The 56,028-nt window shown below is 60.1% G+C and carries 55 protein-coding genes and 1 tRNA gene (2 of these 56 running past the window's edge); 44 read left to right on the forward strand and 12 right to left on the reverse strand.

Annotated elements, in window-relative coordinates:
* Positions 1-23 carry the final stretch of a TolC family protein gene (locus IB245_RS03770; RefSeq protein ID WP_008034717.1) on the forward strand. Its footprint begins 1,492 nt before the window's first position, so the window shows 23 of its 1,515 coding nt (coding positions 1,493-1,515); its start codon lies beyond the left edge, outside the window; it ends in the stop codon at positions 21-23.
* Positions 7-612, forward strand: coding sequence for an adenylyl-sulfate kinase (gene cysC / locus IB245_RS03775; protein WP_008039663.1), 606 nt, complete (start codon positions 7-9; stop codon positions 610-612). The genes IB245_RS03770 and cysC overlap by 17 nt, the downstream gene beginning before the upstream one ends.
* 4 nt (positions 613-616) lie before the next feature.
* Here cysC and IB245_RS03780 read toward each other — a convergent pair whose 3' ends face one another.
* Positions 617-1,372: a slipin family protein gene (locus IB245_RS03780; RefSeq protein ID WP_008034707.1), complete on the reverse strand. Its 756-nt coding sequence runs from the start codon at positions 1,370-1,372 to the stop codon at positions 617-619.
* 2 nt (positions 1,373-1,374) lie between these two features.
* A complete protein-coding gene (locus IB245_RS03785; RefSeq protein ID WP_192226655.1) occupies positions 1,375-1,905 on the reverse strand; it encodes an NfeD family protein in 531 nt (176 codons plus the stop codon).
* Positions 1,906-2,179: 274 nt separating this feature from the next.
* Between IB245_RS03785 and IB245_RS03790 the strand changes: the two genes are divergently transcribed.
* The 11 genes from IB245_RS03790 to IB245_RS03840 all read left to right on the forward strand — a co-directional run bounded on the left by IB245_RS03790 (position 2,180) and on the right by IB245_RS03840 (position 11,580).
* Positions 2,180-2,641, forward strand: coding sequence for an aminoacyl-tRNA deacylase (locus tag IB245_RS03790; protein WP_008039666.1), 462 nt, complete (start codon positions 2,180-2,182; stop codon positions 2,639-2,641).
* A gap of 139 nt (positions 2,642-2,780) precedes the next feature.
* Positions 2,781-3,026 (forward strand): DUF2789 domain-containing protein, encoded by a 246-nt coding sequence (locus IB245_RS03795; RefSeq protein ID WP_192226657.1) that lies wholly within the window; start codon positions 2,781-2,783, stop codon positions 3,024-3,026.
* Between the two features lie 91 nt (positions 3,027-3,117).
* Positions 3,118-3,363, forward strand: coding sequence for a type II toxin-antitoxin system Phd/YefM family antitoxin (locus IB245_RS03800; RefSeq protein WP_008034696.1), 246 nt, complete (start codon positions 3,118-3,120; stop codon positions 3,361-3,363).
* Positions 3,353-3,637, forward strand: coding sequence for a type II toxin-antitoxin system RelE family toxin (locus IB245_RS03805; protein WP_008034695.1), 285 nt, complete (start codon positions 3,353-3,355; stop codon positions 3,635-3,637). The genes IB245_RS03800 and IB245_RS03805 overlap by 11 nt, the downstream gene beginning before the upstream one ends.
* Before the next feature lie 379 nt (positions 3,638-4,016).
* Entirely contained in the window at positions 4,017-4,445 is a 429-nt protein-coding gene (locus tag IB245_RS03810) for a MarR family winged helix-turn-helix transcriptional regulator (RefSeq protein ID WP_008034693.1), read from the forward strand.
* On the forward strand, positions 4,442-6,514 hold the full coding sequence (locus tag IB245_RS03815) for an FUSC family protein (RefSeq protein ID WP_192226659.1): 2,073 nt from the start codon (positions 4,442-4,444) through the stop codon (positions 6,512-6,514). The genes IB245_RS03810 and IB245_RS03815 overlap by 4 nt, the downstream gene beginning before the upstream one ends.
* Positions 6,511-6,720 carry a DUF1656 domain-containing protein gene (locus IB245_RS03820; protein ID WP_008034684.1) on the forward strand — a complete coding sequence of 70 codons (210 nt, stop codon included), beginning with the start codon at positions 6,511-6,513 and terminating at the stop codon, positions 6,718-6,720. Before IB245_RS03815 ends, IB245_RS03820 begins: the two co-directional genes overlap by 4 nt.
* Entirely contained in the window at positions 6,717-7,604 is an 888-nt protein-coding gene (locus IB245_RS03825; RefSeq protein WP_192226661.1) for an HlyD family secretion protein, read from the forward strand. The genes IB245_RS03820 and IB245_RS03825 overlap by 4 nt, the downstream gene beginning before the upstream one ends.
* Entirely contained in the window at positions 7,601-9,049 is a 1,449-nt protein-coding gene (locus IB245_RS03830; RefSeq protein WP_192226663.1) for an efflux transporter outer membrane subunit, read from the forward strand. The genes IB245_RS03825 and IB245_RS03830 overlap by 4 nt, the downstream gene beginning before the upstream one ends.
* Positions 9,050-9,131: 82 nt before the next feature.
* Entirely contained in the window at positions 9,132-9,767 is a 636-nt protein-coding gene (locus tag IB245_RS03835; RefSeq protein WP_008034678.1) for a hypothetical protein, read from the forward strand.
* 307 nt (positions 9,768-10,074) lie between these two features.
* Entirely contained in the window at positions 10,075-11,580 is a 1,506-nt protein-coding gene (locus tag IB245_RS03840) for a YdgA family protein (protein ID WP_192226665.1), read from the forward strand.
* Between the two features lie 3 nt (positions 11,581-11,583).
* Here IB245_RS03840 and IB245_RS03845 read toward each other — a convergent pair whose 3' ends face one another.
* Positions 11,584-13,110 (reverse strand): apoptosis inducing factor family protein, encoded by a 1,527-nt coding sequence (locus tag IB245_RS03845; RefSeq protein WP_192226667.1) that lies wholly within the window; start codon positions 13,108-13,110, stop codon positions 11,584-11,586.
* A 139-nt stretch (positions 13,111-13,249) separates the two neighbouring features.
* On the opposite strand from IB245_RS03845, the gene IB245_RS03850 reads away from it, so the two are divergent.
* From IB245_RS03850 to IB245_RS03870, 5 genes are all read left to right on the forward strand, one after another.
* Positions 13,250-13,810: a YbhB/YbcL family Raf kinase inhibitor-like protein gene (locus tag IB245_RS03850; RefSeq protein WP_192226669.1), complete on the forward strand. Its 561-nt coding sequence runs from the start codon at positions 13,250-13,252 to the stop codon at positions 13,808-13,810.
* Positions 13,811-13,897: 87 nt separating this feature from the next.
* Positions 13,898-15,583, forward strand: a complete 1,686-nt coding sequence (locus IB245_RS03855; protein WP_192226671.1) for a vWA domain-containing protein — start codon at positions 13,898-13,900, stop codon at positions 15,581-15,583.
* A gap of 1 nt (position 15,584) precedes the next feature.
* Positions 15,585-16,151, forward strand: a complete 567-nt coding sequence (locus tag IB245_RS03860; RefSeq protein WP_008034657.1) for an RNA polymerase sigma factor — start codon at positions 15,585-15,587, stop codon at positions 16,149-16,151.
* Positions 16,148-16,744 (forward strand): hypothetical protein, encoded by a 597-nt coding sequence (locus IB245_RS03865; protein WP_192226672.1) that lies wholly within the window; start codon positions 16,148-16,150, stop codon positions 16,742-16,744. Before IB245_RS03860 ends, IB245_RS03865 begins: the two co-directional genes overlap by 4 nt.
* A 20-nt stretch (positions 16,745-16,764) precedes the next feature.
* On the forward strand, positions 16,765-17,031 hold the full coding sequence (locus IB245_RS03870) for a hypothetical protein (RefSeq protein WP_225609790.1): 267 nt from the start codon (positions 16,765-16,767) through the stop codon (positions 17,029-17,031).
* Positions 17,032-17,110: 79 nt separating this feature from the next.
* Here the strand turns inward: IB245_RS03870 and IB245_RS03875 are convergent.
* Positions 17,111-17,187: transfer RNA gene (locus IB245_RS03875), tRNA-Arg, on the reverse strand.
* 348 nt (positions 17,188-17,535) lie between these two features.
* Between IB245_RS03875 and gabD the strand changes: the two genes are divergently transcribed.
* The 3 genes from gabD to IB245_RS03890 all read left to right on the forward strand — a co-directional run bounded on the left by gabD (position 17,536) and on the right by IB245_RS03890 (position 21,795).
* Complete coding sequence (gene gabD, locus IB245_RS03880) at positions 17,536-18,978, forward strand: NADP-dependent succinate-semialdehyde dehydrogenase (RefSeq protein WP_008034642.1); 1,443 nt, start codon at positions 17,536-17,538, stop codon at positions 18,976-18,978.
* Positions 18,979-19,175: 197 nt separating this feature from the next.
* Positions 19,176-20,453 (forward strand): 4-aminobutyrate--2-oxoglutarate transaminase, encoded by a 1,278-nt coding sequence (gene gabT / locus IB245_RS03885; RefSeq protein ID WP_008039680.1) that lies wholly within the window; start codon positions 19,176-19,178, stop codon positions 20,451-20,453.
* Between the two features lie 127 nt (positions 20,454-20,580).
* Positions 20,581-21,795 carry a response regulator gene (locus IB245_RS03890; protein ID WP_192226677.1) on the forward strand — a complete coding sequence of 405 codons (1,215 nt, stop codon included), beginning with the start codon at positions 20,581-20,583 and terminating at the stop codon, positions 21,793-21,795.
* 121 nt (positions 21,796-21,916) lie between these two features.
* Here the strand turns inward: IB245_RS03890 and IB245_RS03895 are convergent, their stop codons facing one another.
* The gene (locus IB245_RS03895) at positions 21,917-22,906 is read right to left on the reverse strand and encodes a GGDEF domain-containing protein (protein ID WP_192226679.1); all 990 of its coding nucleotides are present in this window, start codon (positions 22,904-22,906) and stop codon (positions 21,917-21,919) included.
* A gap of 143 nt (positions 22,907-23,049) precedes the next feature.
* A complete protein-coding gene (desA, locus tag IB245_RS03900; RefSeq protein WP_008034081.1) occupies positions 23,050-24,237 on the reverse strand; it encodes a delta-9 fatty acid desaturase DesA in 1,188 nt (395 codons plus the stop codon).
* Between the two features lie 147 nt (positions 24,238-24,384).
* Between desA and dibA the strand changes: the two genes are divergently transcribed.
* The 6 genes from dibA to IB245_RS03930 all read left to right on the forward strand — a co-directional run bounded on the left by dibA (position 24,385) and on the right by IB245_RS03930 (position 30,754).
* Positions 24,385-26,304, forward strand: coding sequence for a phosphodiesterase DibA (gene dibA, locus IB245_RS03905; RefSeq protein WP_192226681.1), 1,920 nt, complete (start codon positions 24,385-24,387; stop codon positions 26,302-26,304).
* 318 nt (positions 26,305-26,622) lie between these two features.
* Complete coding sequence (gene oscA / locus IB245_RS03910; protein WP_008034086.1) at positions 26,623-26,805, forward strand: sulfur starvation response protein OscA; 183 nt, start codon at positions 26,623-26,625, stop codon at positions 26,803-26,805.
* Positions 26,806-26,874: 69 nt separating this feature from the next.
* On the forward strand, positions 26,875-27,888 hold the full coding sequence (locus IB245_RS03915) for a sulfate ABC transporter substrate-binding protein (protein ID WP_192226683.1): 1,014 nt from the start codon (positions 26,875-26,877) through the stop codon (positions 27,886-27,888).
* Positions 27,889-28,060: 172 nt separating this feature from the next.
* On the forward strand, positions 28,061-28,879 hold the full coding sequence (gene cysT, locus IB245_RS03920) for a sulfate ABC transporter permease subunit CysT (protein WP_007899634.1): 819 nt from the start codon (positions 28,061-28,063) through the stop codon (positions 28,877-28,879).
* Between the two features lie 12 nt (positions 28,880-28,891).
* Complete coding sequence (cysW, locus tag IB245_RS03925) at positions 28,892-29,761, forward strand: sulfate ABC transporter permease subunit CysW (protein WP_008034093.1); 870 nt, start codon at positions 28,892-28,894, stop codon at positions 29,759-29,761.
* Between the two features lie 3 nt (positions 29,762-29,764).
* Positions 29,765-30,754 (forward strand): sulfate/molybdate ABC transporter ATP-binding protein, encoded by a 990-nt coding sequence (locus tag IB245_RS03930; protein WP_008039689.1) that lies wholly within the window; start codon positions 29,765-29,767, stop codon positions 30,752-30,754.
* Positions 30,755-30,862: 108 nt separating this feature from the next.
* On the opposite strand, the gene IB245_RS03935 is transcribed toward IB245_RS03930, so the two are convergent.
* Positions 30,863-31,381 carry a DUF962 domain-containing protein gene (locus IB245_RS03935; RefSeq protein ID WP_008039690.1) on the reverse strand — a complete coding sequence of 173 codons (519 nt, stop codon included), beginning with the start codon at positions 31,379-31,381 and terminating at the stop codon, positions 30,863-30,865.
* An 84-nt stretch (positions 31,382-31,465) separates the two neighbouring features.
* On the opposite strand from IB245_RS03935, the gene IB245_RS03940 reads away from it, so the two are divergent.
* Positions 31,466-32,152, forward strand: a complete 687-nt coding sequence (locus IB245_RS03940) for a Crp/Fnr family transcriptional regulator (protein WP_008034098.1) — start codon at positions 31,466-31,468, stop codon at positions 32,150-32,152.
* Between the two features lie 1,019 nt (positions 32,153-33,171).
* Positions 33,172-33,531, forward strand: a complete 360-nt coding sequence (locus tag IB245_RS03945) for a response regulator (RefSeq protein ID WP_192226685.1) — start codon at positions 33,172-33,174, stop codon at positions 33,529-33,531.
* 123 nt (positions 33,532-33,654) lie between these two features.
* On the opposite strand, the gene IB245_RS03950 is transcribed toward IB245_RS03945, so the two are convergent.
* Positions 33,655-34,659, reverse strand: a complete 1,005-nt coding sequence (locus tag IB245_RS03950) for an AraC family transcriptional regulator (protein ID WP_008034389.1) — start codon at positions 34,657-34,659, stop codon at positions 33,655-33,657.
* Between the two features lie 100 nt (positions 34,660-34,759).
* On the opposite strand from IB245_RS03950, the gene IB245_RS03955 reads away from it, so the two are divergent.
* Complete coding sequence (locus IB245_RS03955; RefSeq protein WP_192226687.1) at positions 34,760-35,833, forward strand: fatty acid desaturase; 1,074 nt, start codon at positions 34,760-34,762, stop codon at positions 35,831-35,833.
* Positions 35,834-35,899: 66 nt separating this feature from the next.
* On the opposite strand, the gene IB245_RS03960 is transcribed toward IB245_RS03955, so the two are convergent.
* Complete coding sequence (locus tag IB245_RS03960) at positions 35,900-36,820, reverse strand: LysR family transcriptional regulator (RefSeq protein WP_192226689.1); 921 nt, start codon at positions 36,818-36,820, stop codon at positions 35,900-35,902.
* 445 nt (positions 36,821-37,265) lie between these two features.
* Between IB245_RS03960 and IB245_RS03965 the strand changes: the two genes are divergently transcribed.
* From IB245_RS03965 to IB245_RS04010, 10 genes are all read left to right on the forward strand, one after another.
* Positions 37,266-38,075 carry an energy transducer TonB gene (locus IB245_RS03965; RefSeq protein WP_008034397.1) on the forward strand — a complete coding sequence of 270 codons (810 nt, stop codon included), beginning with the start codon at positions 37,266-37,268 and terminating at the stop codon, positions 38,073-38,075.
* A gap of 44 nt (positions 38,076-38,119) precedes the next feature.
* Positions 38,120-38,845, forward strand: coding sequence for a MotA/TolQ/ExbB proton channel family protein (locus tag IB245_RS03970; protein WP_008045247.1), 726 nt, complete (start codon positions 38,120-38,122; stop codon positions 38,843-38,845).
* A gap of 1 nt (position 38,846) precedes the next feature.
* On the forward strand, positions 38,847-39,248 hold the full coding sequence (locus tag IB245_RS03975) for an ExbD/TolR family protein (protein ID WP_003220570.1): 402 nt from the start codon (positions 38,847-38,849) through the stop codon (positions 39,246-39,248).
* A 285-nt stretch (positions 39,249-39,533) separates the two neighbouring features.
* On the forward strand, positions 39,534-40,115 hold the full coding sequence (locus tag IB245_RS03980; protein WP_192226691.1) for an alpha/beta hydrolase: 582 nt from the start codon (positions 39,534-39,536) through the stop codon (positions 40,113-40,115).
* Positions 40,116-40,174: 59 nt separating this feature from the next.
* Entirely contained in the window at positions 40,175-41,104 is a 930-nt protein-coding gene (locus IB245_RS03985) for a sigma 54-interacting transcriptional regulator (protein ID WP_192226693.1), read from the forward strand.
* Between the two features lie 377 nt (positions 41,105-41,481).
* Positions 41,482-42,264, forward strand: a complete 783-nt coding sequence (locus IB245_RS03990; RefSeq protein WP_008040224.1) for a MetQ/NlpA family ABC transporter substrate-binding protein — start codon at positions 41,482-41,484, stop codon at positions 42,262-42,264.
* 686 nt (positions 42,265-42,950) lie between these two features.
* Positions 42,951-43,616, forward strand: a complete 666-nt coding sequence (locus IB245_RS03995; protein ID WP_192226695.1) for an amino acid ABC transporter permease — start codon at positions 42,951-42,953, stop codon at positions 43,614-43,616.
* Positions 43,597-44,256: an amino acid ABC transporter permease gene (locus tag IB245_RS04000; protein ID WP_192226697.1), complete on the forward strand. Its 660-nt coding sequence runs from the start codon at positions 43,597-43,599 to the stop codon at positions 44,254-44,256. The genes IB245_RS03995 and IB245_RS04000 overlap by 20 nt, the downstream gene beginning before the upstream one ends.
* Positions 44,253-45,035, forward strand: coding sequence for an amino acid ABC transporter ATP-binding protein (locus tag IB245_RS04005; protein ID WP_192226699.1), 783 nt, complete (start codon positions 44,253-44,255; stop codon positions 45,033-45,035). Before IB245_RS04000 ends, IB245_RS04005 begins: the two co-directional genes overlap by 4 nt.
* Entirely contained in the window at positions 45,032-45,913 is an 882-nt protein-coding gene (locus tag IB245_RS04010) for a transporter substrate-binding domain-containing protein (protein WP_192226701.1), read from the forward strand. Before IB245_RS04005 ends, IB245_RS04010 begins: the two co-directional genes overlap by 4 nt.
* A gap of 134 nt (positions 45,914-46,047) precedes the next feature.
* On the opposite strand, the gene IB245_RS04015 is transcribed toward IB245_RS04010, so the two are convergent.
* Positions 46,048-47,244, reverse strand: a complete 1,197-nt coding sequence (locus tag IB245_RS04015; protein ID WP_192226703.1) for an AAA family ATPase — start codon at positions 47,242-47,244, stop codon at positions 46,048-46,050.
* A 112-nt stretch (positions 47,245-47,356) separates the two neighbouring features.
* Between IB245_RS04015 and IB245_RS04020 the strand changes: the two genes are divergently transcribed.
* The 3 genes from IB245_RS04020 to IB245_RS04030 are packed head-to-tail and all read left to right on the forward strand — an operon-like array spanning position 47,357 to position 52,574.
* Complete coding sequence (locus tag IB245_RS04020) at positions 47,357-48,460, forward strand: efflux RND transporter periplasmic adaptor subunit (RefSeq protein ID WP_008032509.1); 1,104 nt, start codon at positions 47,357-47,359, stop codon at positions 48,458-48,460.
* A complete protein-coding gene (locus IB245_RS04025) occupies positions 48,457-49,524 on the forward strand; it encodes an efflux RND transporter periplasmic adaptor subunit (protein ID WP_008032507.1) in 1,068 nt (355 codons plus the stop codon). Before IB245_RS04020 ends, IB245_RS04025 begins: the two co-directional genes overlap by 4 nt.
* Positions 49,521-52,574, forward strand: a complete 3,054-nt coding sequence (locus IB245_RS04030; protein ID WP_192226706.1) for an efflux RND transporter permease subunit — start codon at positions 49,521-49,523, stop codon at positions 52,572-52,574. Before IB245_RS04025 ends, IB245_RS04030 begins: the two co-directional genes overlap by 4 nt.
* 100 nt (positions 52,575-52,674) lie before the next feature.
* Here the strand turns inward: IB245_RS04030 and IB245_RS04035 are convergent, their stop codons facing one another.
* A complete protein-coding gene (locus IB245_RS04035; protein ID WP_192226708.1) occupies positions 52,675-53,304 on the reverse strand; it encodes a class I SAM-dependent methyltransferase in 630 nt (209 codons plus the stop codon).
* A gap of 202 nt (positions 53,305-53,506) precedes the next feature.
* Complete coding sequence (locus IB245_RS04040; protein WP_192226710.1) at positions 53,507-53,872, reverse strand: DUF6124 family protein; 366 nt, start codon at positions 53,870-53,872, stop codon at positions 53,507-53,509.
* Between the two features lie 508 nt (positions 53,873-54,380).
* On the opposite strand from IB245_RS04040, the gene IB245_RS04045 reads away from it, so the two are divergent.
* Positions 54,381-56,028 carry the 5' portion of an RHS repeat-associated core domain-containing protein gene (locus IB245_RS04045; protein WP_318652953.1) on the forward strand. 1,229 nt of this gene lie beyond the right edge of the window, so the window shows 1,648 of its 2,877 coding nt (coding positions 1-1,648); the start codon lies at positions 54,381-54,383; the stop codon falls past the right edge of the window.

Raw genomic sequence — 56,028 nt, forward strand, 5'->3', positions numbered from 1 at the left:
TGACGCATGTCCAGACTCAATAACCTGCAGGCGCCGACGGCGAGCATCAGCCGGGCACAACGTGAAGCCCGCAACGGCCATCGCGGCACGGTGATTTTGCTGACCGGTTTGCCGGCAGCGGGGAAGTCGACCCTGGCCCAGGCGCTGCACGCCGAATTGTTCGAACGCGGCGTGCAGAGCGTCGTGCTCGACGGCGATGGGCTGCGGGTCGGGCTCAATCGTGATCTGGGTTTTGCTGACAGCGATCGCCAGGAAAACATTCGCCGTGCCAGCGAAGTGGCGGCGTTGTTGGTGGAGAACGGGCACATCGTGATTCTGGCGATGATCGCGCCGTTGCTGGAGTTGCGTGAGTTGTTTGCCACGCGTCTGGGCGAGGACTACCGCGAAGTCTGGTGCAGCGCATCACTGGCGGTGTGCGAGCGGCGTGACCCCAAAGGTCATTACGCCCGCGCACGTCGCGGTGATTTGGCCGGGTTTACCGGGGTTTCCGCGCCTTATGAACCGCCCCCGTCCGCTGCGCTGGTACTCGACACCGGGGCGCAGTCGGTCGAAGCCTGTCTCGACCGTTTACTGACCTGGCTCGGCGAGTGCGCCGTGTTGCCCAAAGGCTGATTGTTCAAGGTTTGGACAAATCCGCCATGCCTTTGAGCAGCTCGATGGGCAGTGGAAAAACGATGGTCGAACTCTTGTCCCCGGCTATCGAACTCAGGGTCTGCATGTAACGCAGCTGCATGGCGCCCGGCTGACGGCCAAGCATTTCGGCGGCCTGCATGAGTTTTTCCGAGGCTTGCAATTCGCCTTCGGCGTGGATGACCTTGGCCCGACGTTCCCGCTCGGCTTCGGCCTGCTTGGCGATGGCGCGGACCATCGATTCGTTGAGGTCTACGTGCTTGATTTCGACGTTGGCGACCTTGATGCCCCAGGCGTCGGTCTGCGCATCGAGCACTTGCTGGATATCGATGTTCAGCCGTTCGCGCTCGGCCAGCAGTTCATCGAGTTCGTGTTTACCGAGCACCGCGCGCAAGGTGGTCTGGGCCAGTTGACTGGTGGCCATCAGGAAATCTTCCACCTGGATGATCGCCTTCTGCGGGTCGAGCACGCGGAAGTACAGCACCGCATTGACCTTGACCGAAACGTTGTCGCGGGTGATCACGTCTTGCGGTGGCACGTCGAGCACCACGGTACGCAAGTCGACGCGGACCATTTGCTGGACCACCGGAATCAACAGGATCAGGCCGGGGCCTTTGACTTGCCAGAAACGACCGAGCTGGAACACCACCCCGCGCTCGTATTCACGCAGGATGCGAAAGGTCGATCCCGCCAGTGCAATCACCAACAGCAGCAGCGCGGCAAAACCCAGTTGCAGGCCCATGGTTATTCTCCATCCGGCGCCGCGTCAGCCGCGGCCACTTTCAGCACTAATCCCTTGCGTGCCACCACCCGGACCTGTTGCCCGGGTTGCAGTGGCGTGGCGCTGAGTACTTGCCACTTTTCGCCTTGCAGGTGCACCCAGCCGTTGCAGGCATTGCCGGGCTGCAACGACATCACCGGGGCCACGCTGCCCACCAGTCCGGCATCGCCACTGACGGTTTGGCGCGGTCGGGTTTTCAGGGCGTGGATCACCAGGAAGATCAACAACAACGCGCTGATCAGCCCCAGGCCGATCATCAATGGCACAGGCACTTCGGTGTTGCTCAGGATCACCGCGCCGATGACGAACATCACAATCCCGCCCAACCCGATCACGCCGTAGTTGGGCAAGGCGGCTTCGGCGATCAGGAACGCGATGCCGAATGTGATCAGCCAGATTCCGATGGGGTTGGGAATCAGCACGATTGTGTCCGCCGCGAACGCCGACCCGCTCAGGGCCAACAGTAATGCGACTGCACAGCAACGAATGTTCACTTGACCCTCCTTGTAGGCGCGAGCCTGTTCCGGGCGGCGTTCCGACGATGAACCTGAGAGCGCCTCACCCATCCGTTCAGTCCGCGTTCCCGCTGGCGCCCATCGCTAAATACAGTCTAGTCGAGCTGAGGGTTGTACGAATTTTGTACAGTTGTCGACGGTGTTCCGGCGGGCAGATTTCCCACGCGAAGACGCCAGCGGGCCTAGACTTTTCAATGGTGAGAACAGGTTTATTCATTGTCCGTGAACGTTGTTGCGGACACCGAGGTGCATCATGCGTATGGCAAGAACCATGCAGCGCAGCCTGGAAAAGGCGCACTGCGAATTTGACATCGTTACCCACCCACACTCGGCCAGCAGCCTTGAAACGGCGCGGGTCGCGGGCATTCCTGCCGAACGGGTGGCCAAGTCGGTGATCCTCGACGACCACCACGGTCATTTCCTGATGGCCGTGCTGCCGGCGAGTCGTCACCTGGACCTGAGCAAAGTGCGCAGCAGCGGCGAGTGGCAGATCACCCGGGAAAGCACCCTGGCGCATCTGTTCGAAGACTGCGAACGCGGCGCGGTGCCGGCGTTGGGTGAGTCCTATGGCCTGGACATGGTCATCGACCCCTTGCTGACCCGGCAGAACGACATCTATCTGGAGGCCGGCAACCACAACAACCTGCTGCACATGAGCGTGCCGGAGTTCCTGAAAATGGTGCCGCATGCCGAGGTGCGGGAGTTGAGTAGTTGAGTTTTGCGGCGACAGTGACATCGCCTTCGCGGGCAAGCCTCGCTCCTACAGTGGACCGCGATTCCCTGTAGGAGCGAGGCTTGCCCGCGATTGACTGCGCAGCAGTCACCCATCATTTGCCATAAAAAAGGAGCTAGACATGGAATCCCCAACCCACACCCTCCCTTCCCTGTTCAAACAACTCGGCCTGCCCGATGACGCCGAAAGCATCGATAAATTCATCGCCACCCACTCACCGCTCAAGCCCGAACTGCATTTGGCCGACGCCTTTTTCTGGAGCCCGAGCCAGGCGCAGTTTTTGCGCGACGACATTCTGGATGACGCGGATTGGGCGGAGGTGGTGGATCAACTGGATGTGTTGCTGAGGAAAGGGCGCGGGGTGTAAAACCATCGAAGAAACTCAGTTGTATAGTTTTTCAAGGTTGCTCAGGAACTACAAATAGACCAGAATTGTGACCTTAATTGAGGTCTTATTTATGCAAAATGTTCTGGCTGATATGGCAGTTAGTGTGTCTGAGCTGAAGAAAAACCCATCTGCGGTTCTGAGCGGAGCTCATGGTGGGCCCGTCGCAGTGCTCAATCACAATCGAGTCATGGGGTATATGGTCCCGGCGGACGTATTCGAAGCAATGATGGAGCGCCTCGATGACCTTGAGTTAGCCGAAATCGTTCGCTCTCGTCGGCATGAAACGCCAATGCCGGTAAGCCTGGATGACCTATAAGCTCGAATTCCTGCCGTCCGCACGCAAGGAGTGGGACAAGCTTGGGCATACGTTGCGTGAACAATTCAAAAAGAAACTGGCAGAGCGACTTGAGTTGCCTCGAGTCCCGGCCGACGCCCTGCATGGGATGCCTGACTGCTACAAAATCAAGTTGAAGTCCTCGGGATACAGACTGGTCTACGAGGTCATTGATGAGCGTGTGGTGATTTCTGTGGTGGCGGTCGGTAAGCGCGAGCGCAGCACTGTGTACGAGCGGGCGAAGAAACGCTCATAGCTCACTCATCTTTCATTTGGCAGCTTTCAATCGTCTACGCGCAAACTCGGTTTCGATTTCCTCGTTGCTTAAGCCTGGCTCCTTGTGCCGTGAGAGCCGCGCCGTATCTACTTTCCGTTGCAGGAACCAGCGATAACAATCTGCGTCTCCGGTATTGGGGCCAGGTTTGGTTTCTGGTGTTGGGCACTCAGTCATTGGATTCTCGCTTGGGGTCGGCAGCGTTATATGGGGTCGAGTGATCCTTGCCGATTTTCGGCTATGCCTTATCCACTAAATTGTTTCAAAACTTGACCAACTTTCCCCTCAAATGACATATTGATAGTTAGCAAACTAACAGTGTGTCTTTCCGCTCGTGCCAAAAAACCTCGACGCTCTCCAGATGAACATCAGCAGCTCCATGGTGGTGGCCGCCCGGCATTGGCGGAAGATCTGCCAGACCACGCTGGTCAACTATGGAATCTCCGAAGCCTGCGCCGTTCCGTTGTTGATGATCGGGCGGTTGGGTGAGGGCGTGCGGCAGGTGACGGTGGCGCAGGCGGCCGGGATGGAGAGCCCTTCGCTGGTGCGGCTGCTCGATCAGTTGTGTCATGCCGGCTACGTTCGTCGCACCGAAGATGCCCATGACCGCCGCGCCAAATGCCTGAGCCTGACCGACACCGGTCGGGAGTTGGTGCAGGCCGTCGAAATCGAGTTGGTGCGCTTGCGTAATGAAGTGCTGGAAGGCATCGCCCCGAGTGATCTGGAGGCCGCGTTGCGGGTATTGAAAGCGTTTGAGGCGGCCAACGCTCCGTCGGTGGTGAACCCTTGAGCGGATTTTTTACCGGCGTTCCCCCGGCGCGGGACTGGTTCTACGGCGTGCGCACTTTCGCGGCGTCGATGATCGCGCTGTACATCGCCATGCTCATGCAAATGCCGCGTCCGTATTGGGCGATGGCCACGGTCTACATCGTTTCCAGTCCGTTTGTCGGCCCCACCAGTTCCAAGGCGTTGTACCGCGCGGTCGGTACGTTTCTGGGTGCGGCGGCGGCAGTTTTTTTCGTGCCGATGTTTGTTCAGAGCCCCTATGTGCTGGTGATCGTTATCGCGCTGTGGACCGGGGTTCTGCTGTTCCTGTCGTTGCACCTGCGTACCGCCAACAGCTACGCGTTGATGCTTGCCGGTTACACCTTGCCGCTGATTGCTTTGCCGGTAGTGGATAACCCGTTGGCGGTGTGGGATGTCGCTGAAGCGCGGACTGAAGAGATCTTCCTCGGCATCGCCGTCGCGGCAGTGGTCGGCGCGATGTTCTGGCCTCGGCGGCTGGCGCCGGTGTTCAACGATTCGGTGAACAAATGGTTTGCCGATGCCTCGACCTACAGCCTGCGATTCCTCAGCCGCAACGTGCAGCCGGACGAAGTCAGCGCGCTGCGCTCGTCGATGGTCGCGACCTTTAACACCCTGGAATTGATGATCGGCCAGTTGCCGCACGAAGGCGCGCGCCCGCAAACCGTGCGCAATACCAAGGAACTGCGCGGCCGAATGATTCATCTGCTGCCGGTGATCGACGCGCTCGATGACGCGCTTTACGCCCTTGAGCGGCGCACGCCGGAGCTTGTGGATAAGTTCGCGCCATTACTGGCCGCCACCACCGAATGGCTCAACCACAAAGACGCCGACCTCGGTCGCTGGCAAGCGCTGAAAGATCAACTCGAAGCGCTGCAACCCACTGCCGAAGCGCTGGATGATCGCAAGCAATTGCTGTTCTCCAACGCGCTGTACCGTCTCGGCGAATGGGTCGATTTGTGGCAGGACTGCCGCAGCCTGCAATACGCCATACAGTGCGAAAGCCAGGACAGTTGGCGCGCGGTGTACCGGCATTGGCGCCTCGGTCGCCTGTCGCCGTTTCTCGACCGTGGGCTGATGTTTTATTCGGCGGCGTCCACGGTCACCGCGATCATTGTCGCCTCGGTGTTGTGGATTCTGCTCGGCTGGACCGATGGCGGCAGCGCGGTGATTCTGGCGGCGGTGGCGTGCAGCTTCTTCGCGTCGATGGACGACCCGGCGCCGCAGATTTACCGGTTCTTCTTCTGGACGGCGATGTCGGTGCTGTTCGCCAGTCTTTACCTGTTCCTGGTGCTGCCTAACCTGCATGATTTCCCGATGCTGGTGCTGGCGTTCGCCGTGCCGTTCATTTGCATCGGCACCCTGACGGTCAAGCCGCAGTTTTACCTGGGCATGCTGCTGACGCTGGTCAACACCTCGTCCTTCATCAGTATCCAGGGCGCTTACGACGCGGATTTCCTCAGCTTCGCCAATTCCAACCTGGCCGGCCCGGTCGGTTTGCTGTTTGCGTTTGTCTGGACCCTGATCGCCCGGCCGTTCGGCGCAGAACTGGCGGCCAAGCGCCTGACCCGTTTCAGTTGGCGCGACATCGTCAGCCTCACCGAGCCGGCCTCCCTGGCCGAGCATCGCCGCTTGGGTGTGCAGGTGCTCGACCGTTTGATGCAGCATTTGCCGCGCCTGGCCATGACCGGCCAGGACACCGGCATCGCATTACGCGAAGTGCGCGTGGCGCTGAACTTGCTCGACTTGCTGGCCTACACGCCGCGGGTGTTCGGCGTACCGCAGACATTGCTGCACCAAGTGGTGGCCGAGGTCGGCGAGTATTTCAAGGCCTGCCTCAAGGCTGGCGAACGTTTGCCGGCGCCCAGTGCGTTGTTGATGACCATGGACCGCGCGCGCCGCGCCCTGAACCGCGAATGCGATGACGGCGCCCGCCTGCACCTGCTGCACGCCTTGAGCGGCTTGCGTCTGGCCTTGCTGCCCGGTGTGGAATTCCTCGGCACCGGCGACCTCGAAGAACCGCTTCCCCATGGCATCGATGGAGCGCCTTTATGATCGGTGATCTGGATATCAGCGGGGTGTTCCTGCCCACGCTGCTGGTGCTGATGGGCATTACCTATGTGATTTACCTGCTGGTGCACGGGTTGCTGACGCGCCTGCACTTTTACCGTCTGGTCTGGCACCGGGCATTGTTCAACGTGGCTCTCTACGCTTTGCTGCTCGGCGCCGTGGACTCACTCAGTCGATACCTGATGACATGAAAAAACCTTTTCTGACCCTTGGTCGCGTGGTCCTGACCCTGCTGATCGTGACCTTCGCCGTTGTCGTGGTCTGGCGCATGGTGATGTATTACATGTTCGCGCCGTGGACCCGCGACGGGCACATTCGCGCCGACATCGTGCAGATCGCCCCGGACGTGTCCGGGCTGATTCAGCAAGTGGACGTGCGCGACAACCAATTGGTGAAACGCGGCCAAGTGCTGTTCAGCATCGATCAGGACCGTTTCAAGCTCGCCCTGCGCCAAGCCAAAGCAGCGGTCGCCGACCGTCAGGAAACCCTGGCGCAAGCGCAACGCGAAGCCAAGCGTAACCGTGGCCTCGGCAATCTGGTGCCGGGCGAGCAACTGGAAGAAAGCCAATCACGAGTCGCCCGCGCCGAAGTGGCGCTGATGGAAGCGCAAGTGGCGGTGGACAGCGCCCAGCTCAACCTCGACCGCTCGACCATCCGCAGCCCGGTGGATGGCTACGTCAACGACCGCGCGCCGCGTGCGCAGGAATTCGTCACCGCCGGGCGTCCGGTGTTGTCGGTGGTGGACAGCAATTCCTTTCACATCGACGGCTATTTCGAAGAAACCAAACTCGACGGCATCCACGTTGGCCAGAGCGTCGACATTCGCGTGATCGGTGACCGCGCCCGCCTGCGCGGCCATGTGGAAAGCATCGTCGCGGGCATCGAAGACCGTGACCGCAGCAGCGGCAGCAACCTGCTGCCGAACGTCAACCCGGCGTTCAGCTGGGTGCGGCTGGCGCAGCGGATTCCGGTGCGGATCGCCTTCGATGACGTGCCGGCGGATTTCCGCATGATTGCCGGGCGCACCGCGACGGTCTCGATCATCGGCGACCAGCAGCAGGAGCCGGCCAAATGAGCAGGGCCTCGGGTTTGGCGATTGCCGGATTGAGTTTGCTGCTGTCGGCGTGCCAGACGGTCGGGCCGGATTATCAACTGCCGGAAGAGGCGGCCGTTCACCGCGAAGATTTTCAGGGCGAACTGGCCGTGGACGGCAAACCGGTGGTCTCGGCGCCGGTGCCGGCCGATTGGTGGCGCCTGTATCAGGACCCTCGGCTTAATCAACTGGTCCAGCAAGCGTTGGCGTCCAACACCGATCTGCGTGTGGCGGCCGCCAGCCTGCTGCGGGCTCGCGCGCAGGTCGATGAAGCCGAGGCCGCCGGAGGCTGGAGCGGTGGCATAAAAATGGGCGCCGAGCGTTTGCAGGAGTCCGGCGAAGCGTTCCTGTTGCCCGAGAAAGTGCCGGTGGCCAACATCGGTGATATCGGCATCAGCGCTTCATACCAGTTCGATCTGTTCGGCACGCTCAAGCGCGGCATCGAAGCGGCCAAGGCCAATGCCGATGCGACCCAGGCCGCCGCCGATACCGCACGTATCACCTTGGTGGCCGATGTGGTGCGCGCCTACACCCAGGTGTGTGCGGCTAATGAAGAACGGGAAATTGCCCAGCACTCCCTCGACCTGCAATCGCAGAGCACCACACTGATCCAGCGCCTGCGCGACGCCGGTCGAGGTGATGAAACCCAGGTCACCCGTTCGCAAACCCAATTCAAGTCCCTGCGCGCCGAGATGCCGCGCTACGAGGCTGCGCGTCAGGCCGGGCTGTTCCGTCTGTCGATGCTGCTGGCCAAACCGGTCGATCAATTGCCGGCCGGCACCGCCAGTTGCGCGCAGCTGCCGAAAATCGCGCAATTGGTGCCGGTGGGCGATGGTGCCTCACTGCTCAAGCGTCGCCCCGATATCCGCCAGGCTGAGCGTCGGCTGGCCGCTGCGACGGCCGGTATCGGCGTCGCCACCGGTGAGCTGTACCCGGACATCCGCATCGGCGCGACCATTGGCACCGTCGGCATTCTGGAAAACCTCGGCGAGCCTTCCACCAATCGCTGGGGCTTCGGCCCGTCGCTGAGCTGGAGCGTGCCGACCAACGGAGCCCGGGCGCGAATCCGCGAAGCTGAAGCCGTGACCCAGGCGACGCTGGCGCACTTTGATGGTGTCGTTCTCAACGCCATACGTGAAACCCAGACCAGCCTGGCGCAGTACTCGGCGTTGCTGCAGCGTCGAGAAGCCCTGGCGGACGCCGAACAATCGGCGAAGCTGGCCGCCGACCAGACGCACCGTTTCTTCCAGGCCGGCCGCGAGTCGTTCCTGGCCGACCTGCAAGCGACCCGCACCTACACCGACGTCACGGCGCAACTGGCCGCCGCCAACACTCAGGTTGCGTTGAGCCAGATCGATCTGTTCCTGGCGCTGGGCGGCGGCTGGGAAAGCGGACGAACGCAAGGCTCGAATACCGGCAAACCCTGAGGCCGTTGCTATGCTTTGACTTGATGAGGTCGCGCGTCGAACTCATCAATCAAGGCTCGCGTTGGTCATGGGGATTCCAACAATGAAAAACCCTTATGCTCCCGGCTTCTGGTGCGCTATTGCGGCGTTGGTATTGCTGTCGGCCACCTATTTCTACGGCATCATGCTGGCCCACCAGATCGACAAGGCGCTGGTGTTTCTCGATAGTGCTGCGGCGCTGATCGCGGTGATGGCGATCGTGGTGGTGGCCTGGGCTTCGTTCCAGGGTCAGCGCATCAAAAAAAGACAACTCGAACAAGGCAAGACCCTGGTGCTGATCTGGGACACCAAGGTCGCTTTGCGCCGGGTAGAAACGGTGTTCGATCGTTACTTCTGGGGCAGTTACTGGCAGCCGGGGCGCACGTTCCAGGAAGTCATGGGCGAACTCACCGGCACACCGCTGGAAAAAAGCCTCGAAACCTTGAAGAAGCAATGCCTGGCCCTCGACAAACAAGTGTCCGAGGACGACTGGCACTGGCTGAATAACGCCCGTGAACTCTCCGATGTCGCCGCCGCCATGGCACGCGAACGCTATCAGCTGGATTTCTGCGACCCGCGCGCGGACGTGACGGGCGGGGCGGTGATCAATCGGGATTTTGAAGTGCTGGTTTATACGTGGACGGCGCGGCTGAAAAGCTTTGATCATCAGCTGGATGAGATGGAAGTGCAGTATTCCTGAATCAGTTTCGTCAGTTCTGACGCCTTCGCGGGCAAGCCTCGCTCCTACAGGTTTTGCGTCGTTCACACATATCGTGTTCGACGCAAACCTGTAGGAGCGAGGCTTGCCCGCGAAGGCGTTTTCATTTCCGCCGAAACCCTCAAACCCTCCGCGCGGTCCATAGACACTCTTTAACCTTTAAACATTGGGCCGCCCGGTGCGCCTGATGCTAATCTCCTTCGCACTTTTCGCGCAGTCGTGACCGCAACCCGAAATGGGTTCAGGGAAGACGACCACACTCAAACAACGGACATTGAACGGGTCATTCATGAATAAATCAGCAGGCGTGCTTCTTGGAATCGTCGTGGCCATCGGTGCAATCAGCGCCGGCGGTGCCTGGTTCACCGGCACCAAACTCGAAGGGGTGCTGAACACCTCGATCGCCGACGCCAACAAAGAGCTGCAAGCCGCGCTGGTCGGTTCCAACGGCACCGCGTCGCTGGAACTGGTATCGCTTGAGCGCCACGTATTCAGCAGCACCGCACACTACCGCCTCAAGGGCCAGGGCGAGATGTTCGGCGAAGCACCGGTCGAACTGCTTTTCACCGACCGCATCGAACACGGTCCGCTGCCGCTCTCGCGCCTGATGACGCTGAAATTGCTGCCGGTCATGGCCACCAGTCACTACGAACTGGAAAAGACCCCGGTCACCGAGAAGTGGTTCGCCGCTGCCAAGGACAAATCGCCGCTCACCGGCGTGGTCAACATCGGCTATGACAACGCCACCAACGGCACCCTCGAACTGCTGCCGCTGGATGTCGCGCTGGACGACAAGTCCCACCTGAAATTTTCCGGCCTGAACCTCGAGGTCGCCGCCAACGCCCAGGCGCAGAAAGTCAAAGCCAGCGGCTACATGGACAACTTCACACTGACCACCGTGGCTGAAGACCAGACACCGGTGAAAGTCGAATTGAACGGCCTGACCCTGGCCAGCAATCTCGTCAAAAGCACCTACGGCTTTTACACCGGCGAGAACACCGTCGAGCTGACCGACAGCAAGACCACCTTTGGCGCGCAGCAGTCGGTGTTGGGCATCAAGAAATTTGAAATGAAGAACCAGACCGAAGAGTCGGGCACCAGCGCTTCCGGGCGTGCCGATTACAAGATCGGGGAAGTGTCCCTGAACGGCAAGACGGTCGGCTCCGCACAGATGGCCATGAGCCTGAAGAACCTCGACATTCCATCCACGATGTCGTTGATGCAGATCTACCAGACCAAACTGCAACCGTACGAGAAGGCCGCCGCCGAAGCGGTTGCAGCTGGCGAACCGGCCCCCGAACTGGTCTTGACCCCGGAAGAAGAGGCTCAGGTGAAAACCGGTCTGGAGAAACTGCTGGCAGCCGGCCCGCAAGTAGCTCTGGAAAACCTGTCGTTCACCACCGCCAACGGTGAAAGTCGCGCCAACCTGGTACTCGACCTGACCAAGCCACAATCTTTGGACCTGACGCCGGATCAACTGATCAAACAGTTGATTGCCCTGCTGGACGTCAATATCCAGGTGTCCAAACCGATGCTGGTTGATTTGCTCAGCGTCCAGAGCCAGATCGACGGCCAGGCTGACGTCAAGGTCGTTGCCGATCAAGCCACGGCCACCGCCGACATGTTCGGCGCCATGGCAGTCGGTACGCAGTTCGCCACGCTGGACGGCACTAACATCGTCAGCAAACTGCACTACGCCAACAACCAGGTGGAGTTCAACGGCCAGAAAATGACCCTCGAAGAGTTTATCGGCTTTGTGATGAGCAAACTCGGTGGTGCAGGCGTTGTTCAGTAACACCTAGACGTCCCGAATCAGCCGCCATGCCTCGTCAACCGGCAGCGGCTGCTTCATCTGCTCGGCCAGCATTGCCATCGCCCGCTCTTCATCGCAGGCGATGGCGGCGGTTACCACACCATTTTTGCCGAACAGGCCGATAAAGGGTGGATGGTACGGATCACCCTTGAACTCGACTTCGTCCCAGGCTTCGGCGTGACCGAGGTAGTCGTAGTTCTTGCCGAAGTGCCAGGTCCAGAAATACGGCACATCCAGGTAATGCTCATCACCGCCCAGCATGTTCATCGCTGCGATCCGCGCCTGTTGTTGCGCCAGGCGCCAATGTTCGATTCGTTGCGGTTGGCCATTGAGCGGGAAGGTCGCGATATCGCCAGCCGCCCAAAGCCCTTCGGTCACGCGCATCCCGCCGTCGACCTTCAGTGACTGATCCTTTTCCGTTGGCAAATCCTTGAACGGCCCGGTGGCCGGGCTGACGCCAATGCCGACCAATACCAAATCCGCCGGAAAGCGCTGACCATTATCCAGGCGCACCGCTTCGACCTTGTTCGTGCCTTCGATCTGCGCGGCTTCGCCCTCCGTATGAAACACCACGCCGTGGGCCACGTGGTGGGCAAGAATCGCTTTGCCGACCGTTTCGCCGAACTGTTTGGCGAAGGGCACCGCGTGGCGGGCCAGGACGGTGACGTCCAGACCGTATTCGCGTAGCGCCGCAGCGGACTCCATCGCGATAAAACTGTCGCCGATGATCACTGCCCGTTGGCCGGGTTTGGCGGTGTTCAGAATCCGTTGTGCCTGGTCTTTCGAGCGCAGCAAGAACACCTGCGGCAGGTCGGCGCCGGGAATGTCGAGAGCGTTCGGTGTGCCGCCCGTGGCGATCAGCGCGGCGTCATAGGTCAATGTCTGGCCGTCCTTGAGCTGCACCGTCCGGTTTTGTGCATCCAGGCTCGCCACTTCACCGTTGATGCGATCGATGCGTTGCTCGCGATAGAAGCTTTCATCGCGCAGTGGCGGGACTTCTTCCGGCGGCATTTCCCCGGCGATCACGAATTTGCTCAACACCGTACGGTCGTAACCGGCGTCAGGCTCGCGGTCGATCAGCAGCACACGGCCGCCGAAACCCTTTTCGCGCAGCGCCGCCGCACCCGCCGTGCCAGCGGCGCCGGCACCGATGATCACAAACGTACGTTCATCATCGGCCGGCGGGGTGTGAGCATCGTCCAGCGGCTGATCGTCGACCCAGACTTCGTCGTCGCGCACCTCCAGGGGATAGCGCTTGAGGCTGTCCAGCGACGGCGGTTCACAGAGCGCGCCGTCCTCGATCCGGTAAGCGGCCTTGTGCCACGGGCAAATCAGACGACCGTGACACAGCGCACCTTCGGCCAGCGGCGCCCCGGCGTGCGGGCATTCACCCTGATAGGCGCGCAATTGGGCGCCGACCCGCAGCAAGACGATCTTGGTGTCGCCAATCCGGACTTCCAGGCCTCGGTTTTCGGACACATCGGCAAAACGGGCGACGCGGTGCAGTGCCATGATCGTTCTCCAGGCAAGCGTTTCACTTAAGAGTTTGGCGCTTATCCCGAGGTTCAGCCAATTCCCACTGCCACCGCGTGAACGGTCCGGCTATAGTTTGCACGCCGACCACGGCCCCACCCGCACAAGGTGCTCCGGTATGACCCGATTGACCTCTCTGAACCCTTGGCTGGCGGCCGTTGCCGTCGCCCTTTGCGTGCAGTTTCCGGCGCAGGCCGCAGAACGCTTCACCGTCAGCATTCCCGGTGTCACCGACAACCGCCTGTTCACTTCGGCGGCGGCCAGCGATGCGGCCGGTTGTGGCGGCAAGAACCAGTCCCCGGCCCTGAGCTGGACTGCTGGCCCTGCGGGCACCCAGAGTTACGCCATCGTCATGCACGACCCGGACGGTCAGAAAGGCTTGGGTTCCGACCACTGGATTCATTACGGCATCAAATCCGCGACCCACCAGATTCCGGCCGGTGTTGGCGCCAAGTCTGCGTTTGAAGGCGTGGGCGGCAGCAACAGCAAAGGCACCATCGGTTACATCGGTCCTTGCCCGCCGGTCGGCGACAGCTCCCACCACTACATCATCCAGCTCTACGCCCTGGACCTTGCTCCGGACGCCTTACCGGCCGGTCTGACCCGCGCGCAGTTGCTGGAAAAAATCAAAGGTCATGTGCTGAAAAACAGCAGCGTGGTGCGGCGTTATCACCGCTGAAGTTTTTTTCAGCGGGGTTAACCCGAACCGGTGGGGCCGCCCGTCTCAGAGGATGAATGGATCAATTTCCTCCTGAGGTCAGCCCCCATGTCCCTCCCTCTGCATTTCCTCCGCCCGGCCGCCCAGGGTTTCAGCGTCGGGTTGCTGCTGGCCGTTGCCGGTTGTGGTGTTTCGTCCAAGCCTGAATCCCCTTCAGTTGCGTCTCCTGCACAACATGAGCTGGTGCGCAGTGAGGCGATCATGGCCGATGCGACCTTGGCCAAACGCAGCGTGAGTCCGGCACCGATGGCGAGTTTCGCGCCTGAATCTGCGCCGCCGGGTTATCAGGATGAGCAGCGCGAGCAGTATCAGGCGCTGGCGGATAACCCGATTCACAGCGTCGCCGAGGCGCCGGTCTCGACCTTCAGCGCCGACGTCGACACCGGCGCTTATGCCAATGTCCGCCGCCTGCTCAATCAAGGCCGACTGCCACCAGAAGGTGCGGTGCGCCTGGAGGAGATGGTCAATTACTTCCCCTACGACTACGCGTTGCCCACCGATGGCTCGCCGTTTGGTGTGACCACGGAACTGGCGCCGTCACCGTGGAACCCGCACACCCGCTTGTTGCGCATTGGCATCAAGGCATCGGACCGTGCGGTGGCTGAACTGGCCCCGGCGAATCTGGTGTTTCTGGTGGATGTGTCCGGTTCGATGGACCGTCGCGAGGGGCTGCCGCTGGTCAAAAGCACGCTGAAATTGCTGGTCGATCAATTGCGCGTGCAGGATCGGGTGTCGCTGGTGGTCTACGCCGGCGATTCGCGTGTGGTGCTGGAGCCAACTTCCGGACGGGAAAAAGCGAAAATTCGCACAGCCATCGATCAATTGACGGCGGGCGGCTCCACCGCCGGGGCGTCGGGCATCGAGCTGGCCTATCAAATGGCGCAGCAAGCGTTCATCCCCAAAGGCATCAACCGCATCCTGCTGGCCACCGACGGCGACTTCAACGTCGGCATCAGCGACTTCGACAGCCTCAAGCAAATGGCTGTGGATAAACGCAAGACCGGCGTTTCCCTGACCACCCTGGGTTTTGGTGTGGATAACTACAATGAACACCTGATGGAACAACTGGCCGATGCCGGCGATGGCAACTATGCGTACATCGACAACCTGCGCGAGGCGCGCAAAGTGCTGGTGGATCAGCTCGGTTCGACCCTCGCGGTGGTGGCGAAGAACGTGAAACTGCAAGTGGAGTTCAACCCGGCGCAGGTCAGCGAGTATCGGTTGCTGGGCTATGAGAATCGCGCGTTGAAGCGTGAGGATTTCAGCAACGACAAGGTCGATGCCGGTGAAATCGGTGCAGGGCATACGGTCACGGCGTTGTACGAAATTGTTCCGAAGGGTGAGAAGGGCTGGTTGGAACCATTGCGGTATGGCAGCGCTGAGTCAGCCACTTCGGCAAAGTCTGGAGAATTGGCGATGCTGCGTGTGCGTTATCAGCTGCCGGAAGGTGGGAACAGTCGCTTGATTGAGCGGCCGATTGCCGCTGGTTCGGAAGGCAAGGCCAGTGACGACCTTAGATTTGCGGCGGCCGTGGCGGCGTTTTCCCAGCAGCTCAAGGACGGGCGTTATACCGGCGATTTCAGCTTGAAGGACACGCAGGCGTTGGCTCGCGGTGCGCGGGGTGATGATCCATTCGGTCTGCGTTCTGAGTTCGTGCAATTGGTGGAACTGGCGCAGAGCCTGCGAACCACCACTGCATCCAACAGCGAACCGGTTAAAGGAGGCTACAACTGACATGTCTGCTCTTGAACCGAGCGACGAATCACTGCTGGCCCGTTACCGCAAAGGCGACGGGCCGGCGTTCGAGATTCTGTACGCCCGTCACCGGCAAGGTCTTTATCGTTTCCTGCTAGGCCTCAGCGGCAAATCCGAACTCGCCGAAGAGGTCTACCAGGAAACCTGGCTGAGCCTGATCCGCAGCACCAGTCAGCCACAAGGTCGGGCGAATTTTCGTACCTGGCTCTACCAGATCGCCCGCAATCGCCTGATCGATCACTGGCGCAAACACGGAATCCACAACCCCTTGCATGACAGCTATGACGAACAAACCCACGCCCTGGCCGATGACGCCGCCGATCCCGAACAACTGCTGAGCCTGAGCCGCGACAACCAGCGCCTCGAATCCGCCCTGCAAACCTTGCCCACCGACCAGCGCGAAGTGTTCCTGCTGCGCGCCCACGGCGATCTCGACCTGCCGCAGATCGCCACCCTCACCGAAACACCGCTGGAAACCGTCAAGAGCCGCCTGCGCTACGCCCAGCAAAAACTGCGTCGGCTGCTGGCCGAGGAGGTACTGACATGACTGACGCCCGCAAAACACCGGAAGACCTGATGCTTGAGCATTTCCGCGAGCATTCGACCGGCGAACCGCCGAGCCATCTTGATGCGTTCATCCTGGCTGCCGCACAGCGTGAAGTCCCTGCGCCGAAACCGAATCTGTGGCAGCGCTGGGTTCAGGCTTGCCAGAAGCCCCGTTGGCAGGTGGCGTTTGCCAGTCTTGTCGGTGTCGCGCTGCTGTTGGCGCTGGTGCAACGCACGCCGGAGCAAGTACCGAGTTACGACTTCGCCCCCAAAGCATCCGCCCCGGTTGCCAAAAAAGAGGCGGTACAAGCGCCGTCGTCAGTTGCGCGCTCGCTGGCTGCCCCAGCCGCGCCGATGGCCGATTTTGCCGCCCCCGCGCAGAGCGAATCGATCAGTGTCGAAATGGCTGATGAAGCAAAAGTCAGCAAACGCGCCGCCGCGCCGGTGAAAACCCTGGATGAGCAGTTGCTTGAAGTGGTTCGCCTGCAGAACGCCGGTCAGGCACGTGAGGCGGATGAATTGTTGGCGACATTACACAAACGCTTTCCCAAGGAAAATCTCGCGGCCCGGCTTAAGGAATTGAAGAAAAACTGAGGAATCAGAAGCTCTGCGATTTGGCATCCACCCCCGAAAGCGCGCACTATCGGCCTATAGCCGATGCGTTGGAGGATGCCGTGGCAAAAAAAATCGACCGCATCGCCCAAATGCTCAACTGCCCGGTCAAGGGCGAGGAACTGCGGCGAGCAGTGACCGAGAGTCGTAAGGAGTTTCTTCTGGCGAAACAGGCAGAAGAGGTTCTGGAGGAGGACGTCCTTGATGAAGAAGAGTTTGAGGGCGACGAAGACGATGATTACGACGAGTTCGACTGGACGACTGAATGAAAAAACCGTTTCGGCGGTTTTTCATGGCCCACAAAAAAGCCCCAGACCCTACGGCCTGAGGCTTTCTCGTTTCTATATATGGTGCACCAGGCGGGATTCGAACCCACGACCCCTGCCTTCGGAGGGCAGTACTCTATCCAGCTGAGCTACTGGTGCAAGCGGGCGCCATGATACTCATATGCACTGCGGGCGTCCATGCTGCTGAATCGACTGCGCTTTTTCAAAGCGTAACCTGCGTTTGCTACGTTGATCAGAAAAATTGAGCAAATGCGGCGTTTTCGTTCTTTTTTTCGAACAGCCTATTGTCCTTTACCCCCTTTGATCCTAGGATTCGTTTGAGATTTCAAACGCTCTTGTCTGGGTGCTGAACCGCACGAGTTCATTCCGTGCGCTATTTATGTGCTTCAGCCCGGTGAATGATTTCCCTGACGGCAGCCTTTGAGGCGCCTTTCTACAATCATAATTTGCTCCGCGCGTGCCGCGGTGCTGTTAAGGAAAGCCGACATGCAGCTTAAAGACACCCAGTTGTTCCGCCAGCAAGCCTTCATCGATGGCGCTTGGGTTGATGCGGACAATGGTCAGACGATCAAGGTCAACAACCCGGCAACGGGCGAAATTCTGGGCACCGTGCCGAAAATGGGCGCTGCCGAAACCCGCCGTGCGATCGAAGCTGCTGACAAAGCGCTGCCGGCCTGGCGTGCACTGACCGCCAAGGACCGCGCCAACAAGCTGCGTCGCTGGTTCGAGCTGATCATCGAGAACCAGGACGACCTGGCTCGCCTGATGACCCTGGAGCAGGGCAAGCCATTGGCCGAAGCCAAGGGCGAAATCGTTTACGCCGCTTCCTTTATCGAGTGGTTCGCCGAAGAAGCCAAGCGCGTCTACGGTGACGTGATTCCGGGCCACCAGCCAGACAAGCGCCTGATCGTTATCAAGCAGCCAATCGGCGTGACCGCTGCAATCACCCCGTGGAACTTCCCGGCTGCGATGATCACCCGTAAAGCCGGCCCGGCTCTGGCCGCCGGTTGCACCATGGTGCTCAAGCCTGCTTCGCAAACTCCATTTTCTGCGTTCGCTCTGGCTGAACTGGCTCAGCGTGCCGGTATTCCTGCGGGCGTGTTTAGCGTTGTTTCCGGCAGCGCCGGCGACATCGGCAGCGAGCTGACCAGCAACCCTATCGTTCGCAAACTGTCCTTCACTGGCTCGACCGAAATCGGTCGTCAGTTGATGGCTGAATGCGCCAAGGACATCAAGAAAGTGTCCCTGGAACTGGGCGGCAACGCACCGTTCATCGTGTTCGATGACGCGGACCTGGATAAGGCCGTCGAAGGCGCGATCATCTCCAAATACCGCAACAACGGCCAGACCTGCGTCTGCGCCAACCGCCTGTACATTCAGGATTCGGTCTACGATGCGTTCGCTGAAAAACTGAAAGTGGCTGTGGCCAAACTCAAGATCGGCAACGGTCTGGAAGTGGGCACCACCACTGGCCCGCTGATCGACGAAAAAGCCGTGGCCAAGGTGCAAGAGCACATCGCTGACGCCATTTCCAAAGGCGCAACTGTTCTGGCTGGCGGCAAGTCGATGGAAGGCAACTTCTTCGAGCCGACCATCCTGACCAACGTGCCGAACAACGCAGCCGTGGCCAAGGAAGAAACCTTCGGTCCATTGGCGCCGCTGTTCCGCTTCAAAGACGAAGCCGACGTGATCGCGATGTCCAACGACACCGAATTCGGTCTGGCCTCGTACTTCTATGCTCGCGACCTGGGTCGTGTGTTCCGTGTGGCGGAAGCCCTGGAATACGGCATGGTTGGCGTCAACACCGGGTTGATCTCCAACGAAGTCGCGCCGTTCGGCGGCATCAAGGCGTCGGGCCTGGGCCGTGAAGGCTCCAAGTACGGCATCGAAGATTACCTGGAAATCAAATACCTCTGCCTGGGCATCTAAGCTCGAGGGCATAAGCCCGGCAAGGCATTGCTTCAAACGCAAAGGGCACGAGAGCGCTGACCCTTTGCGTGCTTCAACCGGAATTTTCTCTGTGGCCGGGAACGCTGTGGCAGTCGATCATCGCATGCTGCCTCAGTTGCCTCCCCGCCGCATTTTCCTTGAACCACGCCGCCCGATGAGCGGTGAATGAGGACTTTATGAGCAAGACTAACGCTTCCCTGATGAAACGCCGCGAAGCCGCTGTACCACGCGGTGTTGGCCAGATTCACCCGATCTTCGCCGAGTCCGCGAAGAACGCCACCGTGACCGACGTTGAAGGTCGCGAGTTCATCGACTTCGCCGGCGGTATCGCCGTGCTGAACACCGGCCACGTGCACCCGAAAATCATCGCCGCCGTGACCGAGCAGCTGAACAAGCTGACCCACACCTGCTTCCAGGTACTGGCCTACGAGCCGTACGTAGAAGTGTGCGAAAAAATCAACGCCAAGGTGCCAGGTGATTTCGCCAAGAAAACCCTGCTGGTGACCACCGGTTCCGAAGCCGTTGAAAACTCCATCAAGATCGCCCGTGCCGCCACTGGCCGTGCCGGCGTGATCGCCTTCACCGGCGCTTATCACGGTCGCACCATGATGACCCTGGGCCTGACCGGTAAAGTCGTGCCTTACTCGGCCGGCATGGGCCTGATGCCAGGCGGCATCTTCCGCGCGCTGTACCCGAACGAACTGCACGGTGTGAGCATCGACGATTCGATCGCCAGCATCGAACGCATCTTCAAGAACGACGCCGAGCCGCGTGACATCGCTGCCATCATCATCGAGCCGGTTCAGGGCGAAGGCGGTTTCTACGTCGCGCCTAAAGAGTTCATGAAGCGCCTGCGCGCCCTGTGCGACCAGCACGGCATCCTGCTGATCGCTGACGAAGTGCAGACTGGCGCTGGCCGTACCGGCACCTTCTTCGCCATGGAACAGATGGGCGTTGCCGCCGACCTGACCACCTTCGCCAAATCCATCGCAGGCGGCTTCCCGCTGGCCGGTGTGTGCGGCAAGGCCGAATACATGGACGCCATCGCTCCAGGCGGCCTGGGCGGCACCTACGCCGGTAGCCCGATCGCTTGCGCCGCGGCCCTGGCCGTGATGGAAGTGTTCGAAGAAGAGCACCTGCTGGACCGCTGCAAGGCAGTCGGCGAGCGTCTGGTCACTGGCCTCAAGGCCATCCAGGCCAAGTACCCGGTGATCGGCGAAGTCCGTGCCCTGGGCGCGATGATCGCGGTCGAGCTGTTCGTCGATGGCGACAGCCACAAGCCAAACGCTCCAGCGGTCGCTGCTGTCGTGGCCAAGGCTCGTGAAAAAGGCCTGATCCTGCTGTCCTGCGGCACCTACGGCAACGTTCTGCGCGTCCTGGTACCGCTGACCTCGCCGGACGAGCAACTGGACAAAGGCCTGGCGATCATCGAAGAGTGCTTCGCCGAGCTCTGATCACCGAGTGTGACCTGATCGACAAAAAACCCGCTTCGGCGGGTTTTTTCATGACTGCAGAACCTGCCGCACTTTTTCAAATGGCCCGCATTGACTAAGGTGCAAGCAGTGCAAATGGAGTATGCAGATGACCGCTGTAGTTTTGCCCGCCGTACCGCGTGTGCTGATTGCCGAAGCTGACCCCTGGTCCCGCGACTTGCTCAAGCAGGTGCTGTTGAAAGTGCGCTGTGACGCGCGGCTGGATCTATGTGCCGACGGTCAACAGGCGTTGGAGCTGCTGGCGGAAAATCCTTATGACCTGGTGATCGTCGACTGGGAGTTGCCCGGTGTCGATGGCTTGAATGTCTTGCGCAATGTCCGCCAGCGCAAACGCAATCCGCCGTTGCCTTTTATTCTGATGAGCACCCGCAACGACAGCGCCAGCGTGCGCGAAGCCTTGCCCCTGGCGCCCTCGGCGTACCTGACCAAACCCCTGAACATGGAAAGCCTGACCCTCCGTCTGCAGGATTTGCTGCTGAACGCTGGGGAACAGGTGTCGTGTGAGGTGCCGGCGTTGGCGCCGGGCATGAGCTTGTCGGCGTACCTGGAGTGTCGTCGTGAGTTTACCGACGGTGCGCCGCTGATGACCGACGTGGAACTGGCGGTCAAGCGCAGCCTTAATCCCAACGGTCTTGACCTGAAGTTGCTCGAAGATGAAATCCGCATTGATCCGCAGATCACCGCCGTCCTGATCGCCGCCGCCAACAGTGCGGCCCAGCATCACGGCGCTGCGGTACAAACCCTGTCCCAGGCACTGCATCGGCTGGGCACCGGACAGAGCATGAATCTGATTTTGGGGTTGGCGCTCAAGCGCAGTGCGCGGCTCAGCGATCCGCTGTTGGGCGATTATGCCGAGCGCTACTGGAACCTCTCGCTGCACACCGCTGAATACGCCCGGACATTGGCACGCTTGCTGGATCTGGACCAGGAGCGCTGTTACTGCGCAGGCATGCTGCATCGCTTGGGTGACCTTGCGTTGCTGCGGTGTTTGCAGGAATGGAAGCAGTCCGGTGGAGAGCTGGATGAATGGGAGGAAGTCGGTGATGCACTGGCCGAGTTCGGTGCAGCCTATGGTTCGGCGTTGCGAACCCGCTGGCGCCTGCCTCTGGAGCTGCGAGAGCTGATTGCGGCGGTCTACCAGCTCGGTGGCGGGGTTTACTCGCGCGAAGCGCTGGTGATGAACATGGCGGCGCAGTTGGCGCGATTGAATGAGCATGAAGGCATCGAGGAACTGGCCAAGAGCCGGACGGCGCGGTTGCTCAAGATTGGCTTGCCGGAATTGATACGTTTGCGCAAAAAATAAACCTGTCTCCAAACCCTGTAGGAGCCGGCTTGCTGGCGATCCGGACAACGCGGTGTGGCTGATTAACCGCGGTGATGCCATCGCCAGCAAGCCGGCTCCTACAGGGATCTGTGTTGGGGTTTCAGCCGGAGATGATCCGGTTCTTGCCCTGGCGCTTCGCTTCATACATCGCCGCGTCCGCGCGGGCGAACAGGCTATCCAGGTTTAAATCTTCGGCCGTCAGGCTGGTCAATCCCTGGCTGACGGTGATGCCGAACGTCTGGTCATCATGGCTGAAGCTCAACCGCTGAATCTCCCGTTGCAGGCGCTCGGCCACTTGCATGGCCATGTCCGGTGCGCAACCGGGGAACACCGCCGCAAACTCCTCACCACCAATGCGTCCGAACACATCGCCGCGCCGTAAAGCCGCTTGCCCGCACTCGGCGATCCGTTGCAGCACGTTGTCGCCTTCCGGATGGCCGTAGGTGTCGTTGATCAATTTGAAGTCATCGATGTCCAGCAACAGAAACGCCAACGGCGTGCCTTTTTTTCTTGCCTGTTCGAATTCAAGGTGGGCGCAGTCGAAGAAGTGGCGGCGGTTGCTGCTCTGGGTCAGGACATCGGTAGTAGCCAGGCGATGCAACTCGCTTTCCATCTGCTTCTTGTCGGTGATGTCTTCGGCAATGCCGACGATGATCAGCGGTTGACCCGGTTCGGCTTGCCGGTTGATGAAGCACTTGTCGCTGAGCCAGCGCACCTGGCCGTCGGCGGTAATGATGCGGTACTCACGATCTTCAACGGCGCCTTTGACCAGCACCTCGGCGAGGCTGCGCTCGGCGTACTCCAGATCGTCGGGGTAAATGCTATCGCGCCACTGATTGGCGTCGGCCAGCAACAGGCCGGCGGGCCGACCGAAAATCCGTTCGTAGGCAGGGCTCACGTAGAGCACCTGGCGGGTTTCCCAATTGAACGCCCAAAGCACCGCGTTAACGCTCACCAGCAGCGAGCTGAACAGCTGTTCGCGTTCGCTCAGGCGCGCGACTTCGCCTTGGGCATGCATCAGCGCCATCAGGGTTTGCGCGGCTTCCGGCCACTGGGGTAGGGATGAGTCTTGCAGGTTCTTATTGACCATCGACACAAATCTCAAGGACGTGCCGCGTGTTCGACAGCGGCCACAACAAAGCCCGCCGTAGTGGCGAAGTGTCTTTGAGATAGGGGATTTGGAGCTAAGTTCCGAAGGGTGCGCCCTCGAACGGGGCGCACCGATCAACGGTGTCAGGCGGTAGCGGCAGGGCGCAGGGAATAGGTCTTCAATTGGTCGGCGAAGTCGCGCAGGGACTGAATTCCGCTGGCTTCGGCTTCGTGTACCCAATCCTTGATGGCCGCCAGCATGTCGTGACCATTTGAGCTGGTCTTGACCCAGATCTGCTGCAAGGCCAGTCGTTTCTCGTAAATTACCTTCAGCGCCTGACTGTGCTCGAGCATGGTCTGGATGCGCAGGTGGTGTTTGTCATCGAGCAGGCTGGTTTCCCGCGAGAGCAGGCGTTTGGCCCTGTGGAATTGGTGACGGACCGAGTGATCGACCTTTTCCAGCTCTTGTTTGACCAGCGGCGCGATCACCAATTTGCGGTACTGGGCCATGATCTGGAAGCGGTTGTTGAGGATGGCCATGGCGGTGTCCATGTCCAGGTTGCCTTTGCCTTCGACCCGGTGGGCAATCGGCGCAACTCGTTGAACCTTGGCCAGGCGCAGGAAACTGAAGACCTGGATCCAGGCCCAGCCGAGGTCGAATTCCCACTTCTTCACCGACAGTTTTGCCGAATTAGGATAGGTGTGATGGTTGTTATGCAGTTCTTCACCGCCGATCAGGATGCCCCAGGGCACCAGATTGGTCGCCGCATCGCGGCATTCGAAGTTGCGGTAGCCGACGGCGTGGCCCAGGCCATTGACCACACCGGCGGCCCAGACCGGGATCCACATCATCTGGATAGCCCAGATGGTGATGCCGATGGTGCCGAACAGCAGCAGGTCGATGACGGCCATGATCGCCACGCCCAACAGCGGGTAACGGCTGTAGAGGTTGCGTTCGATCCAGTCTTCGGGGCAATTCTTGCCGTAGATGCGCAGGGTCTCGGGGTTTTCCGCTTCGGCTCGGTACAGCTCGGCACCTTTGCGCAGAACGGTGGACAAGCCCTTGATGACCGGGCTGTGCGGGTCATCGACGGTTTCGCATTTGGCGTGATGCTTGCGGTGGATGGCGGTCCACTCGCGGGTGTTCTGCGCCGTGGTCAGCCACAGCCAGAAGCGGAAGAAATGTTTCAGGCCGGCATTGAGCTCAAGCGAGCGATGGGCTGAATAACGATGCAGATAGACCGTCACGCCGATAATCGTGACGTGGGTCATCAGCAGGGTGACTGCCACCAGTGACCAGGGCGACAAGCCGAGAAAACCTTCGTACCACATAGGCTATAGCGCCCTCGATAAAGAAAAAAACAGCCGTTGCATTATCACTAAGCCCACAGATAAAACCAGTCGCCCTTTCAGATAAGAGTGGCTTGATGTTTCATTAACCTATAATTCCAACCCTTTTGTAGGGACATGGACGGCCGAATGTCTGCCACCTATCGCGATGCCATGCGTGCATCGCTGCTTTACCTGCTGCTTTCCGTCGTCTGGCTGGAGCTCAGTGGTTATTTATTGAACAGTTTCTTCGATAGCTCCGATGAGTTACTGCGATGGCAACTGATCAACGGTTACGTTTGGGTGGTGCTCAGCGCCGGGCTGATCTTCCTCGCCCGGGCGCGATTGTTCCGTTGCCTGGGGATCGGCGCCAAATTGCGTGAGCGCAATGAAGACCGGGAGCGTTTGCGTCAGGCCGCCGCCGTGTTCGATTGCACCCGCGAAGGCGTGCTGGTCACCGACCGTAATGGGGTCATCGTCCATGTGAACCGCGCCTTCATGGAGATTACCGGCTACCAGTGCGAAGAAGTGTTGGGCCAGCAACCCAGCCTGTTCAAGTCCGGCCACCACCCGGCGAGTTTCTATCAGACGATGTTCGCCACGCTCAACCGTTGCGGCGAGTGGAGCGGCGAGATCTGGAACCGTCGCAAAAACGGCGGGATCTACCCGCAATGGCAGACGATCCGCCTGATTCATGACGACCACGGCAAGCTCAGCCACTACGTCGCGGTGTTTTCCGACATCAGCGCGATCAAGGATTCCGAGCACGAACTCAAGTACCTGGCGCATCACGATCCACTGACCGATCTGCCCAACCGCCTGCTGTTCACCGACCGTGCCGAGCAGGCATTGGCGTCGGCGCAAATCCAAAAGCGCGGCTGTGCGTTGCTGATGATCGATCTGGATCATTTCAAGATGATCAACGACAGCCTCGGGCACACGGTCGGTGACCAATTGCTCAAGGCCGTGGCCGAACGCTTGAAGGCCATGTTCGGCCCGGGCATCACGCTGGCGCGGCTGGGCGGCGATGAGTTCGCCGTATTGGCTGAAAGTTGTCCACAGCTGGTGCATGCCGCAGCACTGGCCCAGCGGATCGTCGACGGTCTCAAGGAGCCGTTTCACATTGACGGTCATCGGCTGTTTATCAACGCCAGCATCGGCATCAGCCTGTTCCCCGGCGATGCCTTGAGCGCTGAACAGCTGCTGCGCAACGCCGACTCGGCCTTGTTCAAGGCCAAAAGCGCTGGTCGCGACGGTTACGCGCTCTACACCGAAGAATTGACCGCCCATGCGCAACAGCGGGTCGAGACGGCATCCGAATTGCGCCGCGCGCTGGAGCAGCAGGAATTGCGCGTGTATTACCAGCCGGTTCACGACCTCAAGACCCGTCGCCTGGTCGGTGTCGAGGCGCTGGTGCGCTGGGAGCACCCGCAGCGGGGGTTGGTGTCGCCGGCGGAGTTCATCCCCATCGCCGAGCGCACCGGATTGATCGCCGAGATCGATGCCTGGGTCATGCAGCAGGCTTGCCGGCAGATGTGCCACTGGCAGCAGGCCGGGGTGGCGTTGTCGTTTGTCGCGGTGAATGTTTCATCGCGCTTGTTCGCGCGCCGTGAGCTGTATCAGCAGGTGGCGCAGGTGCTGCGCGACACCGGGCTGGATCCCGCGTATCTGGAGCTGGAAGTCACCGAAAGTGCGGTGATGGATGACCCGGAAGTGGCTCTGGAGCAGATGCATCGTTTGCGCGAGCTCGGCGTACGGCTGGCCATCGATGATTTCGGCACGGGGTATTCGTCACTGTTGCGACTCAAGCGTTTACCGGTGCAGAAACTCAAGATCGATCAGGGCTTCGTCGCCGGATTGCCTTGGGATGACGACGACGCGGCCATCGTGCGCGTGATCATCGCCCTAGCGCAAAGCATGGGCATGCAGGTGCATGCCGAAGGGATCGAGCAGGTCGAGCAGGCGGGTTTCCTGCTGGAGCAGGGTTGCGATCTTGGCCAGGGCTACTGGTTCGGCCGACCGGTGCCTGCCGGGCAACTGGACTGGATGCACGCCCCCGAGATCCACTGACCACACAAAAAATACCGCCACACGCAGACCTCTGTAGGAGCATGGCTTGCCAGCGAAGGCGGTCTCGATATTTAGGTGAGTTTCAAGGGCCTCTTCGCTGGCAAGCCATGCTCCTACAAGGATCGTGTAGGGGCTGATTTTTGGATCCTTGATCCGTCGCGCAGACGTAAACCCTCGTCCCGGCAAATAATTTCTTTTGGTTATATAAACATTCTTAAATAGTCTTTTTAAGAATATCCGCACCTATCTACTATTGGCCTCACGCCGCAAGCAGTGCCGCCCACTGCCAGGCAACCTCTCAGTTGAAGGAGCAGCACCATGAGCGCATCCCTACGTAGCGTTGACGGTCAAGACGAAGCCACCATCTTGCGTGAGATCCAGAGCGCCCTGCGCGATCTGCGATTTGGCGCCGTGGAAATCACCGTACACAACGCTCAAGTGGTCCAGATCGAGCGTAAAGAGAAATTCCGTTTGCAGAACCCGAGCACCAAGTCGAGCTAAGCAACCGGCAACCGATTCCAGCACTTCATAAAAAAAGCCAACACACCAAGAATTCCAGGAGCTTTCACCATGTCGTCGATTCGTCATTTCGCTTTGGCCGCACTGGCCAGTGCCCTTTTTGCTGGTTCTGCGGTTGCCAAGGATTATGAGCTGCTCAACGTGTCGTACGACCCGACTCGTGAGCTGTATCAGGATTACAACGCCGAGTTCGTCAAGTACTGGCAGAAAGACCATGCTGGCGACACCGTGAAAATCCAGCAGTCCCACGGTGGCTCGGGCAAGCAGGGTCGTGCGGTGATCGACGGTCTGCGTGCCGACGTAGTGACCCTGGCCCTGGCCGGTGACATCGACGAAATCGCCAAACTCGGCAAGACCCTGCCGGCGGACTGGCAGACGCGTCTGCCGGAAGCGAGCACGCCGTACACTTCGACCATCGTGTTCCTGGTGCGTAAAGGCAACCCTAAAGGCATCAAGGACTGGGGCGACCTGATCAAGAACGACGTGTCGGTCATCACTCCAAACCCTAAAACCTCCGGCGGCGCACGCTGGAACTTCCTCGCGGCCTGGGCCTACGGCCTGAAAGCCAACGGTGGCAACGAAGCCAAGGCCAAGGAATACGTACAAACCCTGTTCAAGCACGTACCTGTGCTGGACACCGGTGCGCGCGGTTCGACCATCACTTTCGTCAACAACGGTCAGGGCGACGTGTTGCTGGCCTGGGAAAACGAAGCCTTCCTGGCGCTGAAAGAAGACGGCGGCGCCGACAAGTTCGAGATCGTCGTGCCTTCGCTGTCGATCCTGGCCGAGCCTCCAGTGGCGGTCGTCGACAAAAACGCCGAGAAAAAAGGCAACGAGCAGATCGCCGAGGCGTACCTCAAGCACCTGTACAGCCCGGCCGGTCAGGAAATTGCCGCGAAAAACTTCTATCGTCCACGTGACAAGGACGTCTCCGCCAAGTACGCCCAGCAGTTCCCGAAACTGGAACTGGTGACCATCGACAAAGACTTCGGCGGCTGGAAAACCGCGCAACCGAAATTCTTTAATGACGGTGGTGTGTTCGACCAGATTTACTCGGCGCAGTAACCTGACTCAAGCCACACAACGAGCCTTATGCTTAGGCGCGTACCAAGTGGGAGCGGGCTTGCTCGCGAAGGCGGTGTGTCAGGCGACGTAACTGTTGACTGATATGCCCTCTTCGCGAGCAAGCCCGCTCCCACAGGTGCGTTTAGCAGATTGCTTTCAACCAAGGACTTTTATGTCGCGTCGTATCTCCCCCGTCATACCCGGCTTCGGGCTGACGCTGGGCTACACCTTGGTGTACCTCAGCCTGATTGTGCTCATACCACTGGCGGCGATGTTCGTGCATGCCGCTCAACTCACCTGGGATCAGTTCTGGGCGATCATCTCGGCGCCCCGCGTGCTGGCGGCGTTGAAGCTGAGTTTCGGCACCGCGCTGTACGCCGCGATCATCAACGGCATCATCGGCACGCTGCTGGCCTGGGTGTTGGTGCGCTATACCTTCCCGGGTCGCAAGGTCATCGATGCGATGATCGATTTGCCCTTCGCATTGCCCACGGCCGTGGCCGGTATCGCGCTGACTGCGCTGTACGCGCCGAATGGTTGGGTGGGTCAGTTTGCTGCGGACCTGGGTTTCAAGATCGCGTATACCCCCCTCGGCATCACGCTGGCGCTGACTTTTGTAACGCTTCCATTCGTAGTACGTACGGTACAGCCAGTATTGGCCGATATCCCGCGTGAAGTGGAAGAAGCAGCGGCGTGCCTGGGTGCCAAACCCTTGCAGGTTTTCCGCCATATCCTGGTGCCCGCGCTGCTGCCTGCCTGGTTGACCGGTTTCGCGTTGGCCTTTGCCCGCGGGGTCGGCGAGTACGGTTCGGTGATTTTCATCGCCGGCAACATGCCGATGAAAACCGAGATCCTGCCGCTGCTGATCATGGTCAAACTCGACCAGTACGATTACACCGGCGCCACCTCCATTGGTGTACTGATGCTGGTGGTTTCCTTCGTCCTGTTGCTGCTGATCAACTTGCTGCAACGCCGTATTGAAACCCCATAAGGAGGCGCAGAAATGTCCCAATCATCTATTGCTGCTGCTTCCTCGAACGCTGCCCGCCGTGGCAGTGCCACGTCACGGCGAATCCTGATCGGCCTCGGCTGGCTGGTGTTTGCCCTTTTCCTGTTGCTGCCGCTAGTGATCGTGGTGTCTCAGGGTTTGAAGAATGGTCTGGGTTCGTTCTTCACCGCGATCCTTGAACCCGATGCGCTGTCGGCGCTGAAACTCACGGTCATCGCCGTGTTGATTTCGGTCCCGCTGAACCTCGTGTTCGGCGTCAGCGCCGCGTGGTGCGTGAGCAAATACTCGTTCCGCGGTAAAAGCATTCTGGTGACCCTGATCGACCTGCCGTTCTCGGTATCGCCGGTGATCGCCGGTCTGGTCTACGTGCTGATGTTCGGCGCGCAGGGGCTGTTCGGCCCGTGGTTGCAGGATCACGATATCCAGATCGTCTTCGCCTTGCCGGGCATCGTGCTGGCGACGATTTTCGTCACCGTGCCGTTCGTGGCGCGTGAACTGATCCCGCTGATGCAGGAACAAGGCACGCAGGAAGAAGAAGCCGCGCGCCTGCTGGGCGCCAATGGCTGGCAGATGTTCTGGCACGTCACCGTGCCCAATATCAAATGGGGCCTGATCTACGGCGTGGTGCTGTGTACCGCGCGGGCGATGGGTGAATTCGGGGCGGTGTCGGTGGTTTCCGGGCACATTCGCGGGGTGACCAACACCTTGCCGTTGCACGTCGAGATCCTCTACAACGAATACAACCACGTGGCCGCGTTCGCTGTGGCGAGCCTGTTGCTGATCCTGGCGCTCTTCATCCTGCTGCTCAAGCAGTGGAGCGAAAACCGTATTAACCGCCTGCGCGCCAGCGCCGCGGAGGAATAATTCATGTCGATCGAAGTGCGTAACGTCAGCAAGAATTTCAATGCGTTCAAGGCCCTCAATGACATCAGCCTGGACATTCAAAGCGGCGAACTCGTGGCGCTGCTTGGCCCGTCGGGTTGCGGCAAGACCACGCTGCTGCGGATCATCGCCGGTCTGGAAACCCCGGATCAGGGCAACATCGTGTTCCACGGTGAAGACGTTTCCGGCCACGACGTGCGTGATCGCAACGTCGGCTTCGTGTTCCAGCATTACGCGTTGTTCCGCCACATGACGGTGTTCGACAACGTCGCGTTCGGCTTGCGCATGAAACCGAAAAACCAGCGCCCGACTGAAAGCCAGATCGCGGCGAAGGTCCACGAATTGCTGAACATGGTGCAACTGGACTGGTTGTCGGATCGCTACCCGGAACAACTCTCCGGCGGCCAGCGTCAACGTATCGCGCTGGCTCGTGCCTTGGCGGTGGAGCCGAAAGTGCTGCTGCTCGACGAACCGTTCGGTGCTCTCGACGCCAAGGTCCGCAAGGAGCTGCGTCGCTGGCTGGCACGGCTGCACGAAGACATCAACCTGACTTCCGTGTTCGTGACCCACGACCAGGAAGAGGCGATGGAAGTGGCCGACCGTATCGTGGTGATGAACAAAGGGGTGATCGAGCAGATCGGCTCACCGGGCGACGTCTACGAAAACCCGGCCAGCGATTTCGTTTATCACTTCCTCGGCGATTCGAACCGTCTGCATCTGGGCGAAGACAAACACGTGCTGTTCCGTCCGCATGAAGTGTCGCTGTCGCGGCATGAACTGGAGGATCACCACGCGGCCGAAGTGCGCGATATCCGTCCATTGGGCGCGACAACCCGGGTGACGTTGAAGGTCGAAGGGCAGAGTGATTTGATCGAGGCGGAAGTGGTGAAGGATCACGACAGCCTGATCGGGTTGGCGAAGGGCGAGACGTTGTTCTTCAAGCCAAAGGTCTGGCAGAAAGTCGCCAACATCTAAAGCAAAAACTTCGCGGGCAAGCCTCGCTCCTACAGTGGTTGGGGTTGTACACAAATTATGTGATCGACCCAGAACCCTGTAGGAGCGAGGCTTGCCCGCGAAGGCGTCTTACGCAGCAGCGCGCTTCGGATTGACCCGAACACCCCCAACCCGCGCCTCGATCTGCTCTTTCAAATCCCGTCGCATCCCCAGCAAAAACGCCAGTTCAACCACCACAAACAACGGTCCGACAATCAACCCCGTCACATCATCGACAAACGCCGGTTTGCGTCCTTCGTAATGATGCCCGACAAACTGAATCGCCCAGCCGATCACAAACATCCCGACGCCGCTCGCCAGCCACACCAGCGTGCTTTGCTGTGCCAGCACATGACCCGCCCAAACGCACAGTCCGAGCAGCACCGTCATCAGCACGCCTAAACGCAGTTCCAGGCGCAGGTAGAACCATGCCGATGCCAGCGAGACCAGCACCGCCGGTGAAAGCCAGCCTGCGGCCCATTGCGGCCGCGACAGCAACACCGCGACAGCGACCACAATCAGCGGAATGCCGATAAAGTGGCTGGCAATATTGCGCGGATCACGGTGGTAGGCGGCGTATTGACTGAGATGGTCAACGAGGCTTTTCATTGTTATTCCTCCTGTAGGGTGATTGATCATGCCCCGGGTTCACCGCTCGCTCTGTCAGCCAGGCGACAATCTCCAGGAGTTTTCATGGACATGCAGGTTTGGCGTTCGCGCCTGGAAACGGGGCAGTGGTTCAGTCATCTACCTGTTCCTCTACAGAATAGTCTGTTGGCCAGCGCCAAGGTGCGGCGCCTGGCGTCGGGGCAGCGGCTGTTCAAACGCGGCGATCCGCCGTGCGGCTTGTACGCGGTGCTCGAAGGTTCCGTTCGAATCGGCGCTGTCAGCGAGCAGGGCAAGGAAGCGTTGTTGAGCCTCGTGGAGTCACCGCACTGGTTTGGCGAAATCTGCCTGTTCGACGGCCAGCCGCGTACCCACGATGCGTTCGGCGTCGGTCAGTGCATCCTGTTGCACATCCCGCAAGCCGCGCTGCTGGCCTTGCTTGATGAGCAGCCGGTGTACTGGCGGCAACTGGCGTTGCTGATGAGCCAGAAACTGCGCCTGACTTTCATCAACCTCGAACAGCTGAGCCTGATGCCGGCGCCTGCACGGTTGGCGCATCGCTTGCTGATGATCGCTGACGGTTACGGCGAAATCGCCCCGCCGCGGCGTGTGCTGCAACTGCCGCAGGAACAGCTGGCCTCAATGCTGTCGCTGTCACGCCAGACCACCAATCAGCTGCTCAAGGAATTGCAGGGGCAGGGGATTTTGAATTTGAAGTACGGTGAGATTGAGATTCTGGATGCTGAGCGGTTGCGGGCGTTGGCGATCTTTTAAAGCTGGCCGGCGATTGGGGGGATATCCGTTAGTTTTGTTATGGCGGCTGGTGGTTTCGCCCTTACGGCGAGTCACTTTGGAAAAGCCCCAAAGTAACCAAAAGGCTCTTGCCCCTTTCGTTCGGTGCCTCGCCTAGGCTCGGCATGCCCTCGCTCCGGTCCTGCTCCGTGGGCCCGCCGCGATCGGCCATCCCTGGCCGTGCGCGGCTAACCCGGCATCCATGCCGGGTTGCCCACTGCGCAGAACCTGCGCTCGGCCTCTCGAGGGGGCGACCACCGCCACAGCCGCCGAGGCGGCCTGAAAGCCGACCTGGCTCTTCGGTCGTGTGCACACTCCTGCACTGTGGTGGCCGCACTAATTTTGGATTTTTGCACATTCCCCTGTAGGAGCCGGCTTGCTGGCGATGGCGTCCTTTCAGGCGATAGATGTGTCGACTGACCCACCGCTATCGCCAGCAAGCCGGCTCCTACAATGGATTGGGTTCACACGATTCAAAATTGTAGGAGCTGGCTTGCCGGCGATGGGCGTCAACGATAACGCGTGCTGCCTGAATGAACGCGTTGTCCGGTCGTTTTTCGCGGGCAAGCCTCGCTCCTACAGGGAATCGCGTTTGCTTTTGCTTCTCACCACTCATCAGGCCGAGCGTTAGCTCGCCTTCCGCTTTTGATCTGAGCGCCCCCTCGAGAGGCCGAGTGGAGGTTCTGCGCAGTGGGCAACCCGGCATGGATGCCGGGTTAGCCGCCCCCGGCCATGGATGGCCGATGGCGGCGGGCCCACGGAGCAGGACCGGAGCGAGGGTATGCCGAGCCTAGGCGAGGCACCGAACGAAAGGGGCAAGAGCGCTTTGGTTACTTTCGCGCTTTTCGAAAGTGACTCGCCGTAAGGGCGAAACCAATAGCCGCCATCACCGCAGAAACGGATATGTACCCCAAACCACAAACCCAACCCGCCGGTCACAGTAAAGGTGGGCTTTGCCCGCGAAGGCGCCTAGCCTGTGACGACGACAATCGAGGTGTGCCATGCGTGTGCTGTTAGTGGAAGACGAACCGGAGACCGCCAAACTCCTGGCCAACGGCCTGAGCGAAGCGAGTTACTCGGTGGATGTGGCGCTCAACGGCATGGACGGCCGTCGCTTCATCGAGACCGGTGAATACGAGCTGATCATTCTTGACGTCATGCTACCGGGGTTGAACGGCTGGCAATTGCAGCAACAGATCCGCAAGCTCGGCGAGACACCAGTGCTGTTTCTCACCACCAAGGATGGCATTGAAGATCGCCTGCGCGGGTTGGAGCTGCATGAGGACGATTATCTGCTCAAGCCGTTTGCCGTGAGCGAGCTGGTGGCGCGGGTGCGCAAGTTGGTGCGGCGTAATCGTTGATGGGGATGTGGTGAATTGACGGACGCCTTCGCGGGCAAGCCTCGCTCCTACCCGGCCCAAGCCCTAACTTGTAGGAGCGAGGCTTGCCCGCGAAGAGGCCGAAACAGGCAGCACAAATTCACATCACCGCAACCCATCCCGAAACTGCCCCGGCGTCATCCCCGTCCAGCGCTTGAACGCGCGGCTGAAACTGCTCGTATCCGCAAACCCCAATAAATAACTGATTTCGCTTAACGAACATTGCGGGTCGCGCAGGTGCAGCAGCGCGAGGTTTTCGCGGCTTTCATTGAGCAGCGTGTCGAACCTGCAACCCTCGTCTGCCAAATGCCGTTGCAGGCTGCGCAAGCTCAAGTGCAAGGCCTTGGCGATGTGTTCTGCGCTGGGCTCGCCCTCGGGCAGTTGCTCTTCAATGGCGTCGCGGACCTTGCGCTCCCAGGTCAGCGGTTTGAGCTGCGCCAGCGTGCGTTTGAGTACGGTTTCGTTGTGTTCGGCCAGTTCCGGGTTGGCGTCGTCCAAGTGACTGTCGAAGTCCACCAGCGCAAACTCCAGCCGGTCTTCGTCGGCCGAAAAGTGCACTGGTGAGCGGAAGACTTTGTGCCATTGATGCGCGTCGGCCGGTTCCGGGCGACGCAGGTACACCGCGAGCGGCGCGTAGTCGCGGCCCAGTCGGTTGCGGCAGGTGCGCACGTAAATTGCGGTGAAAGCGTCGATGGCTTCGAACGCTGGCGCCGGGTTGCCTGGCGGGATTTTCAGGCGGAAGCGATAGCGATCCTCGGTGCGGCTCAGTTCAAGATCCAGGGCATCGCTGACCACCTGGTGATAACGCACGATGCGCTCGAACACTTCGCGCAAACTGCCGCTGGCCACCAGCGCATAGCCGAGTGCGTGAAAGGTGGTCGGGCTGACGAAGCGCGACACCCGCAAGCCGATCGCCGGATCGCCGCTGACTTGCACCGCGATTTCCCACAGCCGCGTAGTGCCCGACAACGGGTAACGGGCGTTCGGGTCGTCCATCAATTGCGGATCGAGCCCCGCCTGATGGCACAGCGCGGTGCTGTCGAGGCCCAGCGCATCGAGTTGCTTGCGCAGGGCGCGGGTCCAGCTGGCGAGGGAGGTCGGTTCAGTCATGCTGATTGGCGCTTCCGGTCAACAGGTTGGCGTCCAGGGCTACCGCCTTGTGAAGGTTCACACGGCAGGATGCGAACATCAATAACCAGAGGATGGAAGCATGGACGGTACTTCTGCAAGTCCCCAGCGACTGAATGCAGCTCAGCGATCTGCGCATATTCGCGAAGTGGTGTTGGCCAAAGGCGTCGAACTGCGTAAACGCTACCCGATTCTCAACCATCAGGACGCCTTGGGCGCGGGCATTCTGGCCTTTGCTTTGGCGGGAATGATTGGTTCGGCAGCGCTGTACATCAGCGGATACATGGCCTGGTGGGCATGTCTGCTGCTCAACGCGTTCTTTGCGTCGCTGACCCACGAGCTGGAGCACGACCTGATTCATAGCATGTACTTCCGTAAACAACGCGTGCCGCACAACCTGATGATGGGCCTGGTGTGGCTGGCGCGGCCGAGCACGATCAACCCGTGGATTCGCCGGCATCTGCACCTCAATCACCACAAAGTGTCCGGCACTGAATCCGACATGGAAGAGCGTGCGATCACCAACGGGGAGCCTTGGGGTTTTGCGCGGCTGTTGATGGTCGGCGACAACGTCATGTCGGCGTTCATCCGCATGCTGCGGGCCAAGACCTGGACTCACAAGTTCAGCATCATCAAACGCGCGCTGAAGGTCTATGCGCCCCTCGCGCTGGTGCATTGGGGCGCCTGGTACGTGTTTCTCGGCTTCCACGCCGCCAACGGCATCGCACATCTGCTGGGAGCACCGATTGAATGGTCGGCGACCACGCTCTCGGTGATGCAGGTGATCGATATCGCGGCAGTGGTGATCATCGGCCCGAACGTGCTGCGCACGTTTTGCCTGCACTTTGTCAGCTCGAACATGCATTACTACGGCGATGTGGAGCCGGGGAACGTGATCCAGCAAACCCAGGTACTGAACCCGTGGTGGATGTGGCCGTTGCAGGCGTTCTGCTTCAACTTCGGCAGCAGCCACGGGATCCATCACTTCGTGGTGAAGGAACCGTTTTACATCCGCCAGTTGACCGTGCCGGTGGCGCACAAGGTGATGCGCGAGATGGGCGTGCGGTTTAACGATTTCGGGACGTTCGGGCGGGCGAACCGGTTTGTTCGTAAAGAGGAAATTGAGGCGCAGGCTGTAGAGGGGGTTCGTGTCTGAGGGCCTCTTCGCTGGCAAGCCAGCTCCTACAGGGGGGTGGCTTGCCGGCGAAAGCGGTCGTTCTGTTCAAACCGCGACGCTGACATCCTGCTTGTCCAGCGCCACCAACGTCTCGATCATCGCCCGCGCAGCCGGTGACAACCGGAACCCCGTGCGGCTGACAATCCCGCACCGCACGCTCATGCTCTCGATGTGCGGCGGCAGGTTTCGCCAGTGCAGCAGCACCAGCGAACCGTCGGCGATGTCCTCGACAAACGCTTCCTCCGTGCCTACTCCGATGGCGTTCGATTGCAGCACGATCCTGGCCAGCGCCGCAAAATGCTCGGTCTCGATGGTCGGTGAAAAATCGATCCGGCCGCTGAGGTTCGCCAGCAGTTTGCGAATGCCCGGCGGGATCAGCGTGGTCGCCAGCGGGTAATCGAACATGTCGTTGGTCGACAGGCTTTCCTTGGCCAGCAACGGATGCCCCGGACGGCAGAAAAACACGCCGCGTTTGGGTGTCAACGCTCGGGTCTGAAAGTTCGGATCTGCTTCGAAATGGCGGATGTCGGCGATGAAAAATTCGATCTCTTCACGGCTCAGGGCGCGACTGAGTTTTTCCCAGTTATCCACCTGAAAGCAGGTGCGTATTTTCGGGTGGGCACCGATGAACTGCGCCACCGCATCCGGCACCAGTTTTACCGCCGGTGCCGGTCCGCAGCCGAACCGCAGTTCACCGGCGTCGAGCTTGGTCATTTGCGTGACTTCGGCGTTGAGCAGTGCCGCGCCCTGTACCAGCGTCAGCGCATGTTGCAGCACCACCTGACCTTCCGGCGTGGGGCGCAAGTCCTTGTTGCCACGGTCCACCAGTGCGCAGCCGAATTCCTGTTCAAGCCCTTGAATGCTGCGACTGAATGCCGGCTGAGTGATGCCCATGGCGTCGGCTGCCCGTACGAAACTTCGGTGTTCGGTGAGGGCAATGAAGTAACGCAGCTGACGAAGATCCATAGGTTTTTCCCGGCATCCTGAAACGACCTCGATGGCATGTGCGACGAGCGTGGTTGAGGTTTTTTAAAGGTAATCGCTTATTCCGTCAACGAAGCAATCAAATAACTATTAGATGATAAAGGAATATCAATAGAGCGTTGTCCCTGCCGCCCGATTGCCGGCGCCAAGGCCTCGTGGCCGTGAAAATGGTCCCGAAATCATGCCTTTGGTGAATATTTTCGATGCCTTAAAAGCATGTGATTTCCACCTGTTGCCCGCAGCCCTTGCCGGGCAAGGCCTGGAGCCGATGGGTGGTCTTTTATATTCGCTTTTGGTCTATGCATAACTTTAAAGATTACTTTCTGAGATAAGCGTCTGCCTCAATGATTCACCCATCGATACGTCGTCGGGGGATGTCTGGCACGACGTTTCGGTTATCCGCAAAGAGACCGCAGGGAGTTAAGCAATGGGCAATGTCCAGACCGCCGCCAGCGCACACGAGGTGCTGTGGCGCCAGGCGCCAGGTGGCGAGTTGGTCGACCTCGGCCGGGTGCACCGAGTGCCCTTGGGGCAGCTGCGTTTGCAGCGTGCGCCCAAGGGCATTCTGAGTCGCCGGGAAACGATTCTGCTCGGTGTGCTGGCGCTGCTGGTGCATGGCGCAGTCATCTATTGGGTCAATCAGCAACCGACCAAGGCATTGCCGATCGTGCCGCCGGAAATTCCGCCGATGACGATTGAATTCTCGCGTCCGGCGCCGCCCGTGGTCGAGCCGCCACCGCCGCAGCCGGTGCAACCCGTGGTCGAACCACCGCCGCCGGTGGAAGACGAGCTGGCCGTGAAGCCGCCGCCACCGAAACCGATTCCCAAGCCAAAACCGGTCGCCAAGCCTGTGCCGAAACCGGTGCAAAAAGTCGCCCCGCAACCGCCCGCGCCGCCACAACCGGCAGCACCTGTCGCGGCCCCGGCGCCACCTGCACCACCGGCGCCCGCGCCGGTGACACCCGCCTCGGCCAATGCCGCGTACCTGAAAAACCCGGCGCCGGAATACCCGTCGCAAGCCGTGCGTCGCGGTTGGGAAGGCACGGTGTTATTGCGGGTGCATGTGTTGGCCAACGGCAAGCCTGGCGAGATTCAGATCCAGAAAGGCAGTGGTCGCGATTCCCTCGATGAGGCGGCGATCAATGCCGTGAAACGTTGGAGTTTCGTGCCGGCCAAGCAGGGTGAGGTCGCCCAGGACGGCTGGGTCAGCGTGCCCATCGATTTCAAGCTTCATTAAACCGCAACCAAATTCGCGCGAAACGTTTACACGAGGAACTCATCATGACGTTACTGGCATCTCCACTTGAATCTATCGAAAGCGCGGTGATCTGGCTGCTGGTGGTTTTTTCCGTTGCCACTTGGGGCCTGGCGTTGCTCAAAGGCGTGCAGTTCGGCCGTCTCAAGGTGCAGGACCGAAAGTTTCATAAGCAGTTCTGGGCGGCGTCGAGCCTTGATTCGGCGGCGGAGCTGGCCGAGACCCAGCCCGGCGCGGCGGCCCGAGTGGCCCAGGCCGGCTATGCGGCAATACAGGTAGGGGAGGCGCCACAAGCGGCGGATTTGAGCCAGGCGATCAACCATCAGGATCGTCTTGAGCGCGCCTTGCGTCAGCAGATCGTGCGTGAGCGCCGCTCGCTGGAAACAGGTTTGGCGGTGGTCGCAAGTATTGGCAGTACGTCGCCGTTCATTGGTTTGTTCGGCACGGTGTGGGGAATCATGGAGGCGTTGAAAGGAATCAGCGCAGCGGGCTCCGCCAGCCTGGAAACCGTGGCCGGGCCGATTGGCGCGGCGCTGGTGGCAACCGGTGTGGGGATCGCCGTCGCGGTACCGGCGGTGCTGGTTTACAACTACTTTTTGCGTCGTCTGAAACTGACGGCGGCGGACCTGGATGACTTCGCCCATGACTTCTACAGCCTGGCGCAGAAGAGTTCGTTCCGTGTGCTGATTCATCCGACGGCGCATAAAACCGCCGCATCGGGCAGCGCGCAGAAAGTGAAGGAGGCGTCCTGAGATGGCTTTCTCCACGCAAGACAGCGATGAGGTGCTAAGCGAGATCAACGTGACACCGCTGGTGGATGTGATGCTGGTGCTGCTGGTGGTGTTCATCGTCACCGCGCCGCTGCTGACCAACGCGATCCCGATCAACCTGCCCAAGACCGAGGCCGTGGCGCCGGTGGAGCAGAAGGACCCGCTGGTCGTGAGCATCGACGGTGCCGGAAAACTGTTTATCAACAAGGACGAGATTCAGCCGGACTTGCTGGAGTTCAACCTCAAGTCGGCGAAGGCCAAGGATCCCGAAGTGCGTGTGCAATTGCAGGCGGACGACGGGGTGAATTACGGCGAAGTGGCGCGAGCCATGGCGTCGATTGAGCGGGCAGGGATTACCAAGTTGTCGGTGATTACCGCACGCTGACCGATTTTCGATTTTCCGGGGCCGTCTCCTTGGCAGGGTGCGGCCCCTTTTTTATGCCTCAAGAAAACCCACGGTCCTGTAGGAGCCGGCTTGCTGGCGATCGCGTCCTTCCAGCCAACGAAAATGTTGTCTGACGCACCGCTATCGCCAGCAAGCCGGCTCCTACAGGTCGTGTGTTTCTTATATTCTTTATGGGTCTTAATAAATATCTTCTTATTCCTTAACGAATATAACTCTCCTCCCTATACTCGATCAGGAACAGACACGCAGCAGGAGAGTTCCCCCATGCGCAACGAATCAATTCGCTATCTGATTGTGCCGGGCTGGCAAGGATCGCCAGAAGATCATTGGCAAAGCCACTGGCAGAACAGCTTGCCGAACAGCGCGCGGGTGGAGCAGGCCGATTGGCTGACGCCCCGTCGTGAAGACTGGGTGGCGGCATTGGCCGAGGCGATTGCCGCTGACAGCACGCCGGTGATTTTGATTGCCCATAGCCTGGGTTGCATCACGGTCGCGCATTGGGCGGCCACTGCCCCGCTGAATTTTTTGCGCCAGGTGCGCGGTGCCTTGCTGGTTGCACCGGCAGACGTCGAGCGTCCGGCCTGCGCGCCAGCCTTGCGCAACTTCGCGCCGATTCCGACGAGCCTTTTGCCGTTCCCGAGCCAGGTGGTCAGCTCCGACAACGACGCCGCTGTCAGCGCACCGCGTGCGCTGGAACTGGCACGTAACTGGGGCGCCGAGGCAGGAATACTGTCGGGTGCCGGGCACATCAACGTGAAGTCCGGTCATCAGCGCTGGGAGCAGGGTTTTGCTTATCTGTATCGCCTGCAAAACCGCATGGAACATCACGCCCTGCGCCGCGCTTGAACCTTTTCTTTTTTTAACATCGCCCCCCGTCTCCCGGCGGTTTTGGGCGGGAGTCTGCCATGAGTTTTGAAGCCTTCGGTCAGCCGCTGCTGACCTTTCCCGATGCAGAAAAAAGTCCGCTGAGCATCCGCGCCAAGGCGCTGGTGTTCGTCGATCCGCGCTCGCGTCAATTGCGCGCCGAGCTGGAGCAACTGGCCCCGCGTTCGATCTCCGTGTTGATCCGTGGCGAAACCGGTAGTGGTAAAGAACTGCTGGCGCGGCACATCCATCGCGCCAGTGATCGTGGTGGGCTGTTCGTGTCGGTCAATTGCGGCGCAATCAGCCCGACCTACGCCGACGCCGAATTGTTCGGTTATGCCGCAGGCAGTTACACCGGTTCGGCGAGCAGTCGTGCTGGCTGGTTCGGTTCGGCCAATGGCGGCACGCTGTACCTGGACGAGATCGGCGACTTGCCGCTGCCGATCCAGATCAAGTTGCTCGCCGCACTGGAAAACCACGAAGTCACCCGCGTCGGCGCGCATCAACCGAGCCCGGTGGATGTGCGTCTCGTGGCCGCGACCAGCATTGATCTGGCGCAAGCCGTGGCCGCCGGGAAATTCCATGAGCGGCTTTATCACTACCTCAGCGAAGGACAGCTGGAACTGCCGGCGTTGCGTGAGCGGGTGGGCGATATCCTGTCGTTGTCCGAATACTTTCTGGGCATCTACAGCCAGCGCCTGGACCTGCCGGTGCCGCTGATCAGCGAAGCTGCGCAGCAGTTGCTGGAACAGCACAGCTGGCCGGGCAACACCCGGGAGCTGGAAAACGTCATCCACTTTGCATTGCTGGTCAGCACTGGCGACGAGATCCTGCCCGAACATTTGAACCTGCCCGAAGCACCAGCGCCGCTGACGCAGATCGAGCAGCAGCTCCGGCACATCCTCACCAAAGGCACTGCCACCGAACAAGCCGCCCTCAAACAACTCCTCAAAAACACCGCACTCTTGTAGGAGCGAAGCTTGCTCGCGAACCAGGCGACACGGATTTTCTGGAAGGACGCCTTCGCGGGCAAGCCTCGCTCCTACAGATCGAGAACACACCGAGCTCTTGTAGGAGCGAAGCTTGCTCGCGAACCAGACGACACGGATTTTCTGGAAGGACGCCTTCGCGGGCAAGCCTCGCTCCTACAGGTGAGTGCGGCGAAATGCAGCCAACACGTGAGTTAGAGCTGTATGAACAAAATGGAATATGAAAGTGAATAAAAGATATTGTTCGGGAATAAAAAATCCCGGTATTGTCCGCTTCACGCCAGCGATAGCACTTCACTGGCACTCGTACTAAACAAGCCGTCGTCGATGACGACCGTGATTTTCGATAAGGACACTGCATGAAAAAGGTTCTGTTGTTCACCGCATTGGCGGCTGCCCTGACCGCGGGCCTGGCCCAGGCCGGCGAGAAACTGGTAATTGCGGCGACCCCGGTCCCACACGCCGAGATTCTGGAGCTGATCAAGCCAACCCTCGCCAAAGAAGGCGTGGACCTGGAAATCAAAGTGTTCACAGACTACGTTCAGCCAAACGTACAAGTTGACCAGAAGCGTCTGGACGCCAACTACTTCCAGACCCTGCCGTACCTGAAAAACTTCAACGAAGGCAAAGGCACCAACCTGGTGACCGTGATCGGCGTTCACGTTGAACCGTTCGGTGGCTACTCGAAGAAGTACAAAAAGCTGGCTGACCTGCCAAACGGCGCGACCATCGCTCTGCCGAACGAAGGCAGCAACAGCGGTCGTGCTCTGCTGCTGCTGCAGAAGGCTGGCCTGATCGAGTTGAAAGACCCGAAAAACGCTTTGGCTACTCCGAAAGACATCGCCAAGAACCCGCACAACTTCAAGTTCAAGGAACTGGAATCGGCCATGTTGCCGCGCGTTCTGGACCAGGTTGACCTGGACCTGATCAACACCAACTACGCGCTGGAAGCGGGTCTGAACCCGGCTAAAGATGCGCTGGTGATCGAAGGTGCTGATTCGCCTTACGTGAACTTCCTGGTGGCTCGTCCAGACAACAAGGACAGCGTAGCCATCCAGAAACTGGCCAAGGCGTTGACCAGCCCGGAAGTGAAAGCCTTCATCGCCAAGAAATACAGCGGCGCCGTACTGCCGGCGTTCTGATTGGACGCAGCATCAAACCCCTTCAAGGTTTCGAACGCCGACGGCTAGCAATAGCGTCGGCGTTTTTTATTGCGCGTGCACATTCCAAATGTAGGAACGAGCCTCTTGTAGGAGCCGGCTTGCTGGCGATTCAGACAACGCGGTGTATCAGGCCGGACGCCTTCGCGGGCAAGCCTCGCTCCTACAGATCACGGACACACCGAGCTCTTGTAGGAGCGAAGCTTGCTCGCGAACCAGACGACACGGATTTTCTGGAAGGACGCCTTCGCGAGCAGGCTCGCTCCTACAGGGGGTAGGCGTGCTCCGGAGGCTTAGGCCGCCCTGGCCTTCAATGCCCTGCGCAACGCCACCAGCAGCTTCACGATGTCTTGCGGATCAAGCCGTTGCGGTACTTTTACGTCAGCCATGTTCTCTTCCTTGTGATGGTTCGGCCGGGAGTCTGGCCAAAAGCTGTGCGTCCTTGGAGGGCTATTTCGAAAAAAAGATCCTTCCTACAGCGAAAAGGAAAATAGTCGTCTTCCCCCTTCTCGGCAAATTCACCGGATAGTTTTTTGCGTGATATCAATATGCTTTAACGGTATTTAAATTCCGATTCTTATACCTTTAAAGTCGGTGCCTGCCGGGAGGTTATCCACCGCCCATGGACTGCGCCACCGTCGCTTACCGAGCGACGTCCAGGATGTTCAATGAACTTCGATTACGCTTTTATCCTCAGCACCCTGCCGGCGTTTCTCAAGGCCGTGGGCGTGACGCTGCAGGTCGGCTTCATCGCCATCGGCACCTCGTTGCTGGTGGCCTTTATCAACGCAACGATCCTGGTGTTCCGCACGCCTTATCTGCAACGCCTGGTCGGGTTGTACGTAGAACTGGCGCGCAACACGCCGCTGCTCATTCAACTGTTCTTTGTGTATTTCGCCTTGCCGGCGCTGGGCATCAAGGTGTCAGGCTTCACAGCGGCGATTATCACCATGACGTTCCTGGGCGGCGCTTACCTCACGGAAGTGCTGCGCGCCGGGGTGGACGCGGTGCCCCAGGCGCAGCTCGAATCCGGCCGCTCCATCGGCTTGTCCCACGGGCAATTGCTGCGCTACGTGATCCTGCCGCAGGCCGGCATCCTCAGCCTGCCGTCGCTGTTCGCCAATTTCATTTTCCTGCTCAAAGAGACCACCGTGGTCTCGGCCGTGGCGGTTCCGGAAATTCTCTACACCACCAAAAGCTACATCGCGCTCTACTACAAAACCTACGAAATGCTCGCCGTGCTGACGCTGATTTGCGTGCTGCTGTTTTTGCCGCTGTCGCTGCTGCTCAGCCGTCTGGAAAGGAGGCTCCAGCATGGCCAGTTCGGGTCTTGAGTTGCTGTGGGTGTCGTTGCCGCAATTGGGCAAGGGCGCTGCGCAAACCCTGTCGATCTCGTTCCTGAGCATCGCCATCAGCACCGTTGGCGGTGTGCTTTACGGCGTTTTGCGTACGCTGAATTCGAAATGGCTGAACGCGATTTTGCGCGTGTATCTGGAGCTGTTCCGGGCGATCCCGGTATTGGTCTGGCTGTACCTGCTGTTCTTCGGTCTGCCGATTTTCTTCGGCCTGAGCATTCCGAGCTTCTGGTGCGCGGTGCTGGTGCTGTCGCTGTGGGGCGCCAGCGAAGTCGGCGAAGTGGTGCGCGGCGCCTTGCATTCGTTGCCACGCGGCCAGCGTGAAGCGGGCCTGTCGATCGGCCTGAACGGCCCGCAACTCTACGGCTACTTGCTGCTGCCCCAGGCGCTGAAACGCATGACCCCGCCGACCATCAACGTCTACACGCGGATCATCAAGACCAGCTCCCTGGCGGTGCTGATCGGCGTGGTGGACGTGATCAAGGTTGGCCAGCAGATCATCGAACGCACCTACGAATCGGTGCTGATCTACGGCGCGCTGTTTCTGTTTTTCTTTTTCATCTGCTACCCGCTCTCGGCCGCCTCGCGCGTGCTGGAGCGGCGCTGGACGCAAGCATGAGCGCATTGATCGAGTTCAAGGGTTTCAACAAGTTTTTCGGCGAGCAACAAGTGCTCGACGGCATCGACCTGCAGGTGAAATCAGGCGAAGTGATCGTCATCCTCGGCCCCAGCGGCTGCGGTAAAAGCACCCTGTTGCGTTGCCTCAACGGGTTGGAAGTCGCGCACAGCGGCAGCCTGGAATTTGCCGGCCGTGAGCTGCTGGACAAAGGCACCGACTGGCGCGAAGTGCGCCAGCAGATCGGCATGGTGTTCCAGAGCTATCACCTGTTCCCGCACATGAGCGTGCTCGACAACCTGCTGCTCGGCCCGGTCAAGGTGCAAAACCGCGAGCGTCGCGAAGCCCGGGATCAGGCCGAAGCCTTGCTGGCGCGCGTGGGCCTCTCGGACAAGCGCGACGCCTTTCCTCGCCAGCTCTCTGGCGGCCAGCAGCAACGCATCGCCATCGTCCGTTCGTTGTGCATGAACCCCAAAGTCATGTTGTTCGATGAAGTCACCGCCGCCCTCGACCCGGAAATGGTCAAGGAAGTGCTGGAAGTCATTCAGGGCCTGGCCCGCGAAGGCATGACGCTGTTGATCGTCACACACGAAATGGCGTTTGCCCGCGCCGTGGCTGACCGCATCGTGTTCATGGATGCCGGGCGAATCCTTGAGCAAAACCCTCCCGAGATTTTCTTTACGAACCCGCAAACCGCACGAGCGCAGCAGTTCCTGGAGAAGTTCTCCTACGTCGCCGCACTACCCAAAACGACTCAAACAAAGGAACTGGAACTGCCATGAAAACTGCCAAGTCTTCTCTACTGCTATTGCCACTGCTCGGCCTCGCGTTGCTGGCTGGCTGCAACAAAACCGAAGAACCCGCCAAGCCGAAAGTCGCCAGCGAAAGCGCCGCGCCGGCCAGCTACCTGGACAAAATCAAGGCGCGGGACAAGTTGATCGTCGGCGTTTTCACCGACAAGCCGCCGTTTGGTTTCGTCAATGAAGCGGGGCGTTACGTTGGGTTCGATACTGACATCGGCCGCCAATTTGCCAAGGATCTGCTCGGCGATGAGAACAAGGTCGAGTTCGTCGCTGTAGAACCGGCGAGCCGGATTCCGTTCCTGCAAAGTGACAAGGTCGACCTGATCCTGGCCAACATGACCGTGACCCCGGAGCGCAAGGAAGCGGTGGACTTCACCAATCCAAACCTGAAAGTCGCAGTACAGGCATTGGTGCCACAGGCCAGCGAAGTGAAAAACCTAGATGACCTGGCGACCCGCACCACCATCGTCACCACCGGCACCACGGCGGATATCTGGCTGACCAAGAATCACCCGGACTGGAAACTGCTGAAGTTCGAGAAAAACTCCGAGTCCCTGCAAGCCCTGGCCAACGGTCGTGGCGATGCCTATGCGCAGGACAATCTGGTGCTGTTCAGCTGGGCCAAGCAGAACCCTGGCTACCGCGTGCTGGATCAGAAACTCGGTGCAGAAGCGCCGATTGCGCCGGCGGTGAAGAAGGGCAACATCGAGTTGCGTGACTGGGTGAACGCCGAGTTGGCGAAGCTGGGTGAAGAGAAGTATCTGCTCAAGCTGTACGACCAGTATGTGCGCAAGGAGTTGAGCGATGACACCAAGCCTGAGAGCGTGATTGTCGAGGGTGGGAAGTGGCAGGGCTGATTCTGTAGTTTTTGCAGCGACCTTTCGGCCCTCTTCGCGAGCAAGCCCGCTCCCACAGTTGATCGAGTTGTCCCGACGGACGCGGTCCAATGTGGGAGCGGGCTTGCTCGCGAAAGCGGTTTATCAGGCGCTGACTAATCCGGCCAATACCACGCCGGCTCATCCAGCATCCGCTGCCCGACAATCCCGGTCTGGCCCAGATTTTTCTCCAGCACGATGCAGTTGCACTCGGGATCTTCCTGTAGCGCCGAAATCAACCGCCGGGCATGGGACACCACCCACACCTGACACTGCTCCGACGCGCGGATAATCAAGCGCGCCAACGCCGGCAACAGGTCCGGGTGCAGGCTGGTTTCCGGCTCGTTCAGCACCATCAGCGTCGGTGGGCGCGGCGTCAGCAGTGCCGCCACCAACAGCAAATAGCGCAACGTCCCGTCGGACAACTCCGCCGCCGACAACGGCCGCAACAATCCTTCCTGATAAAACTCAATGGCGAACCGGCCGCCCGCCAGCGGCTCGATATGCAGACGCGCACCGGGAAACGCATCGCTGATGGCGTTGCGCAAAGCTTCGGGGTCGCCAATTTCGATAATGGTCTGCAACGCTGCCGCCAGGTCTCTGCCGTCGTGGTGCAGCACCGGGGTGCGGGTGCCCAGTTGTGGCTGACGCACCGGCGCGTCGGCGTCGCTGCGAAAGTGATCGTAGAAGCGCCAGCGGCGGATGAACTCACGCATCTCCAGCACCTCCGGCGAGGTCCGCAAGCTGCCAACCTGATCGAACAGGCTGTCGAACGTCGGCGTGTGCTGAGCCAGCACGTCCCAGCTGCGGTTGGCTCGGGTGCGGATCATCGGGCCGTCGCGATCCACCAGCAGGCTCGCCGGACGATAATGCGCCCCGGCCCACAGGCATTCACGCTTGATTTGCGGATCGAGGCTGAACCGTGACGCAATGGGGGGGCTGTGCCCGGGCAACATGAAATGACCGTTGGAATCGGGCAGCCCCAGGCTGATCGAGTAGCCGAAGTCGTCCCCGGCAAACCCCAGGCGCAAGCGTTTGACGCCGTGGCGAACGGTCGCCTCGATCGGCACTTCGCCGTTGCGCATGCGCCGGGTGATGGTTTCAGGTCCCGCCCAGAAGGTCGAATCCAGGCCGCCTTCGCGGGCCAACGCATTGACCACGCCACCCTGAGCGGTTTCCGCCAACAGGCGCAACGCCCGGTAAAGGTTGGATTTGCCACTGCCGTTCGGCCCGGTGATCAGGTTCAGACGACCCAGTGGAATCACCAGTTTATTGATCGAGCGGTAATTGGCCACCGCGAGGGTTTTGAGCATGGGAAGCTTCCTTACTGCTGAGAGTGCAGCAAACCTGTGCACCTGTTGAACCCTGTTCTAAGCTCACAGTCGTATCGCCATTGGCACGTTCGTACGACGCAAAGGAGTCTGCATGGCTGGTCCCGGATTGAAAAGAGTGGTTGGCCTGAGTCTTCTTGTCCTGCTGGGGGCCTGCGGGGAAAAACCCCAGGTCGAAAAGGATCGTCCGCGGGTGTTCGTGCAAGTCGTCAACGCCGCGAATTACGCCGCGTCCGTGACCCTCACCGGTGATGTTCAGGCGCGGGTCCAGACAGAGCTGTCGTTCCGTGTCGGCGGCAAGATCATCCAGCGCTCGGTCGATGTCGGTGACCGGGTGTCGGCCAAGCAAGTGCTCGCCAGGCTCGACCCGAAAGACCTGCAAACCAATGTCGACTCGGCCCAGGCACAGGTCGTCGCCGAGCAGGCGCGGGTCAAACAGGCCGCCGCCGCCTTCGTCCGCCAACAAAAACTCCTGCCCAAGGGCTACACCAGTCAAAGCGAGTTCGACTCTGCCCAGGCCGCATTGCGCAGCAGCCAGAGCGCGCTGACGGCTGCCCAGGCGCAACTGGCCAACGCCCGCGAGCAACTGAGTTACACCGCGCTGATCGCCGATGCACCGGGAGTGATCACTGCCCGGCAGGCCGAAGTCGGCCAGGTGGTGCAGGCCACGATGCCGATTTTCAGCCTGGCGCGCGACGGTGAGCGCGACGCGGTGTTCAACGTCTACGAGTCGCTGCTGACAGAGGATCCTGAGGGCAAAACGATTGTGGTGAGCTTGCTCGATAACCCGGCCATCAAGACCACGGGCACGGTTCGGGAAGTCACCCCGGCCGTTTCCGCGCAGACCGGTACGGTGCAGGTCAAGGTCACCCTTAACGGTCTGCCGGAAGGCATGCAGCTTGGCTCGGTGATCAGCGGCACGGCGAAGACGCCGAGCAAATCCGCAATCGAACTGCCATGGTCGGCGCTGACCAAAAACCTCAGCGAACCGGCCGTGTGGCTGGTGGATGACGAGGGCAAGGCGCAATTGCATACGGTGACGGTGGGTCGTTACCTGACCGGCAAAGTCATTATCAGCGATGGCCTGAAGGGCGGCGAAAAAGTCGTCATTGCCGGCGGTCAGTTGCTGCACCCCGGCGTCAAAGTGGAAATCGCCGAAAACACCTACAAGGATTTAGCAGCGGGAGCCCAGCCATGAAGCGCGTGTTGCTGGTGTTCGCCGGAATGTTGCTGGTGGCCTGCTCGAAAGAAGAACCGCCGCCAGAGCCGGTGCGTCCGGTGCTGTCGATCAAGGTCCAGGCGCTGGGCGAGGAGAGTCTCGGCCGCTTCGCCGGCAGCATCCAGGCCCGATACGAAACCAATGTCGGCTTCCGCGTACCGGGGCGCATTGCCAGTCGCAACGTCGATGTCGGCGCCGAGGTCGAGAAGGGCGCCTTGCTCGCGACCCTCGATCCCACCGATCAGCAAAACCAGCTGCGCTCGGCTCAGGGCGATCTGGCGAAGGTTCAGGCACAACTGATCAACGCCCAGGCCAACGCCCGGCGTCAGCAGGAGCTGTTCGATCGCGGGGTCGGTGCGCAGGCGCAACTGGACATCGCCCAGACCGATCTGAAAACCACTCAGGCTTCCCTCGATCAAGCGAAGGCGGCGGTCGATCAGGCCAAGGACCAACTCGATTATGTCGAGTTGCGCACTGACCACAAAGCCATCGTCACCGCGTGGAACGCCGAAGCCGGGCAAGTGGTGACCGCCGGCCAGCAAGTGGTGACCCTGGCGCAGCCGGACATCAAGGAAGCGGTGATCGACCTGCCCGACACGCTGGTGGATCAGTTGCCAGCGGACGTGGTGTTTCAGGTCGCCGTGCAACTGGAACCGAACATCACCACCACCGCCATCGTCCGCGAAATCGAACCCCAGGCCCAGAGCGCCACCCGCACCCGGCGCGCCCGCCTGACCCTGACCGACACACCACCGGGTTTTCGCCTGGGCACGGCAATCAGCGTCACCCTCAGCTCCGCGATCAAACCGCGTATCGAACTGCCACTGACCGCGCTGCAAGAGGTCGATGGTAAATCGCGGATCTGGGTCATCGACCCACAGACCCAAACCGTTTCCCCGCGTGACATCAGCCTGATCAGCCGCACCGATTCCACCATGGTCCTGGCCAGCGGCGTGAAGTCCGGCGAGCGTGTCGTGAGTGCCGGTGTGAACAGCCTGAAGCCTGGGCAGAAAGTGAAAATCGATGAGGACAGCCCACAATGAAAGGGAGTTTCAACTTATCCGAATGGGCCCTCAAGCATCAGTCGTTTGTCTGGTATTTGATGTTCATCGCGCTGCTGATGGGCGTGTTCTCGTACATGAACCTCGGCCGCGAGGAAGACCCCTCGTTCACCATCAAGACCATGGTCATCCAGTCCAGCTGGCCGGGTGCGACCCAGGAAGAAACCCTCAAGCAGGTCACCGACCGCATCGAGAAAAAGCTCGAAGAACTCGACTCCCTCGACTATGTGAAAAGCTATACACGACCCGGTGAGTCCACGGTCTTCGTGAACCTGCGCGACACCACCAGCGCCAAGGACATCCCGGAAATCTGGTACCAGGTGCGCAAGAAGATCAACGACATTCGCGGCCAGTTCCCCAAGGGCTTGCAAGGGCCTGGGTTCAACGACGAATTCGGTGATGTGTTCGGTTCGGTGTACGCCTTTACCGCTGACGGCTTGTCGATGCGCCAGTTACGCGATTACGTCGAGCAGGTCCGCGCCGAGATTCGTGAAGTGCCGGGGCTGGGCAAGGTCGAGATGGTCGGCGAGCAGGATGAAGTGCTCTACCTGAACTTCTCCACCCGCAAACTGGCGGCGCTGGGCATTGATCAGCGTCAGGTCGTGGATAGCCTGCAATCGCAAAACGCCGTGACGCCGGCCGGGGTCATTGAAGCCGGTCCAGAGCGGATTTCCATTCGCACCACCGGGCAGTTCGCTTCCGAGAAAGACCTGGAAAACGTCAACCTGCGGCTCAACGATCGCTTCTATCGCCTGGCCGACATTGCCGACATCAGTCGGGGTTATGTCGACCCGGCAACCCCGGAGTTTCGCTACAACGGCCATCCGGCCATCGGCCTGGCCATTGCCATGAAGAAGGGTGGCAACATTCAGGATTTCGGCAAGGCGCTGCACCAGCGCATGATCGACCTGACCGCCGATTTGCCGGTGGGCGTCGGTGTGTACAACGTTTCCGACCAGGCCGCCGTGGTGGAAAAAGCCGTTGGCGGCTTCACCAGCGCGCTGTTCGAAGCGGTGGTGATCGTGCTGGTGGTCAGCTTTGTCAGCCTCGGCGTGCGCGCCGGGTTAGTGGTGGCGTGCTCGATTCCGCTGGTACTGGCAATGGTCTTCGTCTTCATGGAATACAGCGGCATCACCATGCAGCGGATTTCCCTCGGCGCGCTGATCATCGCCCTCGGCCTGCTGGTGGACGACGCGATGATCACGGTCGAGATGATGGTCACCCGGCTGGAGATGGGCGAAACCAAGGAGCAGGCGGCCACGTTCGCCTACACCTCGACCGCGTTCCCGATGCTCACCGGTACGCTGGTGACGGTGGCCGGTTTTGTACCGATCGGCCTGAACGCCAGTTCGGCGGGCGAGTACACCTTCACGCTGTTTGCGGTGATTGCCGTGGCGATGCTGGTGTCGTGGGTTGTCGCGGTGTTGTTCGCGCCGGTGATCGGCGTACACATCCTCAGCGCCAACGTGAAACCTCACGATGAAGAACCTGGTCGCATCGGTCGCGCCTTCAATTACGGCATGCTCTGGTCCATGCGCAATCGCTGGTGGGCCATCGGCATCACCATTGCCTTGTTCGTGGCGTCGGTGTTTTCCATGCAGTTCGTGCAGAACCAGTTCTTCCCGTCCTCGGACCGGCCGGAAATTCTCGTCGACCTGAACCTGCCGCAAAACGCTTCGATTGCCGAAACCCGCAAAGCCGTGGACAAGCTCGAAGCGACGCTCAAGGACGACCCGGACATCGTGCGCTGGAGCACTTACATCGGCGAAGGCGCGATCCGTTTCTACCTGCCGCTCGACCAGCAATTGCAAAACCCGTACTACGCGCAATTGGTCATCGTCAGCAAAGGCCTGGAATCGCGAGAAGCCCTGAGTCAGCGTTTGCGCGAACGCTTGCGCAAGGATTTTGTCGGCATCGGCAGTTATGTCCAGGCGCTGGAAATGGGCCCGCCTGTCGGGCGGCCGATCCAGTACCGGGTCAGCGGCAAGGACATCGACCAGGTGCGTAAACATGCCATCGCCCTGGCCACCGAGCTGGACAAGAACTCGCACATCGGCGAGATCATTTACGACTGGAACGAGCCGGGCAAAGTCCTGCGCATCGACATCGCACAGGACAAGGTGCGGCAACTGGGATTGTCATCGGAAGACGTGGCCAATCTGATGAACAGCATCGTCGTCGGTGCGCCGGTGACGCAGGTTGATGACGATATCTACCTGATCAACGTCGTGGGCCGCGCGGTGGACGCGGAGCGCGGAACGCCGGAAACGTTGCAGAACCTGCAGATCGTCACGCCCAGCGGCACCTCGATCCCGCTGCTGGCTTTCGCCACCGTGCGTTATGAACTGGAGCAGCCGCTGGTGTGGCGCCGCGACCGCAAGCCGACCATCACCATCAAGGCAGCGGTGCGCGACGAGATTCAGCCGACCGATCTGGTCAAGCAACTGAAGCCGGAGATCGACAAATTCGCCGCCGCTTTGCCGGTGGGCTACAAGGTCGCCACGGGCGGTACGGTTGAGGAAAGCGGCAAGGCCCAAGGGCCGATTGCCAAGGTGGTGCCGTTGATGCTGTTCCTGATGGCGACCTTCCTGATGATTCAATTGCACAGCGTGCAGAAGCTGTTCCTGGTGGCGAGCGTCGCACCGCTCGGCCTGATCGGCGTGGTGCTGGCGCTGATTCCCACCGGCACGCCCATGGGCTTCGTGGCGATCCTGGGGATTCTGGCGCTGATCGGCATCATCATCCGCAACTCGGTGATTCTGGTGACGCAGATCGACGCCCTGGAGAAAGAGGGGCTGTCACCGTGGGATGCGGTGGCGCAAGCCACGGAACACCGTCGCCGGCCGATTCTGCTGACGGCTGCGGCGGCGAGCCTGGGGATGATCCCGATTGCCCGGGAAGTGTTCTGGGGGCCGATGGCCTACGCGATGATCGGCGGCATCATCATCGCGACGTTGCTGACGCTGCTGTTTTTGCCGGCGCTGTATGTGGCCTGGTACAAGATTCGCGAGCCGAAAAAAGAGGTCCAGTAAAAGCAGAGCGCTTCGCGCTCTATTCGCGAGCAAGCCCGCTCCCACAGGGAAATGCGGTCTCCTGTGGGAGCGAGCCTGCTCGCGATGGCGTCCGACCTGACTACTCAGATTTACGCCAGACACTCGCCAACCAAGGCTGCTGCTCCCGCGGCAGCCCCGCCGGCCGGTAGTAATGCTCCAACTCCACAAACCCCGCAGCGGTCAGCAAATCCTGCCACGCCTGAAGATCGTGATAAGCCCCATACCGCGGCCCATTCCACCCCTCCTGATTCTCACCACGCGGATTGGAACTGAACAACACCCCACCGGGCCTCAACGCCCCACGCAATTCCTTCAACACCCGTGGCAATTCCTGACGCGGAATATGAAAAAGCACCGCGTTGGCAAAAATCCCGTCAAAGCGTTCAGCCGGCAAATCCAGCTTCAGAAAATCCTGCTGCCACACCTCGCAACCACTGTCTTCACGCGCCATTTGCGCAAACTTTTCCGAACCGTCGAGGCCGACCGCGGTGTGGCCCATGCGCGTGAACGTCTGCAAATCCCGCCCCGGCCCGCAGCCAAAGTCGAGGATGTCGAACGGCGGCTCACCCTGAATATGCCGCAGCAGCGCATCAATGTTCTGGCTGACATCGTGATCGCGCGTCCCTTCGCGAAAACCTTCGGCCACCGAGTTGTAATGTCCGAGGGTGGTGGAGGTGATTTTCTCAAGGTCGTCCGGGGTTTGTTTCATGGCGGGCTGCGCAGGCAATTGGGATTCGCCGAATATACGCCATCAGGTCCGGGGCTGCTGCGCAGCCATTCGCGGGCAAGTCGGATCACCGCACCGCTCGCTCCTACAGGTTTCACACCGTCCAGAAGATCACGCGAACCCTGTAGGAGCGAGCGGTGCGGCGATCCGACTTGCCCGCGAAGGCGATTTAATTGCCGGCCTATTATTCAGGCCGGTTTCCGGTGTGCTTCATCCCCAAACATTCAATGGACCGGTCAACCATCGCCTTGGCAATTTCCAGCAAATGCCAAATAGAGAACACCATGGCCCTGTCGGCCCCTTTCAGTTGATCGCCACACCGATAAGCGGTGACCGAGGCGCAGCGCAGAAGGTCGGCGACATAGAGTTGCGTGTCTTCGAAGTTCACGTCCTGGCTGACGTTGTAGAAGCGCAGTTCGTCCGGTGCGCCGGTATGTTCGCAGGTGAGGTAAAAATCGATTGCGTGGTAAAGCGCTGACCGACCTTTAAGCGGATCGTCGTTGTCTTTGCTTGAGGATTCGGGAGGTGGATCGGGGACTGGTTTTTTCACTTGTGTTGCTCCTATTGATACATGGGAGCCGCCACTTTTCGCCTACTAAAACGATGGGTGGCGGCTGCGCGCAGGTTAGTAGACCGGTCAATAGGCAAACCGGCGCACGCGAAGGTGCCCCACGCACAGCCACCATATTCAGCATCCGGCAAATTGCCAGACATGATCATGAACACGCTATGCACCTATCGATCCGGGCTACTAATCCCGATCACTGATGAGCAGTGACGGACCGAGACTAGCCAGCGGATTTGCCAGGCGCAAGCGTGCGGAATCATCTAGGAAACGTCCTGCAAATGAAAGGGATTGGCCTTGTAGGAGTGCTGATTTCTCTGTGGGAAAACTTCCCGATTTGTAGTGAATTTCCTACCGCTAACCTTGATTCAGCGCTTGTTCAACCCCCGTCCCCCCAACACTCTCGGTGCGGCTACCTGTTACTTCTTACAGTATCGACCCGGCCAAAAAAGGCTCAGTCTTACCTTGATCCGAGCGAAGGAACGTCGAGACCGTGAATGCTCACCGCCACACCCCGACGGTGTCGGTTATAGATCCGCGTTCGTTGGCGATCCGCAATGTGGGCTACTGTCGCCATCCGGACAAGCCAGACGCTGATACGCGCATCACCCGGCAAATTTACGAGGCGGCCGGGCGGTTGGTTGCGTCATGGGATCCACGGCTTTGGGGTACGGCACCGCAGCCGAACCTGGCGACTGTCTACGGCTTGAGTGGTCAGCCCGTGTTGACGAAAAGTGCGGACGCCGGTTGGCAACTGAGTCTGTTGGATCACGTTGGCTCGCTGCATTCATTCTGGGATGGGCGGGGTAATCAGCGTCAGTGCGAGTATGACAATCAGCAGCGTCTGCTTTCGGTGACGGAGCAGGCTGCACAAGAGTTGCCGCGTGTAGTTGAACGTCTGACCTACGGCGGCTCTGCCCCGGCATTCGCTGTGCATAACCAATGTGCAAAGCTGATCCGCCATGACAACCCGGCCAGTACCCGCTTCGTGACCGACTACGGTTTGGCCGGTTCGGAAATGAGTGAAAACCAATGCTTCCTGAAAGACCTTGAACCACCCGATTGGCCCAGTGAGTTCGAAGCCCGGGACGCGTTGCTGGAAGATCAGTCGTTCGTCACGCGGCACGTCTTCTCTCCCACGGGCGAGATTCAGCGCCAGACCGATGCCATGGGTAATGACCGGACCTTTGCCTATGACGTGGCAGGCAGGCTGAGTGAAACTTGGCTGCTGCTGGCTGGAGAGGGCAGACAACTACAACAGCTGGTCAGCGACATCCGCTACAACGCCCACGACCAGATCGAAAGCGAAACCGCCGGCAATGGCGTTCAAACGCGAGCCGAGTACGGTGCCGATGACGGTCGGTTGATGCGGTTGGTGGCCGCCGTCGGAAGTCAGAAGTCGTTGCAGGATCTGATTTACACCTACGATGCGGCGGGCAACATCATCAAGCTGGAAGACAAGGCCCAAGCCGTTACCTGGTTCAACAATCAGCGCATCGAACCGATCAACCGCTATTGCTATGACAGCCTGTCTCAACTGGTCGAAGCCAAGGGTTGGGAAGTTGCCAGCCCCAGCCACGGACCGGAGTTGCCGGATTTACTGCCCACACCGCTGGACCCCAATCAGCGGCGCAACTACACGCAGCGTTTCGAGTACGACGCAGCGGGCAATCTGATCACCCGCCAGCACAGCGGTGCGCCCGGTTTCTCGATGTTCACCTCCGCCCGCAGCAACCGCAGCCTGGCGCAGCGTGACGATGGTTCATTGCCCGGCGAGCCAGAAATCGAGTCAGGCTTCGATGCCTGCGGCAATCAGCTGGAGTTGCAGCGCGGCCAAACCATGACGTGGGACATTCGCAACCAGTTGAGCCGGGTGACGTTGGTCAAGCGTGATGATGACCCCGACGATTACGAGTGCTATGCCTACGACCGCCCCGGCCATCGGCTGCGCAAGGTGCATTTCAACCAGACCAGTGGCCGGACAGGGCGTACTGAAGTCCGCTACCTGCCCGGCCTGGAACTCCACCGCCAGTCCGATGGCGAAGAGCGCCATGTCATCAGCATCGAAGCCGGCCGTTGCAGCGTTCGGGCTTTGCACTGGCCCGAAGGAACGTATGCCGATCAATTGCGTTACAGCCTCT

It is taken from the genome of Pseudomonas sp. PDM02 (assembly GCF_014852285.1).
GTDB classification, from domain to species: domain Bacteria; phylum Pseudomonadota; class Gammaproteobacteria; order Pseudomonadales; family Pseudomonadaceae; genus Aquipseudomonas; species Aquipseudomonas migulae.

Bases quoted from the DNA above. Each gene is read 5' to 3' on its own strand.
- cysC (WP_008039663.1), top strand. From the start codon at position 7: ATGTCCAGACTCAATAACCTGCAGGCGCCGACGGCGAGCATCAGCCGG.
- IB245_RS03780 (WP_008034707.1), bottom strand. From the start codon at position 1,372: ATGGGCCTGCAACTGGGTTTTGCCGCGCTGCTGCTGTTGGTGATTGCA.
- IB245_RS03790 (WP_008039666.1), top strand. From the start codon at position 2,180: ATGCGTATGGCAAGAACCATGCAGCGCAGCCTGGAAAAGGCGCACTGC.
- IB245_RS03795 (WP_192226657.1), top strand. From the start codon at position 2,781: ATGGAATCCCCAACCCACACCCTCCCTTCCCTGTTCAAACAACTCGGC.
- IB245_RS03800 (WP_008034696.1), top strand. From the start codon at position 3,118: ATGCAAAATGTTCTGGCTGATATGGCAGTTAGTGTGTCTGAGCTGAAG.
- IB245_RS03805 (WP_008034695.1), top strand. From the start codon at position 3,353: ATGACCTATAAGCTCGAATTCCTGCCGTCCGCACGCAAGGAGTGGGAC.
- IB245_RS03810 (WP_008034693.1), top strand. From the start codon at position 4,017: ATGAACATCAGCAGCTCCATGGTGGTGGCCGCCCGGCATTGGCGGAAG.
- IB245_RS03820 (WP_008034684.1), top strand. From the start codon at position 6,511: ATGATCGGTGATCTGGATATCAGCGGGGTGTTCCTGCCCACGCTGCTG.
- IB245_RS03825 (WP_192226661.1), top strand. From the start codon at position 6,717: ATGAAAAAACCTTTTCTGACCCTTGGTCGCGTGGTCCTGACCCTGCTG.
- IB245_RS03830 (WP_192226663.1), top strand. From the start codon at position 7,601: ATGAGCAGGGCCTCGGGTTTGGCGATTGCCGGATTGAGTTTGCTGCTG.
- IB245_RS03835 (WP_008034678.1), top strand. From the start codon at position 9,132: ATGAAAAACCCTTATGCTCCCGGCTTCTGGTGCGCTATTGCGGCGTTG.
- IB245_RS03840 (WP_192226665.1), top strand. From the start codon at position 10,075: ATGAATAAATCAGCAGGCGTGCTTCTTGGAATCGTCGTGGCCATCGGT.
- IB245_RS03845 (WP_192226667.1), bottom strand. From the start codon at position 13,110: ATGGCACTGCACCGCGTCGCCCGTTTTGCCGATGTGTCCGAAAACCGA.
- IB245_RS03850 (WP_192226669.1), top strand. From the start codon at position 13,250: ATGACCCGATTGACCTCTCTGAACCCTTGGCTGGCGGCCGTTGCCGTC.
- IB245_RS03855 (WP_192226671.1), top strand. From the start codon at position 13,898: ATGTCCCTCCCTCTGCATTTCCTCCGCCCGGCCGCCCAGGGTTTCAGC.
- IB245_RS03860 (WP_008034657.1), top strand. From the start codon at position 15,585: ATGTCTGCTCTTGAACCGAGCGACGAATCACTGCTGGCCCGTTACCGC.
- IB245_RS03865 (WP_192226672.1), top strand. From the start codon at position 16,148: ATGACTGACGCCCGCAAAACACCGGAAGACCTGATGCTTGAGCATTTC.
- gabD (WP_008034642.1), top strand. From the start codon at position 17,536: ATGCAGCTTAAAGACACCCAGTTGTTCCGCCAGCAAGCCTTCATCGAT.
- gabT (WP_008039680.1), top strand. From the start codon at position 19,176: ATGAGCAAGACTAACGCTTCCCTGATGAAACGCCGCGAAGCCGCTGTA.
- IB245_RS03890 (WP_192226677.1), top strand. From the start codon at position 20,581: ATGACCGCTGTAGTTTTGCCCGCCGTACCGCGTGTGCTGATTGCCGAA.
- IB245_RS03895 (WP_192226679.1), bottom strand. From the start codon at position 22,906: ATGGTCAATAAGAACCTGCAAGACTCATCCCTACCCCAGTGGCCGGAA.
- desA (WP_008034081.1), bottom strand. From the start codon at position 24,237: ATGTGGTACGAAGGTTTTCTCGGCTTGTCGCCCTGGTCACTGGTGGCA.
- dibA (WP_192226681.1), top strand. From the start codon at position 24,385: ATGTCTGCCACCTATCGCGATGCCATGCGTGCATCGCTGCTTTACCTG.
- oscA (WP_008034086.1), top strand. From the start codon at position 26,623: ATGAGCGCATCCCTACGTAGCGTTGACGGTCAAGACGAAGCCACCATC.
- IB245_RS03915 (WP_192226683.1), top strand. From the start codon at position 26,875: ATGTCGTCGATTCGTCATTTCGCTTTGGCCGCACTGGCCAGTGCCCTT.
- cysT (WP_007899634.1), top strand. From the start codon at position 28,061: ATGTCGCGTCGTATCTCCCCCGTCATACCCGGCTTCGGGCTGACGCTG.
- cysW (WP_008034093.1), top strand. From the start codon at position 28,892: ATGTCCCAATCATCTATTGCTGCTGCTTCCTCGAACGCTGCCCGCCGT.
- IB245_RS03930 (WP_008039689.1), top strand. From the start codon at position 29,765: ATGTCGATCGAAGTGCGTAACGTCAGCAAGAATTTCAATGCGTTCAAG.
- IB245_RS03935 (WP_008039690.1), bottom strand. From the start codon at position 31,381: ATGAAAAGCCTCGTTGACCATCTCAGTCAATACGCCGCCTACCACCGT.
- IB245_RS03940 (WP_008034098.1), top strand. From the start codon at position 31,466: ATGGACATGCAGGTTTGGCGTTCGCGCCTGGAAACGGGGCAGTGGTTC.
- IB245_RS03945 (WP_192226685.1), top strand. From the start codon at position 33,172: ATGCGTGTGCTGTTAGTGGAAGACGAACCGGAGACCGCCAAACTCCTG.
- IB245_RS03950 (WP_008034389.1), bottom strand. From the start codon at position 34,659: ATGACTGAACCGACCTCCCTCGCCAGCTGGACCCGCGCCCTGCGCAAG.
- IB245_RS03955 (WP_192226687.1), top strand. From the start codon at position 34,760: ATGGACGGTACTTCTGCAAGTCCCCAGCGACTGAATGCAGCTCAGCGA.
- IB245_RS03960 (WP_192226689.1), bottom strand. From the start codon at position 36,820: ATGGATCTTCGTCAGCTGCGTTACTTCATTGCCCTCACCGAACACCGA.
- IB245_RS03965 (WP_008034397.1), top strand. From the start codon at position 37,266: ATGGGCAATGTCCAGACCGCCGCCAGCGCACACGAGGTGCTGTGGCGC.
- IB245_RS03970 (WP_008045247.1), top strand. From the start codon at position 38,120: ATGACGTTACTGGCATCTCCACTTGAATCTATCGAAAGCGCGGTGATC.
- IB245_RS03975 (WP_003220570.1), top strand. From the start codon at position 38,847: ATGGCTTTCTCCACGCAAGACAGCGATGAGGTGCTAAGCGAGATCAAC.
- IB245_RS03980 (WP_192226691.1), top strand. From the start codon at position 39,534: ATGCGCAACGAATCAATTCGCTATCTGATTGTGCCGGGCTGGCAAGGA.
- IB245_RS03985 (WP_192226693.1), top strand. From the start codon at position 40,175: ATGAGTTTTGAAGCCTTCGGTCAGCCGCTGCTGACCTTTCCCGATGCA.
- IB245_RS03990 (WP_008040224.1), top strand. From the start codon at position 41,482: ATGAAAAAGGTTCTGTTGTTCACCGCATTGGCGGCTGCCCTGACCGCG.
- IB245_RS03995 (WP_192226695.1), top strand. From the start codon at position 42,951: ATGAACTTCGATTACGCTTTTATCCTCAGCACCCTGCCGGCGTTTCTC.
- IB245_RS04000 (WP_192226697.1), top strand. From the start codon at position 43,597: ATGGCCAGTTCGGGTCTTGAGTTGCTGTGGGTGTCGTTGCCGCAATTG.
- IB245_RS04005 (WP_192226699.1), top strand. From the start codon at position 44,253: ATGAGCGCATTGATCGAGTTCAAGGGTTTCAACAAGTTTTTCGGCGAG.
- IB245_RS04010 (WP_192226701.1), top strand. From the start codon at position 45,032: ATGAAAACTGCCAAGTCTTCTCTACTGCTATTGCCACTGCTCGGCCTC.
- IB245_RS04015 (WP_192226703.1), bottom strand. From the start codon at position 47,244: ATGCTCAAAACCCTCGCGGTGGCCAATTACCGCTCGATCAATAAACTG.
- IB245_RS04020 (WP_008032509.1), top strand. From the start codon at position 47,357: ATGGCTGGTCCCGGATTGAAAAGAGTGGTTGGCCTGAGTCTTCTTGTC.
- IB245_RS04025 (WP_008032507.1), top strand. From the start codon at position 48,457: ATGAAGCGCGTGTTGCTGGTGTTCGCCGGAATGTTGCTGGTGGCCTGC.
- IB245_RS04030 (WP_192226706.1), top strand. From the start codon at position 49,521: ATGAAAGGGAGTTTCAACTTATCCGAATGGGCCCTCAAGCATCAGTCG.
- IB245_RS04035 (WP_192226708.1), bottom strand. From the start codon at position 53,304: ATGAAACAAACCCCGGACGACCTTGAGAAAATCACCTCCACCACCCTC.